At 50.9% G+C, this 53444-nt stretch carries 44 protein-coding genes (1 of these 44 only partly in view); 24 read left to right on the top strand and 20 right to left on the bottom strand.

The annotated features are described in order from the left end of the window. Nucleotides 1-225 precede the first annotated feature (225 nt). A complete protein-coding gene (locus tag ACO0LL_RS04465; RefSeq protein ID WP_422949677.1) occupies nucleotides 226-840 on the top strand; it encodes a DUF4337 domain-containing protein in 615 nt (204 codons plus the stop codon). Between the two features lie 212 nt (nucleotides 841-1052). Then, nucleotides 1053-1670 (top strand): hypothetical protein, encoded by a 618-nt coding sequence (locus ACO0LL_RS04460; RefSeq protein ID WP_422949676.1) that lies wholly within the window; start codon nucleotides 1053-1055, stop codon nucleotides 1668-1670. A 90-nt stretch (nucleotides 1671-1760) separates the two neighbouring features. Here the strand turns inward: ACO0LL_RS04460 and ACO0LL_RS04455 are convergent, their stop codons facing one another. The 4 genes from ACO0LL_RS04455 to ACO0LL_RS04440 all read right to left on the bottom strand — a co-directional run bounded on the left by ACO0LL_RS04455 (nucleotide 1761) and on the right by ACO0LL_RS04440 (nucleotide 7976). Next, on the bottom strand, nucleotides 1761-2582 hold the full coding sequence (locus ACO0LL_RS04455) for a substrate-binding periplasmic protein (protein ID WP_422949675.1): 822 nt from the start codon (nucleotides 2580-2582) through the stop codon (nucleotides 1761-1763). Nucleotides 2583-2670: 88 nt separating this feature from the next. Further along, the gene (locus tag ACO0LL_RS04450) at nucleotides 2671-4167 is read right to left on the bottom strand and encodes an MBL fold metallo-hydrolase (protein WP_422949674.1); all 1497 of its coding nucleotides are present in this window, start codon (nucleotides 4165-4167) and stop codon (nucleotides 2671-2673) included. Nucleotides 4168-4494: 327 nt separating this feature from the next. Further along, nucleotides 4495-6852, bottom strand: a complete 2358-nt coding sequence (locus ACO0LL_RS04445) for a DUF6600 domain-containing protein (RefSeq protein WP_422949673.1) — start codon at nucleotides 6850-6852, stop codon at nucleotides 4495-4497. Between the two features lie 143 nt (nucleotides 6853-6995). Beyond that, a complete protein-coding gene (locus tag ACO0LL_RS04440; protein ID WP_422949672.1) occupies nucleotides 6996-7976 on the bottom strand; it encodes an alpha/beta fold hydrolase in 981 nt (326 codons plus the stop codon). Between the two features lie 99 nt (nucleotides 7977-8075). On the opposite strand from ACO0LL_RS04440, the gene ACO0LL_RS04435 reads away from it, so the two are divergent. Further along, a complete protein-coding gene (locus ACO0LL_RS04435) occupies nucleotides 8076-8741 on the top strand; it encodes a TetR/AcrR family transcriptional regulator (protein ID WP_422949671.1) in 666 nt (221 codons plus the stop codon). A gap of 132 nt (nucleotides 8742-8873) precedes the next feature. Here the strand turns inward: ACO0LL_RS04435 and ACO0LL_RS04430 are convergent, their stop codons facing one another. Further along, complete coding sequence (locus ACO0LL_RS04430; RefSeq protein WP_422949670.1) at nucleotides 8874-10862, bottom strand: OPT family oligopeptide transporter; 1989 nt, start codon at nucleotides 10860-10862, stop codon at nucleotides 8874-8876. 317 nt (nucleotides 10863-11179) lie between these two features. Here ACO0LL_RS04430 and ACO0LL_RS04425 point away from each other — a divergent pair, with 317 nt between their 5' ends. Further along, nucleotides 11180-12397, top strand: a complete 1218-nt coding sequence (locus ACO0LL_RS04425; protein WP_422949669.1) for a hypothetical protein — start codon at nucleotides 11180-11182, stop codon at nucleotides 12395-12397. A 150-nt stretch (nucleotides 12398-12547) separates the two neighbouring features. On the opposite strand, the gene ACO0LL_RS04420 is transcribed toward ACO0LL_RS04425, so the two are convergent. Next, nucleotides 12548-13231, bottom strand: coding sequence for a flavin reductase family protein (locus ACO0LL_RS04420; RefSeq protein WP_422949668.1), 684 nt, complete (start codon nucleotides 13229-13231; stop codon nucleotides 12548-12550). 595 nt (nucleotides 13232-13826) lie between these two features. Next, nucleotides 13827-14276 (bottom strand): Lrp/AsnC family transcriptional regulator, encoded by a 450-nt coding sequence (locus ACO0LL_RS04415; RefSeq protein WP_422949667.1) that lies wholly within the window; start codon nucleotides 14274-14276, stop codon nucleotides 13827-13829. Between the two features lie 131 nt (nucleotides 14277-14407). Between ACO0LL_RS04415 and ACO0LL_RS04410 the strand changes: the two genes are divergently transcribed. Beyond that, on the top strand, nucleotides 14408-15031 hold the full coding sequence (locus ACO0LL_RS04410; RefSeq protein WP_422949666.1) for a LysE family translocator: 624 nt from the start codon (nucleotides 14408-14410) through the stop codon (nucleotides 15029-15031). 96 nt (nucleotides 15032-15127) lie between these two features. Here ACO0LL_RS04410 and ACO0LL_RS04405 read toward each other — a convergent pair whose 3' ends face one another. The 3 genes from ACO0LL_RS04405 to ACO0LL_RS04395 all read right to left on the bottom strand — a co-directional run bounded on the left by ACO0LL_RS04405 (nucleotide 15128) and on the right by ACO0LL_RS04395 (nucleotide 19282). Further along, nucleotides 15128-16630, bottom strand: a complete 1503-nt coding sequence (locus tag ACO0LL_RS04405) for a hypothetical protein (RefSeq protein WP_422949665.1) — start codon at nucleotides 16628-16630, stop codon at nucleotides 15128-15130. 47 nt (nucleotides 16631-16677) lie between these two features. Next, complete coding sequence (locus ACO0LL_RS04400) at nucleotides 16678-18252, bottom strand: DUF4139 domain-containing protein (RefSeq protein WP_422949664.1); 1575 nt, start codon at nucleotides 18250-18252, stop codon at nucleotides 16678-16680. A gap of 274 nt (nucleotides 18253-18526) precedes the next feature. Beyond that, complete coding sequence (locus ACO0LL_RS04395) at nucleotides 18527-19282, bottom strand: substrate-binding periplasmic protein (RefSeq protein ID WP_422949663.1); 756 nt, start codon at nucleotides 19280-19282, stop codon at nucleotides 18527-18529. Between the two features lie 360 nt (nucleotides 19283-19642). On the opposite strand from ACO0LL_RS04395, the gene ACO0LL_RS04390 reads away from it, so the two are divergent. After that, nucleotides 19643-20233, top strand: coding sequence for a DUF938 domain-containing protein (locus ACO0LL_RS04390; protein WP_422949662.1), 591 nt, complete (start codon nucleotides 19643-19645; stop codon nucleotides 20231-20233). Nucleotides 20234-20341: 108 nt separating this feature from the next. On the opposite strand, the gene ACO0LL_RS04385 is transcribed toward ACO0LL_RS04390, so the two are convergent. The 5 genes from ACO0LL_RS04385 to ACO0LL_RS04365 form a co-directional block, all read right to left on the bottom strand. After that, nucleotides 20342-20650, bottom strand: coding sequence for a single-stranded DNA-binding protein (locus ACO0LL_RS04385; protein ID WP_422949661.1), 309 nt, complete (start codon nucleotides 20648-20650; stop codon nucleotides 20342-20344). Nucleotides 20651-20794: 144 nt separating this feature from the next. Continuing rightward, nucleotides 20795-22300, bottom strand: coding sequence for a PPC domain-containing protein (locus ACO0LL_RS04380; protein WP_422949660.1), 1506 nt, complete (start codon nucleotides 22298-22300; stop codon nucleotides 20795-20797). Nucleotides 22301-22500: 200 nt separating this feature from the next. Continuing rightward, nucleotides 22501-26310 carry an SbcC/MukB-like Walker B domain-containing protein gene (locus ACO0LL_RS04375; RefSeq protein ID WP_422949659.1) on the bottom strand — a complete coding sequence of 1270 codons (3810 nt, stop codon included), beginning with the start codon at nucleotides 26308-26310 and terminating at the stop codon, nucleotides 22501-22503. Next, the gene (locus ACO0LL_RS04370) at nucleotides 26307-27554 is read right to left on the bottom strand and encodes an exonuclease SbcCD subunit D C-terminal domain-containing protein (protein WP_422949658.1); all 1248 of its coding nucleotides are present in this window, start codon (nucleotides 27552-27554) and stop codon (nucleotides 26307-26309) included. The genes ACO0LL_RS04375 and ACO0LL_RS04370 overlap by 4 nt, the downstream gene beginning before the upstream one ends. 93 nt (nucleotides 27555-27647) lie before the next feature. After that, a complete protein-coding gene (locus ACO0LL_RS04365; protein ID WP_422949657.1) occupies nucleotides 27648-28763 on the bottom strand; it encodes a GNAT family N-acetyltransferase in 1116 nt (371 codons plus the stop codon). A gap of 311 nt (nucleotides 28764-29074) precedes the next feature. On the opposite strand from ACO0LL_RS04365, the gene ACO0LL_RS04360 reads away from it, so the two are divergent. Next, nucleotides 29075-30091: a M20/M25/M40 family metallo-hydrolase gene (locus tag ACO0LL_RS04360; RefSeq protein WP_422949656.1), complete on the top strand. Its 1017-nt coding sequence runs from the start codon at nucleotides 29075-29077 to the stop codon at nucleotides 30089-30091. Between the two features lie 114 nt (nucleotides 30092-30205). On the opposite strand, the gene ACO0LL_RS04355 is transcribed toward ACO0LL_RS04360, so the two are convergent. After that, nucleotides 30206-30886 (bottom strand): Bax inhibitor-1/YccA family protein, encoded by a 681-nt coding sequence (locus ACO0LL_RS04355; RefSeq protein WP_422949655.1) that lies wholly within the window; start codon nucleotides 30884-30886, stop codon nucleotides 30206-30208. Nucleotides 30887-31342: 456 nt separating this feature from the next. Here ACO0LL_RS04355 and ACO0LL_RS04350 point away from each other — a divergent pair, with 456 nt between their 5' ends. The 13 genes from ACO0LL_RS04350 to ACO0LL_RS04290 all read left to right on the top strand — a co-directional run bounded on the left by ACO0LL_RS04350 (nucleotide 31343) and on the right by ACO0LL_RS04290 (nucleotide 45842). Further along, nucleotides 31343-32767, top strand: coding sequence for a sodium:solute symporter family protein (locus ACO0LL_RS04350; protein ID WP_422949654.1), 1425 nt, complete (start codon nucleotides 31343-31345; stop codon nucleotides 32765-32767). Between the two features lie 92 nt (nucleotides 32768-32859). Next, on the top strand, nucleotides 32860-33183 hold the full coding sequence (locus ACO0LL_RS04345) for an FmdB family zinc ribbon protein (RefSeq protein WP_422949653.1): 324 nt from the start codon (nucleotides 32860-32862) through the stop codon (nucleotides 33181-33183). A gap of 53 nt (nucleotides 33184-33236) precedes the next feature. Further along, complete coding sequence (locus ACO0LL_RS04340; protein WP_422949652.1) at nucleotides 33237-33839, top strand: DUF502 domain-containing protein; 603 nt, start codon at nucleotides 33237-33239, stop codon at nucleotides 33837-33839. A 61-nt stretch (nucleotides 33840-33900) separates the two neighbouring features. After that, nucleotides 33901-35703 carry an aspartate--tRNA ligase gene (gene aspS / locus ACO0LL_RS04335; RefSeq protein WP_422949651.1) on the top strand — a complete coding sequence of 601 codons (1803 nt, stop codon included), beginning with the start codon at nucleotides 33901-33903 and terminating at the stop codon, nucleotides 35701-35703. A gap of 54 nt (nucleotides 35704-35757) precedes the next feature. Beyond that, entirely contained in the window at nucleotides 35758-36552 is a 795-nt protein-coding gene (locus ACO0LL_RS04330; protein ID WP_422949689.1) for a CsgG/HfaB family protein, read from the top strand. A gap of 287 nt (nucleotides 36553-36839) precedes the next feature. Beyond that, the gene (locus ACO0LL_RS04325) at nucleotides 36840-37319 is read left to right on the top strand and encodes a cache domain-containing protein (RefSeq protein WP_422949650.1); all 480 of its coding nucleotides are present in this window, start codon (nucleotides 36840-36842) and stop codon (nucleotides 37317-37319) included. A 176-nt stretch (nucleotides 37320-37495) separates the two neighbouring features. Further along, on the top strand, nucleotides 37496-37945 hold the full coding sequence (nudB, locus tag ACO0LL_RS04320) for a dihydroneopterin triphosphate diphosphatase (protein ID WP_422949649.1): 450 nt from the start codon (nucleotides 37496-37498) through the stop codon (nucleotides 37943-37945). 19 nt (nucleotides 37946-37964) lie between these two features. Then, nucleotides 37965-38780: an endonuclease/exonuclease/phosphatase family protein gene (locus ACO0LL_RS04315; protein ID WP_422949648.1), complete on the top strand. Its 816-nt coding sequence runs from the start codon at nucleotides 37965-37967 to the stop codon at nucleotides 38778-38780. After that, a complete protein-coding gene (locus tag ACO0LL_RS04310) occupies nucleotides 38777-39940 on the top strand; it encodes a phospholipase D-like domain-containing protein (RefSeq protein WP_422949647.1) in 1164 nt (387 codons plus the stop codon). The genes ACO0LL_RS04315 and ACO0LL_RS04310 overlap by 4 nt, the downstream gene beginning before the upstream one ends. Then, nucleotides 39937-40737, top strand: a complete 801-nt coding sequence (locus ACO0LL_RS04305) for a DUF429 domain-containing protein (RefSeq protein ID WP_422949646.1) — start codon at nucleotides 39937-39939, stop codon at nucleotides 40735-40737. The genes ACO0LL_RS04310 and ACO0LL_RS04305 overlap by 4 nt, the downstream gene beginning before the upstream one ends. A gap of 296 nt (nucleotides 40738-41033) precedes the next feature. After that, nucleotides 41034-42719 (top strand): hypothetical protein, encoded by a 1686-nt coding sequence (locus ACO0LL_RS04300; protein WP_422949645.1) that lies wholly within the window; start codon nucleotides 41034-41036, stop codon nucleotides 42717-42719. Between the two features lie 46 nt (nucleotides 42720-42765). Next, nucleotides 42766-44475 (top strand): Hsp70 family protein, encoded by a 1710-nt coding sequence (locus tag ACO0LL_RS04295; protein ID WP_422949644.1) that lies wholly within the window; start codon nucleotides 42766-42768, stop codon nucleotides 44473-44475. Further along, entirely contained in the window at nucleotides 44472-45842 is a 1371-nt protein-coding gene (locus tag ACO0LL_RS04290) for a hypothetical protein (RefSeq protein WP_422949643.1), read from the top strand. Before ACO0LL_RS04295 ends, ACO0LL_RS04290 begins: the two co-directional genes overlap by 4 nt. Nucleotides 45843-45896: 54 nt before the next feature. On the opposite strand, the gene ACO0LL_RS04285 is transcribed toward ACO0LL_RS04290, so the two are convergent. From ACO0LL_RS04285 to ACO0LL_RS04270, 4 genes are all read right to left on the bottom strand, one after another. After that, nucleotides 45897-46613 (bottom strand): hypothetical protein, encoded by a 717-nt coding sequence (locus ACO0LL_RS04285; RefSeq protein ID WP_422949642.1) that lies wholly within the window; start codon nucleotides 46611-46613, stop codon nucleotides 45897-45899. Between the two features lie 151 nt (nucleotides 46614-46764). Further along, entirely contained in the window at nucleotides 46765-47532 is a 768-nt protein-coding gene (locus ACO0LL_RS04280; protein WP_422949641.1) for a tRNA(His) guanylyltransferase Thg1 family protein, read from the bottom strand. Beyond that, nucleotides 47529-47969 (bottom strand): AAA family ATPase, encoded by a 441-nt coding sequence (locus tag ACO0LL_RS04275; RefSeq protein ID WP_422949640.1) that lies wholly within the window; start codon nucleotides 47967-47969, stop codon nucleotides 47529-47531. Before ACO0LL_RS04275 ends, ACO0LL_RS04280 begins: the two co-directional genes overlap by 4 nt. 50 nt (nucleotides 47970-48019) lie before the next feature. Then, nucleotides 48020-48658, bottom strand: coding sequence for a TetR/AcrR family transcriptional regulator (locus tag ACO0LL_RS04270; RefSeq protein WP_422949639.1), 639 nt, complete (start codon nucleotides 48656-48658; stop codon nucleotides 48020-48022). Nucleotides 48659-48932: 274 nt separating this feature from the next. Here ACO0LL_RS04270 and ACO0LL_RS04265 point away from each other — a divergent pair, with 274 nt between their 5' ends. The 4 genes from ACO0LL_RS04265 to ACO0LL_RS04250 all read left to right on the top strand — a co-directional run. After that, the gene (locus tag ACO0LL_RS04265; RefSeq protein ID WP_422949638.1) at nucleotides 48933-49316 is read left to right on the top strand and encodes an RNA-binding S4 domain-containing protein; all 384 of its coding nucleotides are present in this window, start codon (nucleotides 48933-48935) and stop codon (nucleotides 49314-49316) included. A gap of 248 nt (nucleotides 49317-49564) precedes the next feature. After that, a complete protein-coding gene (locus ACO0LL_RS04260) occupies nucleotides 49565-50167 on the top strand; it encodes a TetR/AcrR family transcriptional regulator (protein ID WP_422949688.1) in 603 nt (200 codons plus the stop codon). A 66-nt stretch (nucleotides 50168-50233) separates the two neighbouring features. Beyond that, the gene (locus ACO0LL_RS04255; RefSeq protein WP_422940801.1) at nucleotides 50234-52024 is read left to right on the top strand and encodes an acyl-CoA dehydrogenase C-terminal domain-containing protein; all 1791 of its coding nucleotides are present in this window, start codon (nucleotides 50234-50236) and stop codon (nucleotides 52022-52024) included. A gap of 57 nt (nucleotides 52025-52081) precedes the next feature. Further along, on the top strand, nucleotides 52082-53444 hold the 5' portion of the coding sequence (locus ACO0LL_RS04250; RefSeq protein WP_422949637.1) for a 3-hydroxyacyl-CoA dehydrogenase/enoyl-CoA hydratase family protein. The gene runs 1025 nt beyond the window's last position; 1363 of the gene's 2388 nt are visible here — the first part of the coding sequence; the start codon lies at nucleotides 52082-52084; its stop codon lies beyond the right edge, outside the window.

Raw genomic sequence — 53444 nt, 5'->3', positions numbered from 1 at the left:
GCAGGAAGATGAGCGTTACGACCAAATGAAATTGGGACTGTAGCCGCCTTTAGGCGGATCAAGGGTTACCAGCGCCTTTGAGGCGCCCCAGCAATAAACCTCCGGCTTTGCCGGAGGTAATTTAATTTAAGTTTCGTAAATAAGTTTGGTAAAGAAGTTGAGTAAATAAGCGTAGTAAATTTTCCGCTTCTGGATATTTTTTGACAGCAAATTAGAAAGCAATATATGGATATTGATCCCCTGGAAACCGTAGAGCAATTGACAGAGCAACAGGAAGAAGCCAAACAAAACAAGGCCAGCAACCAATTGAATATCTGGGTTGCCATCACTGTCGCCTTGCTGGCGACTTTCATGGGCATATGCAAGGTCAAGGATGACAATATCGTCCAGGCCATGCAGCAATCGCAGGCCAATAAGATAGATCACTGGGCGTTTTACCAGGCGCGCAATATGCGGGAAGAACTGGCCAAATCAACAGAGCTGCAACTGCGCCTGGCTTCCAAAAATGTGCCTGCTGACCAAAAGGCAGAATATCAGGCCGCCATCGATAGCTACACAAAACTGGCGAAAGAACAGCACGACAAAAAAGAAGAATTGAAAAAACAGGCCGAGCAAGACCAGGTCGATTATGACAACGCCAATTACAAGGACGACCAGTTCGACTTGTCAGATGCCTTGCTGGCGATTGCCATTTCCCTGCTGGCAGTCACTGCGCTAACCAAACAGCGCTGGCTGTATTTCGTTACGCTGGTGCCTACTGGTTTTGGTGTACTGATGGGTCTGGCAGGCTTGATGGGCTGGCATATACATCCAACGGCGCTGGTGGCCTTGTTGTCTTGATGGCATAGGTAACTACAAAAATACGGTAGCAATGAAGACATAAATCCGTGTATGGATAATTTAATTTATGCTATCGTATTTGACGGTTGCCGGGTTGGGCGAAAATTCTTTTGAGCGAAAGATTTGATAAACTCGCTGTCAAACTCGCTATCAAATTTTCTCTTAAATTTTTCTTTACCCCACCGACCTCTAACCCAGCACAAAGGTTTTATATGGATATCAAACTGAACTTCATCAACCGGTCGAATGACACGAATAATTCCAGTGTCGTGATTTTTCAAAAAAACCTTGTGACCAACTTTGATGAAACTACCGTAGCATGGAAGGTCATAGAAAATTGCGGCGTTGGTGCTAATCACCCTTTCACGTATCCATTGAGTTCTCATGTAAGTATCAATGATTCATGGGGGAATTACACTCCCCAGATCGCTGCGCAAAATGGGAATCTGTTCCATGTGACTTTGAGCAATTCTGGCACACAATTGTCGTTGGCTGGCGATGCGAGCAATCCGGCGCAAGTACATGTCGCGAACGAATTGACCAAAGGAGCTATCAATGCCTCGATTTACAAGGGCGGTTCTTTGCTGGCGACTCGCACATCCATCGCACCAGCGCAAAGTGCCGCTTTCGAGTTCAAACCTGTCATCTGGATAGGTGTTGCCTCACAGGTGGTACAGGGGCAGGTCATGAATTCTGCGATTATCTCCAACTTCAATACCGAACTGTCTTTGCTTGGCATTGCCGAGGCCGATATCATCATGACAGGCGGCGGCCCTGGTGCCAATTCCACACCTTTTGCTTTTCATTTTGAAAATATACGCTATGCCTGAAACCATGCTGGACAAACCTGACAGCATCCTGATGCACTCAGCTTTAGTTCAGGTTTAGTTCAGCTTTATCAGGTTTAGTTCAGGTTTTGCTTAAGGTTTGCCGGGCGGATCAAGCCGTATCACCGCCATCGGTGGTGGTTCATTCGGCAGCCACTTCTGATGGATGCGGGCGAAGTGGCCTTCTTTCTTCAGCCAGCGCAAGGCATCTTCCCAGACCTTGATCGTGGCTGGCGAAGTGGAGGTGGAGAATGCCAGGTAGAGTTCCAGGCTGTCGAGGACTTTGACTTTTTCCACATCATCTGCAGTGTGGCCAATTTCCTTGAGCACCGAAGAAACTACCAGGCTACCTTCCACCCATAAATCAAAGCGTTTGGCCAGCAGCATATTCGCAATGATTTGTGGTGTTGGTGCCTGTTCTATATTTTGAAAACCTTTCTTGCGTGCGGTATCTGCAAAGATGCTGGAACGATAGGCACCGACCTTGAGTTTTTGTATTTCATCGCCCATGCTGTGCAGGCGTGCTGCATTGCCTTTGCGGGTATACAAAGATGTGGTTGAGACCGCAATCGGACCTAGCAAGACCATGAGTTTTTCGCGTTCTTCTGATCGGCCTACGGTAAACAACAGGGTGTTCGGTTCTTCCAGCAAGGCTTTGTAGCCGCGTGCCCAGGGTACGACTTGGATGGGCTGGCTGCTGCCTATGTGTGCCTGCATGGCTTGCACGACTTCGACGGCCATGCCCTCTGCCTTATTGCCACTGCCAAAGCTGATCGGGGGCCAGTCTTCGGTGAAAATCTGCAGGTCTTGCGCCATTGCCGGCATCATAAGACCGGGCAATACCAATATGCCAAGCAGCAGGATGTTAAGCAGACGGGAATAAGTCTTGAAGGTGGAGAGATTTTCCGGGCGCATCTTGAACCATTATCTTGTTGTGCAAAATGTAATTAGCATTTGCGGACTGCGATGATAGTGTCTTGCGTGTGTATTGCATTACCGGAATTTACAACAATTGCTGCCCTGAAGATAGCTGTACGCAAAAACTGTGTCGCTTATGACGCATGCAGACACAGTTTTCTACAAATGGAATTTGAATTTCTGGTAGCTCGTCAGTTTTTTCTGCAGATGGTTTTTCTGTCATCCTCAATTCCAGTGCCTTTTTAAATTCTGTGAAACTACCGCTACGGCCATGTACACCAACCAGTTGCTGGACTTGCAGTTGATGTTGTGTGATCAGGCTGTCCAGCTCCAGACCTACATCAAACACGGGCGGGATGCGGCCGATTTCGGGCAGGTAAAACAGGTCACCCTGAAACAGCGTCTGGGTGCTTTTGTCATAAACTACCAGCATGTCAGATGCATGGCTGCTGGCGATGGGATAAATGCGTATGCTGCGGCCACCGAGGTCGATATCAAGCACGCTGGTGACTTCCTGTACCTTGCTGGCGACCGTCTGGCCCAGTTGCCGTTCTATGGCCAAGCGGCCATCCTTGCCCGCGAGGATGTGCAGGCCATCCTGTATATAAGACGGTGCACCGGCTATGTGGTCGCGATGGCTGTGTGACAGCACCAGGTAGGCCAGTTTGCGGCCAGGAGCTGTCTGTTCTATCAATGCCCTGACTTTGGCTGCTTCTGCTGCGCTGACAGGCGCATCATAGATTGCCACGCTATGCGTACCGACCGAGAAAGCCGTGTGATAGCCAGACTCACTACCATCAACCCGGTAAGTGCCGGGGGCTATCATGGTGGCACGCAGTGCTCCCTTGTCCTGTTTTTCTATATACGTTGCGGGCAGCGCAAAGCTGTGGGCATCAACATGCTCTGCCACTGCCGCACTGATCTTCCATTGCAGTACCAGCCGCCCACCGTCTTTTACTGTGATCTGCCGGGGCTGCCTGAAATTTTTCGTGCTGCCATAATCGGCGTATTCATAAGTGGAGGCCGCGGTTTTTGCACTCAATACCTGGCCGCTGCTGCGCTCTATGATCATGCTGGCAGGTCGGCCAGCGGCATCATTGAAATTCACTTGCTGGTAATTTTTATTTTCAACACCGGGTAAATCAATGGGCATGCGCATGCTGCCAAGTTCCAGCAAGAGTGCCGGGCTCAGGAATAGCAGGTCGGCATATTCATTGCGTGCCTCAGCGGCATTCTCGCGCTCTATCTCTATGCCTTGCCGCCATTGCAGCAAATCCACCGCTGCCGCACCGTCTGTGTTGCCAGTCGTCAGGAACTGAAAGCGTATATTGCCCGGCCATACAGATTCACTGATGGTGCGAAACTGTCCGTCTTTTTGTAATATCACTTGTTGCTGGAGTTTGATTTCTTGTTGTGCATTTTGTGGTGTCGCAGCTTGGTGTGATGCAAAACGCACGCCCTGCATCTCCAGCGTGATTGCAAAAGCAGAGGGCATGTCTTGCGCCATGATGCTGCTGGCAGAAAACAAAATACAGATACCGGTAGCAGCCAGTATCAGCCGCAAGCTATGTGATGCATGCATGGTCGTCTCTCCTTATTGGGTGAAGGTAGTGAAGCTGTCAGCCTTGATATGGCACACAGCTTTGGGCAAGAGATGGCAAGCCTGGTTCAAAAAATCCAAACCTCGGCAGCATGCTTTCGTCACATCACATTAATGCGTGAGACGGTAAGAAAGGAAATGCAGGAATGAGGATGAGAATGAAAAGAAGGCGGGGAAGGGGCGCGATTGCCACATCCGACGCGAGACATACGTGTCAGCTCAAGCAGCTTCAGAAAAGACGATGGAAGAAAAAAACCAGCCTGTGATCCCTGTGACAGGGCAGGCTGGTTTTTTGCGGGGCATTAGGTTCTAGCGTTCACTCAAACCACGCATCTTCGCATTGCGGGCATCATCCTTTTCTTTTGCCGGTTCAGCCCTTGGTGCTGGAGCAGGCGCTGGTGCCGGGGCAGCCCGTGGAGCCGGAGCTGCTACTGGAGCGGGAGCAGGCGTATGCACTATCGCTGGTGCTGGTGCCTGTCTCTGTTCCATTCTTGGTTCCATCCTCTGTTCCATGCGTGGGGCCTGCTGTGGTGCTGGCTGTGGTGCTGGCTGTATCATGGGTTGCGGAGCCTGTCTTTCTACCGGCCTTTCCACAGGCCGCTCTACCGGCGCGACTGGTACTGGTCTTTCCCTCATGCGTTCAACCGGTCTTTCATTGCCACGGTCTATACGCTCCGGCTGGCGTTCCACACGTATTTCCTGTGCTGGATTATTGTTGATGCCATTGCCATATCTGGATGACCTGTCATTGTTTTCAACTGGCCTGTTTTGGTTCACGGGATTGGGGTTGCCCATGATGGCATTATTGACCGGCGCGTTCGCGGCAGGCGAGCGCACAGGTGGATTGCTGATAACATTGACCGGCGGTGCCACATTCGGTGCAGCATTATTGTTTGGCTGCACATTCACTGTTGCCGCCGGTGGATTAGCTGATGGATTATTCAGCTGCGGACGCTGATAAACATTGTTGCCCTGATTGATATTGTTAGGCGCACCATTGCCATAGATGCGTGGCGCATTTCCCTGTATCTCCGGGCTGCGGTTCATATTGCCCATGCCCTGATTAGACGGGTTATTTGCAGGGGCAAGGCTATTGCCGTTGGAAGGTGGCGTATTGACGGCATTTGAAATAATGCCCGACACAGTATTTGGCTGTGCATTCGGTGTTGCGACTGCATTATTTTGCCCACGTGGGTTGCCATTGATTTCTGCCGGGCGGTTCACTGGCCTGGCTTCATTCGGGTTCAGGTTGGTGATGGTGCCAGCATTGCGTGCCGGTGGCATGTCCAGATTTCTTTGCCTGAATTGTTCACCGTTACGCAAATTACCCTGACGTGCTTCACCAAAACGGTTATTGCTGACGGGTGTGATATTTGGTGCCTCAGTGACTACTGCCGGTGCCTGGCGATTTTGTACTGCTGCGACAGGATTCCTGGAGACTGGCAATACATGCTCACCGCGTACAAAGGTGTTGGTGGGTACGATGGTGACGGCATTACGCACGCCCTGGTTCACAAAGCGCGCATTCGTGATCGTGCTGTTCACCACCATGTTTTGATTCAGGCGTTGTATATACTGGTTGCTATGGGCGTAACCTGGTTTATAGACTTCACCAGGCCCCAGCGGGAACCAGGCAACCGAGGGATGCGAACCCGGTTTGGAACCATAATAATTATTGATGTAAGTGTTGCCGCCGACAAAAGCCACCAGCGCCGGTGCATATACCGGACGGATATGTTGCTGGCGCGGTCCTGGCACCCAGGCCCAGCGTGTGCCTACATAGGCCCAGCGGCCATAATGGTAAGGCGCAAATCCCCATGGGGCACGATCTACCCAGGTCCAGCCCCAGGGCGCAACCCAAACCCAGCTACCATCGCGATAAGGTGCCCAGGTCGCGCTAACCTGGCGTGGGTACCAGACTGCGCCATAGTCGCTGGTGGTTTCCCATGAACCATATTGATCAAGCTGTTCATAGCCTATGACTTCACGCGAGACATAGCGCACGGTTTCTACACTTTCTTCTGCACGGTCGCGGTCGGCTGCCCACATGTCAAAAGTATCCAGTGGTGGTACATAGCCTATCATCGTATGCTGCAGATTCGCTCCGGAGAAGCGCGACTGCTCGCCCTGTCTTATTGTGACAGTATCACGCTCGCCACGGGCAATCGCGGTACCACGCCGCACCAGTACGGTGGTGGTATTGTCGTCGTTGACATTGATCCTGTATTCGCCAGGTTCCTGCAATGAGAACACCAGATTGGGTGTGCGTACGTCAAAATTTTCTCTATTGTTGAGCTCACGCACGCGTATCACCATGCTGCCCTGGTTGAGGTCGATTTGCGTGTTGTCATCATCAAGCAGGCTGAAACTCATGCGTGTGTTTTCTGCCAGCCGCAAGGCATTCGGGCCTACATGCATTTCCGCCCTGCCAGCATAGGGTACTTGCAGGCTGTCGCCGGTAGAGATGGGGCGATTTTGCACCAGCGAACTCCAGCTATTGCTACCCGCATCTGCAAAACTGACATTGCCGTAGGAATAACTGACCCTGGCAACACGTCCCGGCGGCTCATCCTGGGCCTGGGCCGCGCCTAAGTAAAACAGGCTGGCTACGGCCAGGGCGGCTATTTTCAATAAGGGTTTGCTACGCGATTGAGTATGTGCTGACATGAATTTCTTCCTGCGCGAGTAATGTGGGTGAGCAAATTCGCTCCATAATTACCTTAACGCACGAGCAGGAGTTTTGGATGTCAGGTATTTCACATTATTTGAAATATCTGCTGTGCATTGCACAAGTGCTTGATTTTGTTCGATTAAATCCCCATATTATTGATCTTGCCCAACCACTGCTGACCCAGCGCAATCAATTCCGCATTAAATTCTGGCTGCAAAGAAAAATGCCCCCAGTCAATTTCTGTATACGTTTTTTGACCTGACAGGCGTTGGTAACAATCACGTGTCAATTGCGGGTTGACCATCTTGTCCCGCTTTTGGTTGATGACCAGTACCGGTACTTGTGTATTTGCTTCCAGCGGGATGGCAAATGCGGTATCGAGCATGCTGGCGAAGTAGCGTGCCGTCACTGTACGCAGGGTCAATGGGTCAGCCTGCCATTTGGCGTAAAAGCCAGTTGCAAGATCGCGTTCATCCATCATGTTTTCAAAACGCGCCAGCGGGCGATAGGGCAGGCGCATGCATGGTGCCAGTTTTGCCAGCAGACCGCTCATGGCTCTGCATGCTTTGGCCAGGCCGGGGATGTTTGCCAGGCCTGCAAAGCGGGTAAATGCGAGGCCAGTGACAGGATCACCAAAGTCATACAGGTTAAGGCAAACAGCCGCGACCGGTGGCTGATCCTGTTTTGCCAGCACGGCAGCGGCGGCGTACGTCAGGCCGCCACCTATGCTGCCACCGCAGAGGTGGAGCGGGCCAGCAAACTCTGCCCTGGCCCAGGCCGCCACATCAACGATGTTTTGCACGGCCTCTGCCACGGTAAAGTCGCCCATCGCGCCGCCAGAGCGGCCCTGACCTTTCTGGTCAGGCACGATGACGGTATACCCCTGCTCATAAAAAGCCAAGGCCAGGCCAACAAACAAGCCGCCATAGCCACCGCCACCGTGATTCAATATCAGCACAGGGGCAGTGTTATTTGCCTGCTGGTACAGGTCTATATGCAACTCCACTCCTGTGGATTGCAGGTGCCTGGTTTGTACCACGACCAGCACACGTGCCAGCAAAGCAGGGTCGTGATAGCAGTGCCAGTAAGTCTGGCTGGAGCGTGCCTGAGTGATACTCATATCCATATTCATGCTGCGATAGTCCGGTCAATGTTTGTCGGACTATAATATGAATAATCATTCATATTGTCTATTCGCATTCAGGAGCTGCTTATTGCCATGAGTAAATCACGTGGTCAGCCTCTCACCCGGCCTATAACCCATCCATTAAAACAGCCTTCCCAGCAGCGTTCCAAGGTCACCGTGCAGGCCATACTGGAAGCAGCTATTCATATTTTCGATGAATTTGGCTATGCCGCAGGCACGACTTCACGTATCGCCAGCCGGGCCGGGGTCTCGATAGGTTCACTCTACCAATACTTTCCTAACAAGGATTCGATATTGACGGCATTGGCCGAGCAACACATGGCCGAGGGACTGGCTCTCAGCATGCGCCTGCTGGAAACCCTGCGCACGACCACACAAGCGCTGGAGCCGGTATTGCATGACATCGTCGGCCATATGATTGCCCTGCATGAGCACAATCCGGGTTTGCACAGATTGCTATATGAAGAAGGCTTGCTGCCCGCACAAATGCGGCAGACTGCGAAGCAGGCTGAACAATTCTTGATAGAAGAAGTGGCACGCTGCCTGAGTTTGCGTGCGGACGTCGTCGTTGTTGCTGACCGCCAGATGCAGGCTTATTTTGTCGTGCATGCGATTGAGCATTTCACCCACAGGCTGGTAATAGACCAGGCACCGGTGGAGTTTCAGTTGCGGGGGAAGAGTGAATTGGTGGGTATGTTGCAAAGGTATTTGGAGGTTACGATAGTAGCAGATGCGTAGGTTGAGCTATGTTTTGTAGGTTGGGCTACGGGGTATCAGCCCAACACTCGGCGCTTAAATAACGTGTACGTTTGCAAAGGCCCAGTGTTGGGCTGGTAAACCGTAGCCCAACCTACAAAGTCATCCGTGCACCTACATCATCACATTAATGATCGCATTGCCTATCCCCAGGATAGCAGCACCTGAGATCAAACCTGCACTGATAGCCTCACAACCTTCAACCCAGAAAGTATGGCCTTTCGTGCCTTTTTCTGCATTCCGCTTGCCCATGTACCAGAATATCAAGGCGCCCAGCCACATGGCAAAGCAGGATTCTGGCGGCAAGACTACGCCCAGGCCTATGGATACTGAAGACAGCGGCAAGCGGCCACGGGTGATGACGTTGGTCACCTCGATGAACACTGCACACAGGCCAGCGACCGCCATGGCGATGATGGCAGACACAGGCAGGCCACTGACGCCTTTGGCAATGATCTCGGCCACGCCCTTCCATTGCAAGGCAGACGGGAAGGCAAATTGCTCACTGACGATAGTCGCCGTACTGCGCAAGCCATTCGCATCTGGTGGCAAGAACAGCAAAAAGAACAGCGGCACGCAAGCCAGTGCACCAGAGACAATACCGATGATATGACCAATGACCTGGTGACGAGGCTTGCCACCCAGCATATAGCCAGGCTTGATATCCGACAGCAGTGACGACGCATTGAAGGCGATGTCAGCAGTCATACCGGCTGGCAACAGGTTATTGGCCGGATTGCTGCGGTCTATAGCACCCATGCTGAATTGCGTGATCTTGGCGAGCGCACCGATAGGTGCCCAGGAAGTCAGCGCCATTGCATTGATACAGATAATGGTCAATACAAAAATCAGCGGGAAGGCAATCAGCGCCATGATGTAAGGCACGCCAAACAGGGTATTCACCAGCCACGCAGCCAGTGCACACAGGATAGGCACACCCACATAAGAAATCCATAGCGGTACTTCGATATCCTTCAAAGGATCGGGGCCGGACTCTTTTTCTTTCTTGCCGCCACCCGTCATGGATTTGAAAGCCGCTTTGAACAGCTCAGGTTTGGCCAGCAAACCAACCATGGAGCCCACCACCATCATCGTCACGGCCCACCACAAACCCCATTGGTTGACGATCTCGGTACGGGAAATAGCCACTACCGTGCCATTTGGCAAAGTGCGCGCAGCGATATCACCGTTTTGTATCATCCACGGTGCCAGGATCACAAAGTTGATGAAAGCTCCCAGCATAACGCTGCTGGCAACCCGTATTCCCATCAGGCCACCAACACCAAACATCGCAACATCCAGGTTCAGGCGCAGGCCCAGTTGGCGTATGTCCGTGCCCATGATCTTGGGTATCCACCACTGGAACTTCATGGCTGCCGTGTAGTAATAAGTATCCAGGCGCTCAGGCAGGCTCCAGGCTTCTGTCATGCCCGCCCATTTGTCCATGCGCAAAATCTTGAACTGTATCAGTCGCATCCAGCCATCGCTGACGATGATTTGGTACAGACCGGCAAACAAACTGGTATAACCGAGCAGCTTAGCCTTGTAGATGCCACCACCTGCACCGTCGGTGTATAGCGAGTCAAGTACCACGCCACAGGCGCGGCCTTCCGGGAAGGGCAATTGGTCTTCATTGACAAAACGGCGCTTGAGCGGGAAGGCGACCAGCACACCGATCAGCGCGACCACCACGACCCAGACCAGCATCTGCCACCAGGGAATGATCTTGCCGGTGATCAGCATATACGCTGCCAGGCTGGAAATCATGGGGTTGACCATGTAGCCAGCAGCAGTGGCGACCGATTGCGTGAGGTTGTTTTCCAGAATGCTGTAGTCGGCAGTGATGCCCATGCTATGCAAGATCTTGAAAATCGCAAACGATAAAATCACCGAAGTCAGGCCAACACCAATACCTATACCTGTCTTGGCACCGATATACAGTGCCGTGGCGGCCAGTATGCCACCCAGCAAGAAACCTGTCAGGGCAGAGCGCAGGGTGAGCTGTGCCATGTCCTTGCGGTAGATATTATCAAACCACCACTGATCTTTCTGTCGTCGTGTCCAGGTGCGTATCTGTTCATCATCCAGCTGTTGCAGAGCCATGTATCCTCCATTTTTATTAAGGACTTACGCAAAACCACCCCGACTGCACAGCAAAGACTGGCAATAACAATTTTGCGTAAGCCCTGATTATGATCTGCTGCCTCGTGGGCCGCATACCTATCCTCAGTGTCACGCCATGGCTCAATTTTTGTAAGGATGAGCTCAGGCGGTAGCGCAATATAGTGTTAGCTGAAGATCATGTCAATTTTTGTGCACTGCGCTGATGAAATCAGCCTGAACTTGAGCAAGTCAGAGGTGTCCAACAGCAGTAAAATGCTGGCAACAATATTTCTATAAATACATGCGGAGATTGCTTTATGACTTTGACACTGAACCAGGTGGCAGAAGCCTATGTAAAACTCGTCCTGGCCGCAGGCCAGCATGATCCCGGCTATGTCGATGCCTATTACGGCCCGGCAGAATGGCAGGCAGCCTCGCAAAAACTACCGCTGGCAGACTTGCTGCAGCAGGCAGATGAACTGACAGCACAGGCACAATCCCTGCCGCCTGCAGAGGCAGGGCAAGAACTGCGTCAGGACTTTTTACACCTGCATGTCGCCGCCGTGCGCACCTACATCGCTCATCTGGCAGGCCATAAACTGTCTTTCGATGATGAATCCCTGGCCTTGTACGATGCCCGCTCGCCTGATCTGAGCCCGGCAGATTTCGACCCCATCCTGGCTGAACTGAGCCAGTTATTGCCGGGCGAAGCTGATTTGAATACGCGCCTCTCTGCGTACGCCAAGCAATTTGAAATCCCGCAAGACAAGCTTGATGTCGTATTCAAGGCCGCCATCAATGAATCCCGTGCACGCACCAGGAAATACATCAGCCTGCCGGAAGAAGAAAATTTTGAGATTGAATATGTCAAGGACCAGGTCTGGAGTGCCTACAACTGGTACAAGGGAAATAGCTATAGCCTGATACAGGTGAATACCGACTTCCCCATGTTCATCAGCCGCGCGATAGACCTGGCCAGCCATGAGGGCTACCCCGGCCACCATGTCTTTAATCTGCTCATAGAAAAACACCTGGTCAATGACAATGCCTGGGTGGAATACAGCGTCTATCCCCTGTATTCACCGATGTCCTTTCTGGCCGAGGGCAGTGCCAACTACGGCATAGAAGTCGCTTTCCCACATGTGGAGCGCATGGCCTTTGAAAAAGAAGTCCTGTTCCCGCTGGCAGGCATAGACCCGGCCAAAGTTGAACATTACTACCAGGTGCAGGCAGTCCTGCAAAAGCTGACTTACGCTGGCAACATGGTCGCCAAGCTGTATCTTGATGGTGATATAGACACCGAAGCCGCCGTCGCCATGCTGATGAAATATGCCTTGTCTGACGAAGCAAGATCGCGGCAACGCCTGCGCTTCATGGAAAAGCACAGGTCTTACGTTATCAACTACAACCTTGGCCAGGATATGACCAAGGCCTATGTAGAAAAACTCGCCAAACCGGGCGATGAACACAGCCGCTGGCAAGTCTTTGCCGAGCTCCTGTCCAAGCCCCGCACCGCGTCGATGATGAAGGTCTAGAACCTGTTGCGATCTTACTGCGCGAGCGCAACCAGAGTTAATGCGGGGCCTCATGCGCTGCTCAAAATGCTCATGTACTAGAGTACATTCCGCTTTTTGCGCTGCTCTTCAACCCGCTGACGCTCGCTCGCTACAGATCGCAAGCAGGTTCTAAGCTTCTAGCTTAGCTATCTGACGGGCCTTATCGACATCCGGACTGCGGTAAGCTTTTTCCGGTATCGTGGCCAGGGTCGATGCATGTAGCTGCTGATTATCGAGTCCATAAAATTTCTGGAAGCTCATGATCAGCGGCTGCCACTTGTCCGGGTCTATGCGGTCAGGGTTACCATCCAGCAGTAGCGATGCATCGACATGCAGGCGTTGTACGCGTAACTCGAATGTCAGTATGCCACCCTTGAGCATGGCTTCGTCTTCCGCTATGCCATGCATGGCGGCGACTGTACATTCCTGCTGCACCAGGCATTCCTGTACCCGCGCCGCTGTCACTGTTTCTGATGTTTGCGGCGTCAGGCCCGCCAGCTCAAATTTATTTCTCTCCAGCCGGTAACCGCGCGCTGCCTTCCAGGGCGACATCGCATCCGAGCCTGTCGTCAGTGCGAGTTTGTTGACAGCGGCTACTTCATTGACGGAGGCGAGATTGAGTACGCAATGGCCGTTTCTTTTCAGGTTGCGGGCAGTTTGTGAGCTTGACCCTACACCGATGACGGCACGCCAGCCCAGCCAAAAAATGGATGAGATAGGGGCCAGATTAAAACTGCCATCTTCATTGACGGTGCTGACTAGGATGACATGGGTGCCGAAATAGAGTATGGCGGATTCGCTGCTGATGTGCATGGTGTCCTCGCATGTTGGTTGTTGTTTGATGTCCGGGTTGATGGAGGAAGTATGCGGGGTGTTTTTTGTTTGGGCTGGCTGGAAACGGACGGGGGATTTTGGCAGGCATGATTTGAAGGTTTGCTGATTTGAAGACATTAGCCAAGCTGACTATTCTTTAATAAACTGCAATTCTAAATACGTCATTCCAGCGTGCTTTTGGCTGGAATCCAGTGGCGTTCGTGACATGCCGTGTCGTTTTTTGAGTATCGTACTCTGACTAAAGCGATTACTCTCCGTGGACACAAGCCGGGTCTCGGCCCGGCAGCCGAAATACTTTCTTTGCGTCGCCAAAGAAAGTATTCAAAGAAAGGCGACCCAGGCGTCGCCGCCCCTGCGGGGTTCCCATTTGTGCAGTACAAAAAATGGGAAAGTCCGAAAACTCGCTTCGCTCAAACATCGGCCTTTCTCTTTCCATTTTCTGTACTGCACAAATGGCGTCGACACATGGGAACTGCTAACGTCAAAAACAACTGCAACACCAAATTCAACAGCAACCCCAAATTCAAAAACAACGTCAATACGACCAGTAACCGTCTTGCTATCAGTTCATCATTCACTTACCATCCACCGGCATCAAAGCTCGCAAAGGTATAGGCACCGACATGATGATAGAAGTACGCGTCTCACCATAATGATTGATATTTCCAACGAAGCTTTCCAGATGCCGCAAGTCCCTGGTCGCAACGCGCAACAAAAAAGAATCCTGGCCCGTCACATGCAGGCATTCCAGCACTTCGGGCAAAGACTTGAGATGCGCAATGAGGCTGGCTTTTTGTGGCTGGGGGACGGTGATACCAATCACGGCCTGCACTTGCAGACCTATGGCTTCGGCGTGCACTTCAGCGCGATAGCCCTTGATGACGCCGGCTTCTTCCAGACGTTTGACTCTCTCTGACGTGGCGGGCAGAGATAAACCGGTTTCATCGGCGAGTGCCTTCAATGAGATGCGGGCGTCGCGTTGCAGGGCGGCCAGGATTTTCCAGGCTTTGGCGTCGATATCCATGATTTTAAGTCCAGATGAGGATGCGCAAGAATTATGAAGGCAATGTAGCAGTTTTACCTGAATTATTCCATGTTAATCCCTCATTCAAATCTTCATACTGGAGCTATCTTCTTTTTGATTCGGGTGTAAGCATGGAGTGGGATTTATTTTTCAAAGCGGTGTTGATAGGCCTGTCGATTGCCGCACCGGTCGGCCCCATAGGCTTGCTGTGCATACAACGTACGCTGGCATATGGCATGCGTACCGGCTTTGTCAGTGGCCTGGGTGCAGCATGTGCTGATGCAGTGTATGGTGCGATAGGGGCATTTGGCATGGTAGCCATCACCGATTATTTTGTGTCGCTAAGTACATCATTGGCAATAGCGGGAGCCGTGTTCCTTGCATGGATGGGTGGTAAACTGCTATTGAGCAAAGCGCAGCTTGTGGATCAGGATGTCGCAGACAAGCAGACTGTGATCAACACATTTTTATCCATCTTCATGCTGACCATCACCAACCCCATGACCATCGTGTCTTTCATTGCGGTGTTCGCCAGCATCGCGGGCCCGGTTGCCGTGCATCCTTCTGCCGCCGCTTTCATGGTCGCAGGCGTATTTTTGGGATCAGCCTTGTGGTGGCTGATCTTGAGCGGTGGAGTCGCATTGATACGCAAGAAAATCAGCACCACAATAATGACGCTGATTAACCGTGCTGGTGGGTGCTTATTGCTGGGATTCGCAGCATGGCAAATTTGGGGTTTGCGTGGCGGAGTATGACATGTTTCGGGCGACCCAATTTCAGCTCAAACTGCCTGCTTAAATGAAAATCGCCACTTAACTCTGGTATGAGAATTTTTCTACAGATGTCAGATTTTAAATATCCTTGGCGAGTTTTGTCTGCCTATTTACTTCGGCATCAAAAATGAAGCGTAATTCGCTGCCTGAACGACCCATGGCATCAAGTTTTTCGTTGCTGAGCCAGGACGAAATTGTTTTAAATTGCAAGGGCGTGGGATTTCCATAAATTACACGTCTGGACCAATGTGCCAGGAAAGAACGCAGGCTTTGCTGAATAGCTGTCTGCACCCTCTGGTCTGCCAGTTCAGTCAATGACACAATATGTAAACCATGCCACGGTATCGTATGTGTAGCATATTCAATTATCTGCCTGAAAAAAATCAGTTCAGTTTTTCTGTTTTTTGCAACTTGTTCCAAGGCAGGAAATTGCAGTAAATCTCCCGTAGTTATGCAAATTTTCATGCATTCCTTGACCACGATTATTGATGGATCATAAATGCAATCGTGTACATACTCAGGCAGTTTTTCTGGATTTATTTTGCATAAGGTAAGCAAGGCAGATTTGCGTATCCCCGCATTTTCATCACGTAAAAGACCTAAACAAACATCCAGCATTGCAGCGGATTTTTGCAGGCGTATACCTTCCAGAGCGAACAGTTTCTTGCGTATGGAGCTGGTATTGGCCAGCATGTGCTGATATTCAGCAGTCAGTTTTTTTGCTTGTGCACCAGCCCAGCCGCGTGCCAGATTACGTATGGTATAGCTGTTATCCCATAGCGCCAGAACAAACAATTCATCTTCGGGGCGTAGTTGACGCCGTTTTACTACTAATAAGATGGAACGTCTTAATTGCATGACTTTAATGTTTGTCCAGCGCGCATACAATTCTAAAACCTCGGAATCCGTCAGGTTTATGACATCGGCACTTACAAATTGTCCCAGCAGGGTATCCATGCTGTCGATTGCCCGTACAATCTTTTCCATCGGCCCCCAGTGAAATACATTCAATGCCAGTTGCCAGCACAGAGCGCGAATTTTGTGATCCCGTGAACTGATTCCCTCCAGAATGAGCGCATGACATTGTGGCGCTGCCAATCTTGCCAATACCTGCTCCATCACTTGTTGAGCATTGCTTCTGCTTTGCTTTTGTAGTGCATAGATATCCGGCAAGGCTGCAATTATGTCTTCTGCAGGCAAAATGTTTATCCAGTCGTGTACGGTAGCTTCTGCCAGGTCACGTACCTCCGTAGCATAGTCATTTAGCCTGGCAATAATGATCCTGAAGGCAGGAAATCGCTCATGTGCGATCAGCACACGCAAGCAGAATTCACGCACATAACCATTTCTGTGATGCAGATGACGTTCTGCAGTCAGGACAGAAAGGCTTGATATCTGTTCGTCGCTAACAGATACGCCGGTGCGCCAGTCGAGGAAAATTTCATAAAATTCCGGATTTTCCAAAGAGTAATAATCGGTGCCAGCAGCGATACTTGACCGGAGTGCGGGCGTCAATACTAAAGGACTCTTTGGCATGAAAAACTGGCTGAGGCGATTTGATATAGTCATGCGAATACGCAAATTACTTGAAAGATAGTTGGTTTAACTTAATGTCGACTCCCTCGGCTTTAACGCAAGCCATTCACCATCGCATCCTTGGGATAGCTGATCGTATAGTCAGCCCTGAGCTTCAATTTCTTGCCTGCTTCCAGCGGCAATTGCCAGGCGATGATACCGGGCTGTTTGTTCCAGATGCTTTGTGTTGCCTCAGGCGTAAACTTCGTCTCGACCTTGATGTCTTCATGGCGCGCCACTGGTGAGGCTTCCAGTACCTGCAGTGTGACCGCAGTCTTGTGATTGTTTTCTATGACATAAGCGTTGGTATATTTCTTTTCTATGCGGCTGTTGATGAAACCCTTGTTCGCATCATCACGCAGCTCTGGTTCCACTTCTACCCTGACCATATTGTCGCGGCCAAATAAGAGTTCCAGTTTTTCCTGGCTGCCAAAAGCCAGTTGGCTTTGGCCGATAAAATCATTGTCGCGGTATAACTGCAGATTACCGCTTGGCCATGAGCCAGCAGGGCGGGCAGCATTCGCCAGCAGGTAAGCCTGGGCTTCCTGTTTGGGTTGCACGCGCACCAGCACTTGCGCATCAATGATCTGGCTGCCCAACACAAAACCGGTTTTCTGGCCATCGCTGTTCAGGCTGATTTTGCCTGGCACCTGGAATTCTGCTGCATATTCACTCTGGAATACGCTGACATCAAAACTGGGCATCTCGGCTCCTCTATAATCACCCGGAGCGGCAACAGCCATAACAGCAGGAGCAGGCGGTGCCATCATCATAGGCTGCACGCGGTGCGTTTCTTTAGGCAAAGGCGGGATGATGCTCAGCGTCCATGGTGAAGGTGGGTACAGCTGGCTGGCCTGATCAGGCTGTGAGGTCGATAGCTTGAGGTTGATACCGTTCCAGTCTTCACCACTATTCTGGGCAACCTGGGCATGGCGCTCCAGCCTCACCTGTGATTTGACGGTGTCCAGATAGGCGCGATATACCGGCGTCCAGCCCGCCTGGCTTAAACGATAAGAGAGTTTCACTTCACCTTCGTTTTGTGCAGCCAGGCGAATTTGCACGCTGCGTACTTGTGGGTTGGCCTGGAATTGCCTGCGTTGTTCTGCCAGCAGGGGTGTCAATTGCAAGTCGAGATCATTCAAGCGTTTTTGTGCACTCAGGCGGCGTTGCAAGGCATCTTGCCCGGTGCGGCGTAATTGTTCTGCGGTAGTGACCAGCGCCGTATTGCTGCCCGACTTTTCATTGCCAAAGCTTTTCAGATAGCCTATCACCAGTTCTTGCGCTTCACCCTCTGCACTGATGCTGGCTTTTTGTTCCTGCAGCTCACGTATGCGCAAATCCAGGCCAGTGTTGGCACATTCCGGCGCACGCGCCCTGTCTACAGTTTGCACGCTGACGTCACCTACCTGTATGCCAGCATCTGCCTGCACCTTGAGGGAATCGACATCAAAGCGGGCGGACAGACAATTGAGCTTCAACTCCCTGGCGCCAGCCGCCACCCTGGCCACTCTTTCGACGTGGGCACCGCCAGGATAGACCAGGACGTTGCTGATCTTTGAATTTGCAGGGTTTTGTGCCAGTGCAAGTTGTGGCAACAAGGCGGCGAGGATGAGCATTTTCTTTTGCATGGATATTCCTGATGAGATGCGATCGATCTTCATTGATGATGGTTTTTGCAAGTATCGCATTAATTATGCAATTGGCAAAATCGACTGATTGCGGCTTAGTCTGCTTCAAGCCGCTTGCCTCATGTTTTGCTATATCACTATCGGTCAGTTTCAAATGATGATCAGAGTTGCATCAGCTCATAGGAACCCTGGCCCGTGCAGGCTTGCGTGGATATTCTGGGGAACGGCGAGATATGATGAAAGCGGATCAAGCCCGTTTGTGCGGGAGAGCGTTTCAAGGCAACATATTCTGCGCCTCATGCGCGCCCACATATTTGCGATAGATTTTGAGTAAAGTGCCATCCTGCTGTATCGCCTTGATCAGCATTCCCCATTCATGTGCTTCGGCATGGCTAAAGCGCGCTTTGCTGATACCCAAATTACCCACAGCTTGCAGATTGCTCTTGTCCCAGTCTGCCATGCGCACAGAATTGGGATTGACCCTGGCATTGATGTAAAACTGGAAGACACCGGGATAAGTAGTGACTGCCGCAACTTCACCCTGCATCAAGGCATTGATCAGATGCGCCTCATCGGCATATACCCTGACCCTGTTTTCCTGTGTCCAGGCAGCGATCAGGGGATCATAAAAGGGACTGTGTACGAAGCCCCTGATAACACCAAATTTAAGTGAACGGGCTGCCTGGAACTGCTCCAGGGTATGCAAGGTAGTTGGTGCTGATGGCCCCAGCAAAATGATATGGTGGCTGCGCACGTAAGGGAATAACCATAGCTGCTCTTCACGTTCAGGAGCACTCAGTGTAGCTGTCATCATTTCGATGCGGCCAGCTTTTAATTCTATCCAGGTGCGTGCACGCGGCTGCACTTTGGCATCGAAAACACAACCGCTGCGCCTGCTGAGTTCATCTACCAGATCGCGGTCTATACCATTGCCCGCAGCGATGCCGCGCTCGGATTTGAAATAAATGCCCAGTTCTATAAAATCCAGTTTAACTGGCTGTGACGGGCATTTGGGAGCAGCTGTCACCATATCGCAAACAAGGCAAAATGGCAGCAGGCAAGCAGGGAGGTAGCGATTCAACATTTGTCACCATCGAAAATACCTGTCAACACTGGCAAACACAGTGGACTGCAAGGCTGTTCCAGTGGGTTTTCAGCATACCACTTGCCTGAAAAAATGATGCTTTTGAAATGTCAAGCTTTGAAAAAATGGAATGAAAAAATACACTTTGAGGAATTTGCAAGCGATGGCAACATGCTTGATGTTGTCTAAAAAATATCTTGATACATTTTTCAAGCACACGCCCTATACTGTTGGGCTTGCAATAAGTGTCGCAGTAAGCGTCACAACAAACATCACAATAAGCCATCGCCACATGAAAGTAGCCTTATGAGTAAATTGTTTTCCGCTGCCTGCGAAAGAAACAGCGCACCTATCCTGCAAACCATAGAACCGCTTCTGCGTGGCAGCTACACCTTGCTGGAGATAGGTAGCGGCACTGGCCAGCATGCGGTGAGTTTCGCCGGGCAACTGACCCATCTGCAATGGCAAACCAGCGACAGGCAGGAATACCATCCCAGCATCATCGCCTGGATGGCAGAGGCCGCTTTACCCAACCTCTTGCCGCCACTCGAATTGAATATCGGTATCAGCCCCTGGCCAGAAAACCAGTTTGATGCCGTTTATACCGCCAATACCTGCCACATCATGGCATGGGAAGAAGTTGAACTCATGTTTGCAGGTGTATCAGCTTTGCTGAATAGCGGAGGCCTGTTTCTTATCTACGGCCCCTTTAATTATGCAGGTGAATTTACCAGCGAAAGCAACCGGCAGTTTGATGCCTCACTGAAGCAACAGGCTGCGCACATGGGCATACGCGACATTGAAAAGATCATTGCACTCGCGAATCAGCATGGCATGCAACTGCAGCAAGACATTGCCATGCCGGCCAACAATCGTTTGCTGGTGTTGCTGAAGTAGCTGAGTTCTTATAGAAATATCGGCAGCAGGGTGCGCCGTGTGCACCATTTCTGGAAATTAAACTTTGCTGTATCGGTGCGCACGGCGCACCCTACTGGCTGGCGAAGATTATTCGGATGTATTCAAATGCGCCGTGATCACGGTATGCGCAATCAAATCCAGTGCCGGTCTCGCCTTGCCTTGTTTGTCCGTCCAGACCTTGGGCGTCAGTGCTCCCGACAGTGACAGGCTGTCGCCATCACCCAGGCCCAGCAAGGTATTGCGTGTCGCATCATTAAAGGCAATCACATTGCAGATGATGAACTCGCCATCATCCGTCGCAGCACGTACCTTGCAGGTGACATAGACAGAACCATTTTGTCCTGAACGTTCTTCAACCTGGCCGTAAATGCGTCCGGCGATGAGTGCGTCTATCATGAATGTTTCTTTCGTGTATGTTGGCGAGTTTATGCTTTTCCCGCGAACATACACGCGTTTGACCGGCTATACAAGTCACTGGATTGCACTTGGTCTGGCAATCCAGTGATAATGAAATTTAATACCTGCCTTACCTTGCGCTTGTTACCAGTAACTGACGGTCAGATTGTTCGACGTATATGCAGCATATCCATAAATAGCAATATAAAAATCTCCAGCTGGCGGCGTGCCAACGGTGAAAGATTCATTATTGCCATTCAGATTTGGGCGAATGTCCCATTTGTTTAGTGTCGGATAGCCACCCCAGCGAAAATACACATCGCCATCGCCAGTTTGCGTGCTATTCATATTTACACTGAGATTACTTTTGCCAGCTGGAACAGTGATTTTGAAATATTTCCAGCTACCCGTTGCACCAGAAATGCCTTGCACGGTTTGGCCATTGATCAATACTTGCGTAGGTGGCAGGGTATCCATTTTAAAGGCGCGTATTTTCGCATCATAGCCAGTACTTGCATTGGCGCTATGCCAGCCAACCAAAAAATTACCTGCCATGTCCATTGCTACTTTACTTGCTGCTGAACCATCGCCATTTGGTGTGCTGACAAAAAATTCATCGGCAACTGATGTGCCGTCACTCCTGAATTGCTTGGCTTTGATGGCGGCCTTGGAAGCCGGGACTGCGAGTTCATCGTCGGTATTCCAGGCTGCAACGAAGCTGCCATCATCCATCATTGCCGCAGAGAACGACGGTTCTCTTGGCAAGGCGGTCGTGTTGACCCGAATTGCGTCATTCACTGGATTGCCGTATTCATTATATCTTTGTATATAAGAATTCCAGATGCTGGTATTTGGCTGATTATCGTTCCAGCTAACGATATAACTTCCCGAACTATTCATCGCAATTTGCCCACCTGTTTGCGTACCCAATGTATTCAAGTGCACAGTCGCGGGTGCTGTAATGGGCGAGCCGGAAGCGTTAAACCGGCGTATCCATACATCGGGCACAGAAGAAAGTATATTCATCCAGGTGACGGTGATGTTACCGCTTTCGTCAATGGCTAAATCACTTCCGCCTAAATATGCTCCATTGGTGGATTGGGCAACAGTAATGGCATTACCAATCTGCGCGCCGGTTGCCGTGTAGCGTTTTAAAAATAATGTGGAATTAGAGCCCGCGTATTCAGAGTACAGTACGGCGAAACTGCCATTGGATGCCATGCCAACAGCACCACCCGCATTTGCAAAGGAGCTGAAGCGTATAGGCGAGGTAACCAGGCTGCCGTTGCGGTCATACAGGTTAACAAAATAGCCGGGTTGGGGAACACTTTGCGATTGGGACATGACTGCAAAATTCCCGGAGCGGGTTGTCTTGATGCCATAAGCCCGTTCTAGCTGCAGCAGTATCTTGTTTGGCGAGAGTATGCCTGCCGTATCAACGCGTTGTACATAGTAGGTGCTTTGTGTTTCATCCCGCCATAACACCAGCTTTTCACCGGTAGGATTTGCCGTAACACTTACCATCAATTGATTGCCGGGCAAATAGGTATTGACAATAATGGCATCTCCAACCGCTTCAGCTTGAGCTGTTTGTGATAGCAGTGCAGCGCCAGCAACGCAAAGGAGCGAGGCCAAATTTTTGAATTTCATGCGGGTCTTTCGTGGTTTTGAAGTGGAATGAGTCAGATACATGCAAGCTTATGGTTTGATGATTTGTTGTGCAGAGTAAATTGATGATAATAAAATATTATTACATTAGCATTAAAAATGTTTTTTATGCAATCGATACTTTATATTTGCTTTGTTTAGTTTGCTATTCATCAGTAATTCGCTTGACCAACTTACTCCACTCAACCCACTCCCACTAAACTACTCCCCCCAGACACCCGCTGAACGACCACTCTGGTCGCAATCCGCTCGGTCATTTCCTGCACATGCGAAATCACACCGACCTTGCGACCTTGTGCCTGCAGGCTGTCGAGGGCATCCATGGCGATGCGCAGGGTATCTGCATCGAGGCTGCCGAAGCCTTCGTCGATGAACAGGGATTCGACCTTGATGCGGTTGCTCGACAGCGATGCCAGGCCCAGTGCGAGGGCCAGCGATACCAGGAAAGATTCGCCGCCAGACAGTGAATGTACAGAGCGCTGTTCATCGCCCATGTCCTGGTCGATGACCATCAAGGCCAGCGTGTCTGCCACGCGTTGCAGGCGGTAGCGGCGTGAGAGCTGGTACAGGTGCTGGTTGGCGTAGGCGAGCAAAACGTCGAGCGTGATTTGCTGGGCATAGTTGCGGAATTTCTTGCCGTCTGCTGCGCCTATCAATTCATTCATTTGTGCCCATAGACGGGTCTGGCTTTCTTGCTCCTGCATGGTGGCGATCAGACTCTTGGCTTGCTGGTGGCGTGCCTCATCCTGTGCCATCGCGAGTTGATGGCGACTGTATTCTTGCTGTGCCTGTTGGCGTTTCTCACTGGTCTTGCTGAACACGGATTGCAGATGCTCGCTCTCGCCTATTTCAGTTGGCGCGATCTCACGTTCTTGCTCAGTCTCATTCTGCATGGATTCTGTTTCAGCAAAGCTAAATGGAGCGGGGCGTTGTAGCAAGTGCTGTTGCCTTTGCTGGCTGCGTTCTCGCAGCACGGTTGCTGCTTGCTGAACCGCATTATTGATGGCGTGCATGGCCTGGCGTTCTGCATTGATCCACGCATGTGGATGTGTCAGCAATTCGCGCAAGTGTGCTACGTCCAGGTTTTCTACAGTGGCTTGCTGCTGAGTTATCCAGTCCTGCAGTTTTTCACTTGCGACGTGCAGTTCATGGCTTTGCTGGGCGATGCGCTTATTGATTTGTTCTTGTGCTTCATGCAGGCGTGCCAGTTGATGGCGTATCTCATCATGCGCTTGCAGTTGGGTTTGCAGTACTGCTTTTGCCTGATTGATGGCCAGTGTGAACTGCGCTTCTGCCTCACTGACGGCACGCCCCTGGAATAATTCCTGTCGTTTGGCTTGCTGCTGTTTTAATGCAGCATCTGCATCCAGATAACGTTTATTGTCGCCGGAAAATTGCTCTTCCAGTTGCTGGGATTGTGCTTGCAGTTTGTCGATTTCCAGTTGCAGCTTTGCCAGTTGTTCAGTACTCTGGCTGGATGCAAGTTGATGGCTCTGCCATTGTTGTACATGGATTGCGCATTGATTCTGAAATTCCAATGGGGATGTATGCCAGTTGTCTTGCCAACTGCTACCTTCATCTGATTGCGCTGCAAATGCCGCTGCTAACTGGGCCAGGGCGTCATCCAGTTTTTGACTGGCATCCTGCTCCTTTTCTATTGCCTGTGTCAGGGCAGTGCTAAATTTTTCAACTGCGTGAATAAGCGCAGTATGGCTGTCCCTATGTTCTTGCAGGGTGCGACGTACTTTTTCTGTATTGGCAAATGCGTCGTCTCTGATCTTTGTCGCTTGCTGATAGGCTTGCTCAGTCTTAAGCAATTGCTGAACTTGTTCTTGCAAGTCAGTTTGCCGCTGGCTTAACCAGGTGCTGGTTTGCTCATGATCGATTTTCGCATTCTGCAATTCAGTGGCGATGCTATGCGCTTGCCAGCTGCTTGCTACGATTTGCTCCTGTTGCTGCAATACCGCCAGTTCTTGCTGTAATTGTTTTTGCTGCTGTTGATATTGTCTGTGCTCAGCCGTTGCGGTTGCCAGTAACTGGCGCTGGTCTTGCTCAATTTGCTGGCAATGCTTGAGTTCATTTTCCAGCTGCGCCAGCAAGGCATGCAATTGCTGGTTGCCGGTTTTATAGGGATGTTCAGTCGCGCCGCAGACTGGGCAGGCCTGTTCATCTTGTAGCGCATCACGCAGGCTTTCTACATTGGCGTTGCAGGCGGCCTGGGTCAGTTGCAGGCTTTTATTTGCCTGTTCTTTTGCAGCAATCAGGCTGGGTAATTGAGTCTGGATCTGGGTAATGATTTTGTCTGTAGCCAGCATGTTCAAATGACTGGCTTGCTGCTGGGTTTCCAAAACCTGTTTGCGTTGTGCGTGTTCATGCATTTGTTTGTGCAGCTCAATAGCATTACTTAACAGTTCGCGCCTTTGATCAAGTGCCAGTCTTTGTGCCTGCATGTCGGGCAAGTCGAACTTTGCCAGTTTTGCTGCCACTTGTTCGCGTAATTTTTCAGTAGTTATCCAGCTTTGTTCGCTTGCCTTAAGTTGCAGTGCACGTTCTGCCAGCAGTTGTTCCTGCTTGTCTTTTTGTTTTTGTAGATCAAGTATGTTCTGTTGCTGGTAGTTCGCATCTTTTTTGGCAGTTGCTGCCTGCTTCAATAATAATTCCCATGCTGTCCAGTTATTGGCCAGGCTTTGCAAGCCAGCATGTTGGGTCAGCCATATTTGTAGGTCTTGCTGTTTTTTGTGTAGTTGTGCCAGGTCTGCCTGTTTGCTCTTAAGTTGTTCCCTTGCAGTTGTCAGTGTCTGTTCTGCCTGCACTTTTGTTTGTTGTGCGGCCAGCCAGTTACTACGCAAGATGTTCAGGCTACTGTCGAGGGCCTTGGCGGCATCCAGCAAAGGCGCTGCTTCTTGCAGTGTATGTTCGGCTTGCTGCAATGCTTGCTGTGCTTGTGTCAAGGCCAGATGTTTCTCTTGTGCGCTGAGTGTGCCCGTCTGTATGTTGCTGTGGGCCGTAGCGATTTCTGCCTGTCCCTTGCTGATTGCCTGTTGCAGGCGTTCGAGTTCTGTCAGCAGTGGGCGCGCAGTTTGTATGTTTTCTACTTTTTGCAGATAGGCAGCTCTTGCTGCGGCAACTGTCTTTTCCTGTTCATGAATTTGCAATTGCTGCTGTGCTTGCTGTTCACCTTGTAGCAACTTGCCGTCATCGGCATGCCAGCGCAGATGTGTTTGCAGCTCTGCGAGTTGTGCGTCCAGTTGTTCCAACCGGGTTTTGCTGATGCCCAGGTCTGCCTCAAGTTGCGTGCGTTCTTCTGCGCTCAGAGGCTTGTTGTCTGCCAGGCGTACGTGAAAGCGTTCCAGCGCTTCGCGTTCGAGCTTGGCGCGGGCGAAGGCACGTTGTGAAATCTGGCCATAAATATCGCTGCCGGTCAGGGTTTTCAGCAATTCGCCACGGTCATTGTCATCGGCTTTTAAAAAGCTGGAAAACTCGTTTTGTGCCAGCAAAACGGCGCGGGTGAATTGTTCAAATTTAAGACCAAGGCGTTTGATGATTTCTTCCTTGACCTCTGTTTTCTTGCCGCCTATGGGCTGCAGTTGCGGTAACTGATGCAACGACATGGTGGTCGGCTGCAAGATGCCAGTGGCTTTATTGCGAGAGCGGCGCACGCTCCAGCGTGAGCGATAGGCATTGCCATCGGTGCCGACGAAATCCACTTCGGCATAGCCTTCTCCAGTACCGCGCCTGAGCAGGTTGCCGGTATCTTGCTGGGTCACTGCATCTGCGCCATCTGGTAATTTTGTCGTGCCTGCCTTGATCAGTCTTGGCGTGTTTTCATACAGGGCCATGCACAGGGCATCCAGCAAGGTACTTTTGCCCGCACCGGTGGGGCCGCTGATCGCAAACAGGCCAGCAGACTGCAAGGGTTCTTGCGTAAAATCGACAGCAAATTCACCAGCGAGTGAAGCCAGGTTTTTACCGCGTATGGCGAGTATCTTCATTGCGTGTCCTCACCGTGCAAGAGTTCGCCAAAAGCCTGCAGCATGTCGCCCGGTGCATCTTGCTGGTATTTGCCTTGATACAGGCGGCGGAAGATATCTTCTGGCTGCAGGCGGTCCAGCGTATCCTGCGTTGCCTGTTCATCGCTAGTCTCGTCCTGTGCTTTGCCTGGGTAATGCGTATCCATCTTCAGCAAGCGCAAGGGCTTGCCTGCGATATAGCTTTCTATGCGGGCACGCAGGCCGGGCTCTGGTACATCGAGCTTGACCCGGACTTCCAGATAGGGATCATAGTGCCGTCCTTTGCTCGCATCAGTGATGCTGGCGAGATCAAGACCATCGAGCGCATCCAGCACATTGGGAAGAGCTGCGGCCTGTTTGGGAATGCGCAAGAGTTGAACCGTCCTTGGTACTTGCAGCGGTGTCACCTGCGTGAGTTTGTCGCCCTCAATATTCACACACAAAACCTGGTGCTGGTAATCGACTTCAGAAAATGACAGGGGCAGGGGGCTGCCGCAATAACGCAGGTGTTCTTGCTTGCCGATTCTTTGCGCCAGGTGCAAATGACCCAGTGCCGCATAAGTGATTTCACTGCCAAACATGCTGGCCGACAAAGCCTCGGTACCTCCGATGACGATGCGGCGTTCAGAGTCTTCTGATATTTCGCCACCTACCATATGACAATGCCCCATGGCGATGATGGCCTGACCAGGTTGGCGCAGGCTGAGTGCATGCGCCGTCACATCCCTGTATAACTGGACGATGCCTGCCATGTAAGGGTCACTGGCATTTTCTACCCGGGGTACGTCGCCAGGCCGCAGGAAGGGCACTGCCAGGCACCAGGCGGCAATTTCATCATTCTGCCGCAATGGCAAGACCATGGCTGCTACATCTATGCTGCCGTCAGCCAGACGTGGCACCATGCCTATGACGCTGATGTCCATGCCATCCAATAGCGGGCCGGGTGCTTCGAGCCTGCCGGGTGAGTCATGGTTGCCAGCGATGATGACGATATCCAGTTTGGGCAGGCATGCCTTGGCCCGCTGCAGGAAGCGGTAAAACTGTTTTTGTGAAGTCGCTGAAGGATTGGCATTGTCGAACACATCACCAGCGATGAGCAATGCATCTGCCTGCTGCTGTTCCAGCGTAGTGATGAGCCAGTCCAGAAAATGCTGGTGTTCCAGGCCGCGTTCGGCGCTGTGCAGGGTTTGGCCCAGGTGCCAGTCTGAGGTGTGGATGAAGCGCAAGAGTTTTCCTTTGCCTATGCAAATACAGGTGGGCGTGGTATGCCAACGCAGGCAAGTGTAACTGTTTTTTTTAAGCTGATGTAGCGTGCAGGCTCAGGCTTTTGTCCGACGTGATTTGCGCATCTTCAGAATGGTGCTACCCAGTGTCTTGCGCCAGGTCTGGTTTTTTACGCACTGGTATTCAACATATTCCGTGACGGCTGGGCCCCAGCGGGTTTTCGATACATCTTCACCGACCGATAAATTGACGCGCTTGAAGTCCTGTGTAAATGACCATTGTATGATTTCTGCCAGCAAAGTCGTCATGACGCTGTAGCGGGCAAACTTCAGGTCATAGCCTGAATAGTAGAGATACAGTTCTTCCCCCATGGCAAATGCCAGGCGCATGGCAACCACGCGGCCATCGAGTTCGAGGCTGAACAGGCGCATGCGCTGGCCAAAATCATTGGACAGCAAACTTGTCATGAAGGCGCGATGTTTGGGATCAGCAAAATAGTCGGGGTGTTCTACCGTATTGGCTGCGCCTGCGCGGGCCGCGTGCAGGGCATAAAATTCTTGCAGTTTGGGCTTGATTTCTTCGCTGCCTTGCCAGACCTGCAGCTTCAGGCTCAGGTTATCACGCGCCAGTGAGTTATAGCAGTGGCGCAGGGATTCCTTGATATTGCGTTTGAGCCCGGATTTAAAACTTGCCCAGTTCTCGTTCAGATGCAGGATGTAGTTGGGGATATCCCGCGCTTCCAGCGGATGCACTGCTGCATTGCTGGCCAAAAAACGCGCCGCATGTTGTCTGGTGTGGATAACCTGGAATTCGGTCAGGCCAAAGGTTTCATGGCGTGACAGGTCTTCCCACTGCTGCAAGATGGTTTCAGTGTAAACGGGTAAGGCCAGCGGTATACGTATTTCTGTCAGGTTGGGATCTGAGCCAAAGGGGCGCACATAACGATAAATGAACAGACTGTGCAGGCCGACATGGGTATTTGTCAGCGGCATTACCGCAACCAGTTGCCCTTGTTCATGCAGGGTGCAGATCGCCAGTTCATCCCTGTGATACCAGGATGAATCCGAAAAAACCTGCCACCAGGCGTGGTTCCAGTCATAGGTCTGGAAAGGCAACAACTGCGGAACTTGTGTTTCCAGCAGCCGCCATGAAGCCGCCAGGGCTTCAAATTCTGCATCTGTGTTGACAACAAGTTTTGTGAGGTTCGACATCTATGGATAAATCTTGTGCTTCGTATGCTGGCTGTAAAATGATATCAGGGAATTGTTAAAAACTTTGTCGCGATAAGCTCAGGTGGGGGTTTATGCCATGTAATGCCAGTAATTGCAAGCTTGCGGCCATGTTTAGCGCTGTTTTGAAGCATCAATGTCAGGAGTTTATGGTGTTTTGTGTGAGCAGAACTTATATTGATGAGCGCCTGTCTTAATAAAAGATTTAGCTGCAACAGATTTAGCTGCAACGTTAGCTGCAACGATTAAGCATCCGCAAATATCACTCTCATCACACCTCAGGTTAATGATCCATGTCAAGAATTCGTCAAGCGCTTAGAAGTTTGTTGTCCAGTCTGCTGCCAGTATTTGCCATCGGCCTCGCACATTTGCCCGTGCAGGCAACTGAATCCGCAGCTCTGACTGCGCAGGCCATGATCGACGTCAATAAACTCGCCAGCGAAGAAATGGCAGGCCGTGCGACAGACAGCAAGGGTAGCGCATTGGCACGTGACTACATTATCAGCCGCCTGCAGCAATTGGGCCTGACACCGTGCAAGGATGATTTTGTGCATGAGTTTGAATTCCAGACTCGCCAGGGTGCCAGCCGCAAAGGTAAAAATATCATTGCCTGCAGCCCGGGTAGTATGAACGGACATGCAAGCGCACCTGTGCTGGCGATTACGGCGCATTATGATCATCTTGGTGAAAAAGCTGGCAAAATTTATTACGGTGCTGACGACAATGCCTCTGGCGTGGCAGCCGTATTGGCGATTGCTGCTGCCATGAAAGAAAATCCGTCTCAGCATGACCTCATGGTCATCTTGTTTGATGCTGAAGAGATGGGGCTCAGTGGTTCACGTGCTTTTGCGGCCAAGCCTGTCATGGATATGGCACGCATAGGCATGAACATGAATTTTGACATGATAGCCCGGGGTGACAAGGGAGAGCTGTATGCCAGCGGGGCCTACCATACACCTGCACTTAAGAATTTACTTATCAGCCTCGACGGTACGCAGGGAGTGAAGCTCAAATTTGGCCATGACAGGCCAGAACAGGGGCAGGATGACTGGACCAAACAGTCAGATCACCTGCCTTTCTTCCTGGCAGGAGTACCGCATATCTATTTTGGCGTCGAAGACCATGCCGACTACCATCAGCCTACCGATACGGCAGACAAGATCAATCCACAGTTCTATCTTGGTGCGGTGGATTTGCTGACCAAAGCCAGTTACCTGTTGGACCAGGCCATGTTGACTACCGATTTCAGGAACAAGAGCAAAGACTTGCAGGCTGCGGGTGTGGCGGGAGCAAATAAAGGCGGGAAGTAAGCAGGCGAGGGAAGGGGGGAGGACTGCATTCCAGCCTGCAGGGATGCAGGCTGGAGTGGGTGCAACTACTGAATACTAATACTGCTTAGTGCTGAATAAATACCTGATCCCTGCTTAGTCGCGCAGACTCATGACGATGCGCAATACATACCAGAACATCAGGGCAACGGAAGCAAACAGCTCCAGCGCCGCACCGACATAGCGGTCTTCAGGATAGTGGTTGATGACATTGGATGCATCATACAGAATGGCTGCACCGGCAAAGGCGACCATCGCTACGCTGAAGAACAGGCCAAGCTGGAAGCCAAAGATCATGCCGCAGGCGATCAGGATCAGGGCAACCAGACCACCCCATTTCAAGACGCTGCCAAGGAAAGAAAAGTCCTTGCGCGACACATAGGCAATACCGACCAGGCCTACAGTTGCCAGTATGGTCACCAGGCCAGCATTGGCAATGGCACCAGGTGCAAACTTGTTGGCAACATACAGCATAGGGATGAAGATAATTGCTTCAGCCACGATATAGATACCCAGCGCTGCATATTGCAATGGCAGGCTTTCTACCGTGTGTGCTGCACGTGATGCCAGCCAGCCTATCAGCATGAAGGCGCCAAGGATCAGGAACCATGGCAGGTGGCGCATGGTTTGTGCCATGACTTCGGCAATGCCGGTTTTGAATAAAATGACTTCAAGCGCAGTGAACGCCAGAATCGCGCCGCCGAGATGATTGAAAGTCTTGCTGATAAAACGCTCACGCGCTGGTCCGTAACCTTGCTGGATGCTTGCCAGTTCCATGGATGTTCCTATCGTAAATGTGATGAGTATTGCCTGAGTAAAATTTTACTGAGCAAGCTGGATTAACAACTTGTTCAAAAAAACTGCAAAGTTTGCAAGTTTCAGCTGATTTTATCTGAATACACAGAAATGAAGAAATTCATGTTTCAAAGTGTTTCAATTTGTTGCTTATGTAATAAGTATTTGGTTTCCGGTATCGTTTCCGATATGGTTACTTAAAGAGAATCAAATTTTCCGCTTGTTCATGGCGGATATGTCATTTATCGGTACATTCTGATATCGGTACATTCTGATACATAAGCTAAATTCGCGTGTTTTTTAAGCAAATAAGCGCAAAACTTCACAGAAGTAGCTTGTCCCTCATCAAACTTCGTGTAATTTGCGTCTATTATTACGTCTATAATGCCCGCAGCAAAAAAAGCGGGTTTTTTATTGACATCATTGCACGTTCCCCCCATGAATACACTCATCTGGTTTGTCATCCTGTACTGGGTCATCTCTGTTGGCATCGGTTTGTATGCCGCCCGTTATGTCAATAACTCCAAGGACTATGCAGTAGCTGGCCGCTCCCTGCCCATGTATGTGGTGACCGCCACCGTATTTGCCACCTGGTTTGGCTCGGAAACGGTGCTCGGTATTTCATCCACCTTCGTCAAGGAAGGTTTGAAAGGTGTAGTGGCTGATCCATTTGGCTCTTCGCTGTGCTTGATCTTTGTTGGTTTGTTCTTCGCGCGCCCGCTTTACCGCATGAATTTGCTGACCATAGGTGATTACTACCGCAATAAATTTGGCCGCACCGCCGAAGTGCTGGTAACCCTGTGTATCGTCGTTTCTTACCTCGGCTGGGTGGCTGCCCAGATCAAGGCTCTGGGCCTGGTGTTCAGCGTGGTATCTGGCGGTTATATTACTAGTGAGTGGGGCATGATCATCGGTGCAGGCAGCGTACTGATCTATACATTGATGGGCGGCATGTGGTCGGTGGCGATCACTGATTTTTTGCAAATGATCATCATCGTGATTGGCATGTTGTATATAGGCTGGGAAGTCTCAGGCATGGTTGGCGGTGCCAAAGTCGTTATCGAACATGCAGCAAATGCAGGCAAGCTGGAATTCTGGCCCCAGCCTACGGCCAAGGAGTCGCTGTGGTTCTTTGCCGCCTGGATCACCATGATGCTGGGCTCGATACCGCAACAAGACGTGTTCCAGCGCGTGGCTTCATCCAAGAATGAAAAAATTGCCGGTAATGCATCTGTATTGGGCGGCGTATTGTATTTCTGCTTCGCCTTTATCCCCATGTTCCTGGCTTATTCAGCGACGCTGATTGACCCAAAGATGGTCGAGGGCCTGATTGATAAAGACCCGCAATTGATTTTGCCTACCCTGATCATGACCAAGGTGCCCATGCTGGCGCAGGTGATGTTCTTTGGTGCCTTGCTGTCAGCGATCAAGAGCTGCGCCAGTGCTACCTTGCTGGCACCTTCAGTGACCTTCTCTGAAAATATCCTGAAACCTTTCTTCCCCAAGCAAAGCGACAAGCAATTCCTGTTCATGATGCGTGTAGTGGTGCTGGTATTTACAGCAATTATTACTATTTTTGCCATGAATACCCAATCCAGCATTTATAAAATGGTGGAGAATGCCTATAAAGTGACCCTGGTTGCTGCTTTTGTACCGCTGTCCTTTGGCCTGTACTGGAAGCGTGCTACTACTCAGGGCGGTTTGGCATCCATCATCCTTGGCATCGTCAGCTGGGTCAGTATGGAAATTTTTGCCCCGGAAGGCTTGTGGCCACCGCAACTGGTGGGTGTGCTCATGAGTGTGACAGGCATGATAGCCGGGTCTTTGCTGCCGCAATTTGTCCACAAGAAGCTGGCAGTTTGATACTGACCTGGGCTCAGGCATGATGCAATGCGCAAATTCTGATCAAAAACCTTTATAATTCAGGGTTTTATCAGTTTTTTTAGGGCTACGCCATGCCGATTTATGCTTACCGCTGTGAAGAATGCGGCTTTGCCAAGGATGTTTTGCAAAAGATGTCTGAAGAGCCGCTCAGTATTTGTCCGACTTGCGGCAAGTCTTCCTTTCGCAAGCAAGTGACTGCTGCCGGCTTCCAGCTCAAGGGCTCGGGCTGGTATGTGACTGACTTCCGCAATGGCTCTGGCGCTGGCGCTGCGGCACCAACAGCACCAGCTGCTGAAGGTGGTGCTGCAACTTCGACAAGTCCGGCTCCGGCAGCAACGCCAGCGGCTGAGTCAAGTTCGCCTGCCCCTGCCAGCGATGCTGGCAAGGCTGCCTGAATTGTCTTTTATCCCTTATTATTGCCGTTCCATTCACAAAGCAGACGATTACCATGCGTAAATACTTTATTACTGGCTTGCTGATTTTAGTACCCCTGGCCATCACGCTGTGGGTTCTGCATGCCATTATCAGTACCATGGACCAGTCTCTGTTGCTGTTGCCAGTTGAATGGCGTCCAGAAAAACTGGTTGGTTTCAAAGTGCTGGGCATAGGTACGATACTGACTTTGCTGATCGTCTTTGTGACTGGTTTGCTGGCACAGAACTTTATCGGCAATTACGTCATCAAAGCCTGGGAAAGCCTGTTGCAACGCATTCCTATCGTCAGCTCCATCTATTCCAGCGTGAAACAGGTATCCGATACCTTGTTTTCATCTTCCGGCAATGCCTTCCGCAAAGCCGTGCTGATTGAATATCCGCGCCGCGATTGCTGGACCATAGGTTTTCTGACCGGTGTACCAGGTGGCGACGTCGTTAATCACCTTAAAGGCGATTTTGTCAGCGTATATGTGCCTACAACACCGAATCCGACTTCCGGCTTTTTCCTGATGTTGCCCAAGGATCAAGCCATAGAACTGGACATGAGTGTCGATGCCGCACTCAAGTATATTGTTTCCATGGGCGTGGTGGCTCCCGAGCATCTCCCCACCAAATAAATGATGTGGTTATCCACTGCATCAAATCATTTTTAATTTTGAATACAGACAGGTAAGAAATATGTCCATGCGTACCCAATACTGCGGCCTCACTACTGAGGAATTACTCGGCCAAACCGTCAGCCTGTGTGGCTGGGTGCATCGTCGTCGCGATCACGGCGGCGTGATCTTTATTGATTTGCGTGACCGCGAAGGTCTGGTGCAGGTGGTTTGCGATCCTGATCGCGTTGATGTATTTAAAGCTGCTGAATCCGTTCGTAATGAATTCTGCCTGCGCATTACTGGCCTGGTACGCAGCCGTCCAGATGGTACTGGCAACAGCAATCTGAAATCCGGCAAGATCGAAGTGCTGGCGCATGAAGTGGAAGTGCTGAATCCTTCCGTCACGCCGCCGTTCCAGCTCGATGATGACAACCTGTCTGAAACCACACGTCTGACCCACCGCGTACTGGATTTGCGTCGTCCGCAAATGCAAAACAACCTGCGCCTGCGTTACAAGGTAACGATGGAAGTGCGCAAATTCCTCGATGCGAACGGTTTTATCGATATCGAAACACCGATGCTGACCAAGTCCACGCCTGAAGGCGCACGTGACTATCTGGTGCCATCCCGTGTTAATGCTGGTAACTTCTTTGCGCTGCCACAATCCCCGCAATTGTTCAAACAATTGCTGATGGTGGCTAACTTTGACCGTTACTACCAGATCACCAAATGCTTCCGCGATGAAGATTTGCGTGCTGATCGCCAGCCAGAATTTACCCAGATCGATTGCGAAACTTCTTTCATGAATGAGCAAGAGATTCGTGACATGTTTGAAGGCATGATACGTCTGGTCTTCAAAAACACGCTGGACATCGACCTGCCAAATCCTTTCCCTGTCATGGAATACGCAGAAGCTATGGGCCTGTATGGTTCCGACAAGCCAGACATGCGCGTCAAACTGCAATTCACAGATTTGACAGACGTGATGAAAGACGTTGACTTCAAAGTATTCTCCGGTGCAGCCAATATGGCCAATGGCCGTGTCGTCGGTTTGCGTGTACCTGGCGGCTCCAACATGCCACGTTCTGAAATTGATGCATACACCCAATTCGTTGCCATTTATGGCGCCAAGGGTCTGGCTTACATCAAGGTCAATGACAAGGCACAAGGCCGTGATGGCTTGCAGTCTCCTATCGTCAAGAACATCCATGACGCAGCATTGACGCAAATCCTGGAACGTACAGGCGCACAAGACGGTGACCTGATTTTCTTCGGTGCAGATAAAGCCAAAGTCGTCAACGATGCGATCGGTGCATTGCGCGTGAAAATCGGCCACAGTGAATTCGGCAAAGCCAATGGCTTGTTTGAAGACGTATGGAAACCATTGTGGGTAGTTGACTTCCCTATGTTTGAACATGATGAAGAAAACGACCGCTGGACAGCAACTCACCATCCATTCACGGCGCCAAAAGATGGCCATGAAGATTTGATGGAAACAGACCCAGGCAAGTGTATCGCCAAGGCCTACGACATGGTCTTGAATGGTTGGGAACTGGGCGGCGGTTCTGTGCGTATCCACCGTGCTGAAGTACAAAGCAAAGTGTTCCGTGCCTTGAAGATCGATGATGCAGAAGCCCAATTGAAGTTCGGCTTCTTGCTGGATGCATTGCAATACGGCGCGCCTCCACACGGTGGTCTGGCTTTCGGTCTGGATCGTATCGTCACCATGATGACCGGTGCAGAATCCATCCGTGACGTGATTGCTTTCCCGAAAACCCAGCGTGCCCAATGTCTGTTGACACAGGCACCGTCTGAAGTCGACGAAAAGCAATTGCGTGAACTGCATATCCGTTTGCGTGCAGCAGAACCAAAACTCGCATAATTCTTCATCCGCAAGGACGTATTAATGAATGAAACTGACAACAATGAAAAGAGTATGCAAGTGAATAACAAGACAGCCTTATTTTTATTGTTGAGCAGTAGTTTGTTTCTCGCCGCTTGTGGAGAAAAGAAAACCGAGCTTGGTGAAGGTACTTCTGAAGTGACAGGCGCTGCCGGTCCTGCTGGTGCCAAAGGTGCCAGCAAGACCCTGGTCAAGTGTGATGCGCCTGTGGCGACCCTGTCTCTGGTCGAGAATCCGAATGGCTACACCATGAGCAGCCAGTACAATCTGCCGTCTTCACCTGTACCTTTGATACGCTTGCTGGCACAGCAGAGCGGCTGCTTCCGCGTGGTAGATCGTGCGTCTGGCCTGAAGGCCGTGATACAAGAACAGGAACTCAAGGACCAGGGCATTATCCGTAAAAATTCTACGGTGTCCAAGGGCAAAGGCTACGAAGCGCAATACACGATTACCCCCAGCCTGACTTTTTCTGAAAGCAAGGCTGGTGGTGGTATTGGTGCCATCATGGGCATGATCCCTATCCTCAGGAATTTTACTGGCTATGCCGAGAAGGTCAGCTTCAAGGAAGCGCAGGTAGTTCTATTATTGACCGATAATGAAACCACAGAGCAACTGGCAGCGGCAACCGGCTCTGCCAAGACGACAGATCTGGGCATGGGCGGCCTCAGCTTTGGTGCTGCCGGCGGTGGCTTTGGCGCAGGCTGGAGCAATACCAATGAAGCCAAGGTCATCGTTGCTGCCTTCCTCGATGCCCACAATAAACTGGTGCCGCAAGTCAGACAGTTGCAGGAAAAAGAACTGCCTCCTGCAGTGCCGGTGAAGAAGTAAGTCTTCATTTGCGTTGTTATTTGTTAGACCTAAAAGGCCTGCTCTGCAGGCCTTTTTTATATTTGCTGCGTTGCATAAAAGGTTCAGACTGCACAGCTTTGCTTGCTGACAGTCGCCCATCTCAGATTAGTTTGCTCTATATCTATGGCAGCGCAGCAAGTATCCCTTAATGTCAACTCTTGTTGCAAGAATGAAGCTGCGCCAAAAAAACTGCTATAAAGAAATAAATTGCTAGTGCTGGCCTACTTGCCATATAGGTAAGTGTTCACTTTTGAGGGGAAATGACGATGCATCAGTTTAAAAAAATATTGCCGTTGGGTTTAATAATTGCTGCATGCGCGGCACCGGTTCTTGCCGCAGGTGAACATGGTTCAGAGGCTGAAGCGCAGGACATGGTCAAAAAAGCCGTTGCCCTCGTCAAGTCAGCTGGCGCAGAAAAAGCCTACAAAGTCTTCACTGATCATCCTGATGGTGCATTCAAGGAAAAAGACTTATATGTCTTCGTGTATGACTTTGAAGGCAATTGCCTGGCGCAGGGGGCGAATGCAAAAATGGTAGGCAAAAACCTGATGTCCATGAAGGATGTAGATGGTAACGCCTTTATCAAGGGCATGATAGACCTGGTGAAAACCTCGTCCAAAGGCTGGTATGGCCCTTATAAGTTCAATAATCCTGCGACGCAGAGTTATGACCTGAAACGTTCATATTGCGAGCGCGGCGCTGGTGACAGCATGGTTTGCGTGGGTACTTACTTCGAGAAAAAATAAATATCACTGACCAGGCAGGCGAAAATATTTCTAGGCAGCGTTGCTCTGGTTTAAGCGGCACTCTATTGAGCATATTGCTCAGGGAGTGCCGTTTTGCATTGCGGTATCAAATATGGATGAGCCAAAGGCGTTAGAATGGTGGTTTTGAAAACACCGGATCATCATTTCGGCCTGGCATGTCAACGCATAAAATCCCTGAATCTGTCTTGGTAGTTATTTACACCGCTGCACTTGATGTTCTCTTGCTGGAACGCGCTGACAAGGCGGGATTCTGGCAATCTGTCACTGGGTCGAAAGATACCGTGGACGAGGCCTGGCAGACCACCGCTATCCGCGAAGTGGCGGAAGAAACCGGCATAGATGCCTTGCAATATGACTTGCAAGATTGGGGTCTGACCAATATATATGAAATCTACCCGGTGTGGCGTCATCGCTATGCGCCGGGTGTAACGCAAAATACCGAGCATGTGTTCGGCCTGTGTGTCAGCCCTGACGTCACCATCAGACTGGCTCCGCGTGAACATCTGCAATATTTGTGGTTGCCATGGCGGGATGCTGCGGATAAATGTTTTTCCGCATCGAATGCCGAAGCCATACTGCAACTGCCAAAGCTGATCAAGGTTTAACAAGCTAAAGGGAATCACCATGAAGCTTCGCATTGCCACCTACAATATCCACAAGGGCGTCAGTGCATTTGGCCGCAAGGCCCGCATCCACGGCATTAAGGAAGCGATAGATTTGCTCGACGCCGACCTGGTATTTTTACAGGAAGTGCAGGGTCAACATGATCTGCATGCAGAAAACCACACACTCTGGCCACAAGAGAGCCAGCATGATTTCCTGGCCGGACAATCCCATCAGGCAGTGTATGGCATGAATGCAGTGTATGAACACGGTCACCACGGCAATGCCTTGCTGAGCCGCTATCCGATTGCTTCTTTCACCAATCATGACGTATCAGATCATGCTTATGAACAGCGTGGCATCCTGCATGCCATCGTGCAGATCGACAAAATTCAGGTGCATTGTTTTGTCATTCATCTTGGTTTGTTTGCTGGCAGCCGCCGTCGCCAGATACAGGCACTGATAAAAACCATCAAACAAGATTTACCTGCCGATGCACCGCTGGTGATTGCCGGCGATTTCAATGATTGGAGCCAGCGCCTGAGCCAGACCCTGTATCAAGAACTGGCTGTCATCGAAGCCTTTGATGTTGAGGCACAGGGGCCAGCATCACGGTTTTCGCTGAAGGGCATGCGTAAAATATTGAACAAGGATACTAGTGGCCATGCACGCACATTTCCTGCCGGCTTGCCCTGGTTATGCCTGGACCGTGTGTATTTGCGAGGCTTCAAGGTGGATGATGCGCGTGTCATGAAAGGCGCACCCTGGACTACTTTGTCCGATCATGTACCGATCACCGTCAGCCTTGAATTACTGGACACAACAAAAAGCCCATGAGCAAACTGCATTTCATTGAAGGCAATGATGTAGAGCTTTTGCGCAGCGGCGCCCAGTTTTTTCCCGCCTTGATTGCATCCATCGACCAGGCACAGCATGAAGTGTATCTGGAGTCCTATATCTTTGCGGCTGACCAGACTGCGCAGTCTGTGCAGGCGGCACTGGTGCAGGCAGCATCGCGTGGCGTGCAGGTCAGAGTGGTCATAGACTGGATAGGCAGTGACAGAAGTCATGCGATTGATTTGACAAGGCATTTTAATGAGCAGGGCGTAGCTTGTCGCTGCTTTAACCCGTGGTTCAAGCGCGGCCTGGCACGTACCCATAGAAAAATCTGCGTGGTTGACAGACAAGTCGCCATCGTCGGTGGTTTGAATATCATTGACGACTGTATTGCTGACGATGGTTCTGGCCTGGCTTTACCTTTTCCACGCTGGGACTTTGCTGTTACCGTCACTGGCCCCCTCGTCGCTAACATCCATCTGGAAGTCGAATCACAATGGCGCAAACTGGGCAAACTGGGTTTGCGTACCCGCTTCGCGCTGATGAAACATTTGCATGCCGATGCCAAGACCGCCGGCAAGCAGGTCACTTCGGCGGCGCTGGTGGTACGCGACAACTTACGTAACCGCGCCACCATACAACGCGCTTACCTGCAGGCACTGGGCATGGCAAGGTCACGTGCTATCCTGGTGACACCTTACTTTGCCCCTGGCAGAAAATTCCGCCGTGCCCTGGTTTCTGCTGCTACCCGTGGCGTCGATGTGGTGCTCCTGCTAGGCGTCGGTCAGTTCGCCTTGCAGGACGCGGTATCGCAATCTTTCTACCCCAAATTATTAGCAGCCGGCGTGCGCATCGTCGAATATGGCAAGACGCAACTGCATGCCAAAGTCGGTGTCATTGATGAAGACTGGGCGACGGTAGGCTCCAGCAATTTTGACGGCCTAAGCCTGTTCGTCAACCATGAAGCGAATATAGTCATCCGCGACAAAACCTTTGCCGCCAGCCTCGCGCATGAGCTGGAGCTGGGTATTGCCGATGGCACAGAAATCTTTGCAGAAGATGTGCACAAAAAAGCCTGGTACAAGCGCGCCTGGTATGGCACGGCATATCTGATTTACCGCGGCCTCATGCGCGTCGTCACCTTCGGGCATTACGGATGAAATTGCACGGCGTGGATTTCACTTCGGCACCATCGCGCCGCAAAGGCATCACGATTGCCAGCGGCCAGATGCAAGGCGATGTGCTGCGCCTGGAGTCCCTGCAAACACTGAGCGACTTCACTGCTTTTGATAACTGGCTAATGCAGCCTGGCCCCTGGCTGGCGGGTTTCGATTTGCCTTTTTCTTTGCCGCGCGAACTAGTGGAGCACCTGCACTGGCCAGCTAATTGGCCAGATTTGATGCGCCATCTGCAAACACAAACGCGCGCAGAACTACGCCTGCAATTCAAGGCATTTTGTGATGCCCGTGCCGTCGGTAATAAATTCGCCCACAGAGCAACCGACATCCCCGCTGGTTCTTCGCCTTCGATGAAATGGGTGAATCCCCCGGTAGCCTACATGCTGCACGCAGGTGCCCCGCGCTTGCTGGATGCCCGTGTCAGCATCCCCGGCATGTATGAAGGCGACCCACAACGCATCGCCCTCGAAGCTTATCCCGGCATGGTGGCACGCAGTATCACCAAAGCTTCGTATAAAAGCGATGACAAGAGCAAGCAAACACCAGAGCGCAGGCAGGCCCGCGAGCAAATCCTGCAGGCGCTGAAAGCTGGCTCTACACCATGGAAAATCAAACTTCATGCAGGTAATTTTGGCGATGCATTATTGAGCGACGGTAGCGCCGATTTGCTGGATGCCGTGCTATGCATGGTATTGGCCGCCTGGGCTTATGACAGACGCGGCCAGAATTTTGGCTTGCCGGAATTTGATCCGCTTGAAGGCTGGATAGTGGGTTCTTGAAATTTTCGGTCTTATCTTGCCCCCAGCTTTGGATAGCAGATTTTCATTACCAATTTTTGGCTCGTAGTGCTGTCCCGCTTTTAGCTCTGAATTTAATTGTCTGGCGCGCAGAATTCACTCCTGATCATATACAGGATGTTAAACTATGGGGTTTTCTATTTTGCACTAAGAACTTTTTTCTTAGGCATTTTCGCCAGGGATAATCAGGCCAGATCAGATGAGTTCAAGTGGGGAAGTTGCAAATAGGTAACATCAGGCAATCATCATTATTCATACCAGTTTTAGGATACCGTCTCATGCTGCTCACATCGCCCCTGCGTACTGCCATTGCCATGGCAGCAGATGTCGCCGCAGCAGCATTTCAGGTGTTGCCTAAAAGTGATTGGCCACCGACACTTTATGAATTGCATGAAAGTGGCAGGCGCTGGGAAGAAAAACTGGATAGCAGTGCAGATGATTTCGAGCAAAGAAAACAGGTGTGGTTGCAAACCAATATGGCGGGCACTGTCGTCAAGCTGATGGCTGAGAGCCGCGCAACGTTCATGCCCGATTCTGCCTGCGCCCTCACCCTGTTGATCGAATTTTCCGTTGTACCTGAGGTTTTGCATGGTCTGGTACTGGCCCTGCCATATTCACGCTCAGAACAAGGCCCGGGTCTGCTTGCCGGCATGGTGCAAGTGTATCGCTATCCCGAGGCAATCTTCCCCATGCTTGATGAAATACTGCCTGAGTTTACCGCTTTGTTGTCCAGTCGTTGTGCTACCCATTGGCGCAAACCTATGGAGTATGATCGCAAGCTCAAGCCTTCGCAAGCCAGCTATGAGTCAGAGTCGCCAGTCATTGCGGCACGCTGCCCTTCATTTTTATCCTTGCCTGAGCCGGGCTGGAATAGCAATGAAATAGGCTCACGCTACCTCGATGCACTGATTGCACGCTACCCGTTTGATGATGGCATTTGCTTTCAAAGAGCCTTGTATCAGCTAAAGCTGGATTTTTCCTTGCCCAGCCTGTTAAGGGTAGATTATCTGCTGGGCGAATTGCAAAACAGCCTGAGCATGACTGAAGATGAGTTCACAGCCCGCACTGCGAATATGAATTTTTTGTATTGTGTTGCATTTTATTGTAGCAAGGTCATCGCCAAAGCAGCCGGCTGCCATGTTGACTGGTACAGCATTGCGCAATTCGGGCAGCGTTTTCCTGAGAAAAAAAGCATCACTGCCAGCCCGGCCAGGTCTTTGGTTGCGGTCTTCAATGCAGCAGGTGGCGAGATGGGGATGCCTTTCTTCCCTTTACAGGCTATATTGCGACGGCTGTTTGCTAAAGAAACCTCGCAACAACTGCGTTCTGCTTTCAAGCAATGGGGAAAGGCTGCCTTTACGCAGCGGGCTGCCAGCATCAATGATGAAATGCCCGCCGTACAGCAATTGATAGACAACTGGCCCATGCATCAGCGTGATTACCTGACGACCAAGAGAATTGACTGGTTCAAGGACAAATATTTCAATCTGTGGTTTCAGACTTACTTCTCCCTTTATCGCGGAGGAAGGGTAGTCTGGGCTTGCATAGTACAGGCACATAATCAAGCCTATACAGATGAGAATGTAGATCGCTTCGCGCAAATCGTTTTTGATCCCCAGGGTTTGCTGACACCGCCTCAGCTTGAAGTTATCGCCAAAAAACTGAACTCCTACAAAGGATGCAGGCCGTTTGATGCGCGCCTGGGTTTCATGGCGGACTTCATGACAGACGAAATACCGATGACGCTAGGCGCAGAGCTGCCCTATAGAATATCGAGTGACGATGTGTGTACTTCCGCAATTTTGTTGATACGCAAGCATTTGCCGGTTAATCGGCTGATCTCCAATTATTTGCCGGTGTTGATACATGATGCATTTCCAGGTGTGGCCTTGTTCTTACCCAGCAAATTCTGGACACCTGCAATTGCCCGTCAATGTGCGGCCTATGGCTGGCCAGTCCACTAGTGGTACAAAACAATTTTAGTCGGAATTTATAATAAAGGCTTTTGAAATGATAGTCGGCATAGATCTGGGTACAACCAATAGCTTGATCGCTGTCTGGAAAGATGGTCAGGCGCAATTGATTGCCAACGCGCTGGGTCATGTGCTGACACCCTCCTGTGTCAGTATCAACGACAATGGCGAAGTGCTGGTAGGCTTGCCTGCACGTGACCGCTTGCTGACCAATCCTGACCGTTCTGCAGCTCTTTTCAAACGCTACATGGGTACGGAAAAGAGCATGCGGCTTGCGGGTAAAAACTACCGGCCAGAAGAGTTATCTGCGCTGGTGCTGAAGTCACTGGTTGCCGATGCCGAGGCTTTTCTTGGTGAAAAAGTGACTGAAGCCGTCATTACCGTACCAGCCTATTTTAACGACACCCAGCGCAAGGCCACCCGCATTGCCGGTGAATTGGCAGGCCTGAAGGTAGAACGTTTGTTGAACGAACCAACGGCTGCCGCACTGGCCTATGGTCTGCACTTAGCGCCTAAAGAATCACAATTCCTGGTGTTTGATCTTGGTGGCGGCACCTTTGATGTGTCCATTCTGGAATTGTTTGCAGGCATCATGGAAGTCCGTGCAACTGCAGGTGACAATTTCCTTGGTGGCGAAGATTTTACCGGGGTGCTGGTCAAGGGCTTCATTGAAAATACCGGCAAGACTGCCGGTATTATTGAGACCGATTTGAGCGCCGCCCAGCGTACCCATTTGCGCACAGAAGCAGAACGGGTCAAGCGCGCCCTGTCAGGTGGCGATCATGCCACCTTTTCTTACCGTCACAATGAATCTGAGCTGCTCTGGGAGGTCAGTCTCACTGCCTATGAGAAACTGTGCGCAGACTTGCTGCAACGCCTGAGCCAGCCTATAGAGCGCGCACTGCGTGATTCCAATATCAGGCCGAATGAGCTTGACCGCGTTGTAATGGTAGGCGGCTCTACCCGCATGACTATCGTCCATCGTCTGTTGACCCGTTTGTTTGGCCGCTTCCCCAGCCGTGATATCAATCCCGATGAGGCCATCGTCATCGGCGCTGCCGTCCAGGCTGGCCTGAAAGCCAGGGACGAGGCACTCAATGAAGTTGTCATGACGGATGTCTGCCCTTATTCGCTCGGTATCGCAGTATCAGAAGAGTACGGTGACGGCGAGTATCGCACGGGTTTGTTCAGTCCTTTGATTGAACGTAACACGGTGGTACCAGTCAGCCGCTCCAAGGAATTTCAACCCATCAGTGACAAGCAGGAACAGATCGATATCAGGGTCTACCAGGGTGAAAGTCGCGAAACCAAAGACAATATCGCGCTGGGAGCCTTCACTCTTCCCATGCCTTTTACGCCGAATACGGACCGCAGTGTAGACATTCGTTTCACCTATGACATCAATGGCTTGCTGGAAGTGGAAGCTACCATTAAAGCCACAGGGGCAAAGCAAAACCTGGTCATAGAACAAAATCCCGGCGCGATGTCGGCAGAGCAGCTTGAACGCAGCCTGGTGGCGATGCGTGCATTAAAAATACATCCGCGTGATCAACTTGAAAATCAGGCCATGCTGGAACGCCTGAAACGGCTGTATGAACAAAATCTTGGTAACCGCCGTGAATGGGTTGCTGCACGCCTCAGCCAGTATGAGCAAATACTGGCACGACAAAACCCAAGGGAAATCGCCAAGGCCAATGAGGCGTTCACGGAAGTGCTGACCCGATTCGAGGGCGCGCCCTTGTTATGAATCCCTTCGTCCACCTTGGTATTGCCGCCACAGATGACAAGCGGCAAATCAAACTTGCCTATGCCGCGCGTCTGAAGCAGGTCAACCCTGAAGATGATCCTGAAGGTTTCAAGGCCTTGCGGCAGGCCTATGAATTGGCGCTTTCCACAGTAAGTGATACTGACAAGGCGCCAGGCCCCAATTTCACTGAAGAGCAGCCAGATCTGCCTGAGCTGGACATGGCAGCGATACTCCAGCCAGACACCAGGCCGGAGGAAGACCCATCCCTGCCCAGTACGACGGACCTGGATGCACAAGTTTTATCCTGGGGTGGTCAAACTCAGCCCCAAACCCAAACGGTACCGCCAGGGCCGCGCCCTGTGCCTCAATCTGTTGAACAAACCCAGCAAAAGACAGAGATACCTGGCGGTTTTCCTGGACATGTGCTGGATCAGCCTTTGGACTGGTCCGTCAATCTGGATTTACATCTGGAATCTGACAATACCCTGGAACAGCAACTGAGACAAAAATGGAAACCGGGCCCACGTCCTCAAATTGCTTATTTCTCGAACAAGGCAAATCTTAAAAATATTGCGCAGTCAGATTCTGAAATGCCCGGGCAAGGCAGCAGCAATGCTGCCACTGGTAATCGCCCACCTGACGCAGCAACTGCGGCCCTGCAAGTTTGTAACATATTGCTGAGGACTGATGCCCGTCAGCAAGAAGCAAAGCTCAGGCAATTACTGGAGCAGCCAGCCTGGGGAAATCTGGATTTCAAGGTCAGGCTGGAACAGGCTTTTGTGCAGGTGATCAATGAATCCTTCGACGAGAGCTACCCACTGGTCAAATTTTTGACTGCGTATTACGACTGGAAAAACTTATTACCCAAGCGCCGCCAGCATTCGACAGCAGTCATCAACCTGGTCAGGCGTGCTAACGCGCGTGAGTGGCGTCGTGACATGGAGAGCCTGCCCTATGGCACACCGACAGCTGCCGCTTTTCAATTATTGATGGCTATTCCAAACGAAGAAAAGTTCAAGGCCTTTGCAGAAATTCATGAACAGCTCCTGGCTATGCACAAATTGTTACGAGAGTTAGGTTCAGACAAGAAAGATGCCTTGCAATATGAAGTTAATCGTGAATCTGTCAGTTGGTGGCAGAACTATGTAGATATGCGTCTTACCTTGCAGCCGGACCAGAATTCAAAAAAGCCACCGCAAAAGAAAGTCGCAAAAAAAACGCCCCAAAAAGCAGAGGAAAAATGGACCCCGGCGCGGCTGCAGAAATATGTACTCAGGTCCGTAGTTGGCATGTATTTACTGACCTGCATCATGACCGGGCTCTTTTCCGACACCTTGGACAAGCTGCTTGATTTTCTTGGTCTTTGAGACTGGTCTCATGTTATGAGTTGGAAAGGGAGATGGCTGTGCTTGAATAAATTTCTATTCCCTCTTTGTTAATGCCAAACTATAAGAAGCCAGACTGTAAGCAAGGCCTGCGATAAAGCCCAGCTTGGGGTCAAAAACAGCCAAAGCAAGCACACCACAGATACAGCCGATTGCATGATACAAGGAATCCTCCCCCCGTATTTTAGCCTGTAGTGCAGATGCCATTGCGGCTACCGCCAGTATGATAGCGCTGTAAAAACACCAGTCCAGAAAATGTCCCGGATGGATATCAAACACAGATGCTGCAAATGCTTCTTCGGCAAAATTTCCCTGTTTATATAAAAAATTAAACAAACTCGAGAAATTAAAACTCAGGGGCGGCAGTGAATTCAAATAACTTGCCGGACAAATGATGAGCAGGGCTAAAATACCTTTGAATAGTGAAAATAAACCCCAAGCGCTGGGCTGCTTGCTTATCCATGCGAGACCAACGGGGTAGTTGTTACTATTTGCGGGCGAGAACAGGTTTTTCAGGCTTACAAACATGCCCAGGCTGGTGAGCAGCATGAATACCAGATATACGAGGTTTTGGGTTGAATGCCGAGCATACTGAAACCAGGGCTGCGCATACAGCATGCCTAGTATCAGAGCAGCAATTGCGGCAACTATAGATCCTGCGTATTTGCTTTTTTGTGGCTTGCGCATCAGCCCCGCCCAGATATGCAGCAAGGGTGTGCACAATGCATAGGAGCCCAACAGCAAGAACAGCATGAACAGGAACTGCATGGCAAATGCACCCACACTCAATCCACGGACATAAAGATTTGTCGCCACAGCCGCAAGCAACCAGGTAAGCGGTGCAAACATGGGGGCCAGCACATAGGCCTGATAAGGGACGTGCTGTGTCCTGCTGGTGTAATGATCAGTCGGCATCGCTTTTTAATAATTGCCACAAGAATTCACTATATGCGTCCCCTTGCGGCAATTCATAGTCTGTTTTCAAGACTTTTCTTGTGCTGATGACTTCTTTGTTTTCTTTGGGATTAAAGCCAATTTTTTCTTCTTCGACCATGTACAGGCCAGTGCCGCGTTTTTGCCATAGCGGCAGAGTGCTGAAATTGATATCCCTGCTTTGCAGTAAAGCTTCTTTGTCGGCCAGTGACTTGCCTTCTATGAAGCTGGTGGTTTCGTTTTGTGACTTTCCCTCTTTTCTGAGCTGCCAGTAGCAATGTGCATTCAGGGCATTTCTGTTGGCATCTTCATTGCGCCAGCGAAAATAATCGACGACGAGGTTTTGAGTGGGTAACTGGCAGATGCGGCAATCGAAGGCAGCAACCTGGCCTAGCATGAGACTGAATTTGGCAGAGGCTTCACCTGCCAGCAGGGAATTGTATTTTCTTAATTTGCGGCCAAAGGCATTGATATGCAGGTCAAACAATAAAGAAATCTCATCGCTCTGGTTATAGGTGTAAACGACCTTGAAGCCGCAATTCATCAGATGCTTGCAGGTCTCCACCATCAGGTCGCGAAACCTGATGTCAAACGGCGCTTCAAATGCACAGGTTTCTTTGGTCAGGCGGGTAAAGCCGCGGCCATCAATGCGGACAATCATATACGTTCCGCTGGGGACGTAATCATCATGCGCTGTTTCATAGCTGCGCATGAGTTTTTCCAGTTCATCAAACTTCATTTTTTCCAATCAGTGGCAGTCAATTTGCCATCTATAAAATCGACGTAATACACGCGATCAAAGCCCTCATCATAATCAGGGATTTCCAGTCTTCTGTGCGTATCCAGTATGCCGACCTTGGGAACGAGGTCTTTGCCTTGTCGCTGGCTATTCCATGCCAGCGCTCTATCGAGATCAGTCTTGAAGTAATACGCAGTCACTGGCCATTGCCTGGCCTTGATCTGTTCCAGATAGCCAGCCCGGATTTCTCTTGTTGGATTGGTGTTATCGACGACAAAGGGCATGCTGGTGTCAAAACAAAAATCCAGCAGACGTTGCTGGCGGTTTTTAGTTTTCAGCAAATCATTGCTGATACGCAGGTGGCTGTTGAAGAAATGTTCTTTGTAAAAGGAGGATTTACCACTGGCCTGTAATCCTATGAAGATGATGGCTTCCATTTGTCTGCGTGCGAGTCCGTTTGGCTTGCATTGTGACACAGGCAAGTGCTTCAGCCCACTCGCGTGGCTGCCTTGATGCCATCAGTGATAAAGCGCAGCAGATAAGGTGCCGCCAGGTCAGCCTGGCGGGCAGGGCACAAGCCATCTGACAAGCGCTCTATTCGGGTATCCACCACGTGATGTAGCAGGGCACCCAGGGCGAACTGATAGCTCCAGTAAACACTCTCAGCGTTGGCATGGGGCAGGGCATCGTGCAGGGCAGCGATGAATTCGCGTGCCATGGGGTCGTAGAATTCGCGGGTGATGCGTTCGCTGGCTTCGTGCTGGTCAATCACACCACGCATGACCATGCGGGAAAAGTTTGCGCCTTCGGCTTTTTCATTGAGTTTTAATACTGGCAGCACAAAGGCGGCAATGATGGCTTCCAGCGTGGTGCCGGGCGCACTATGGGTGCGTGCGTGGCGCAGGCCGTTCAGGCGTTCGGCGATGTAGCCGCTGTGGTGTTCGTAGATGGCATGATACAACTCATTCTTTGCGCCAAAATAATAACCAATCAGGGCGATGGGTACGCCAGCCTCGTGGGCAATGTCGCGTATCGATACACCTTCATAACTTTGGGCAGCAAAGCATTTCTCTGCGGCAATGAGAATTGCGCGCTTTTTTCCACTTAGTTCTTCAACAGAGCTCATGAGCTGATCCGACCAAATTGGCAAGCATGCGAATGTAAATAAATTAATACAAACTTTGCCGAATTGTACGGTCGTTCAGTTTATTGTCTATGCGCACTGCAACATAGCTCAACTAAATGATGCGCTGTGTTGTATGCACAAACATTGGGCAAAAATGCCTTGTATTTGCCTGACAGCTGCCATACATTGCATCAAAATAGAATGAACGTATTTTTTAGGGCCATACTGCTTGGTAATTAGCCCGGACATCCCATAAAGAAAAGCGACATCCTTCATGAGTGAAACCACCCGTATCGACAAATGGCTATGGGCAGCCAGATTCTTTAAAACCCGCAGCCTGGCAACCAATGCCATAGAGCTGGGCCGCGCTCTGCAAAACGAGCAGCGCGTCAAGCCTGCGCATAATGTCAAAATCGGTGACCTGATCGAGGTGCAACAGGCCGAGCAGGTATGGCAAGTCAGAGTCTTGCGCATACTGGAAACCCGTGGCTCGGCAACCATTGCCCAGACCATGTACGAAGAAACCGCAGAGAGCGCTGCAAAACGCGCCAAAGTGGCAGAAGACAGGAAGTATTTCCGTGAACCTACAGCAAAGCTGACAACCAGACCAACCAAGCGTGACAGACGACAACTTGACCAGACCCATAATCAAGACTAGGTCGGGATTGGTTGGACGGGCTTGGATTAGGCAGAAAACAAAAAGTGTGATGGCAGGAGGCAAAACATAATAGATACTCTCCTCTAAAGACGGAATCTGGTTTGACTTTTCATGCGCTGTGCATAATAGTACGAGCGTTCGATAAATTCATTTGTTTGCATCACTTTTTGCTTCATTTAATGGTCACAACGGGCAGACATGAATCTTTTCAACACAATCAATGTAATATGAATATGACATCAAAATTCATGCGCAAGGGGGAACTGACCCGCGCCGCCATTCTGGATGTAGCTCTGGACGCTGCCAGCCGTGATGGTATCGAGGGGCTGACCATAGGTTTGCTGGCCGACAAGATGAACATGAGCAAGTCTGGCGTGTTTGCCCATTTCGGTTCGCGTGAAGATTTACAGATCGAAGTGCTGAAACTGTACCACCATCATTTCGAGCAAGAGGTGTTTTACCCAAGCATGAAAGAAGAACGTGGCTTGCCGCGTTTGCAGTCCATGTTTGCCTTATGGGTCAGACGCGTCACGGTAGAGATTGCATCTGGCTGTATCTATATCAGCGGTGCGGCCGAATACGATGACAGGGCAGGGCCTATCAGGGATGAACTGGTTGGTATGGTCCACGCGTGGCAGGGTGCCTTGCACCGTGCTGCAGCACAGGCGATACAACTGGGCCATTTGCGTGATGACGTCGAACCTGAACAGATTGTGTATGAAATGTATGGCCTCATATTAGCCCTGCACCATGATGCGCGTTTCTTGCGCAAGCCGGGCAGTGTAGGCCGTGCCGAGATCGGATTTGAACGAATGATCGAGTATTACGCGCCGGTGCAGGTCACAGCCTGATCAGTTACCGCCGCAAAAATTTAGTATCCACATTTACCGTTTTAACTTTGCCGTCAGGAGAAAATCATGGGTCAATATATCGCTCCATTGCGTGATATGCAGTTCGTGTTGCATGAGCTGTTGAATGTAGAAGAAGAATTGAAACAGCTGCCCAAGCACGCTGATGTTGATGGCGACATCATCAACCAGATTTTGGAAGAAGGCGGCAAATTCACTGCCAATGTATTGTTCCCGTTGAACCACTCCGGTGACCGCGAAGGCTGCCACCACGACAAGACCAACCACACTGTCACCACACCAAAAGGCTTTAAAGAAGCCTACAAGCAATATGTGGAAGCTGGCTGGCCTGCATTGTCTTGCGACCCGGAATTCGGTGGTCAGGGCTTGCCACTGGTGGTCAACAATTCTTTCTATGAAATGTTGAATTCATCGAACCAGGCCTGGTCCATGTACCCAGGTTTGTCCCATGGTGCCTATGAATGTATCCATGAACATGGCACACCAGAACAAAAATCCCTGTACCTGCCCAAACTGATCTCTGGCGACTGGACTGGCACCATGTGCCTGACTGAGCCACATTGCGGTACTGACCTGGGTATGCTGCGTTCCAAAGCAGAACCACAGGCTGACGGCAGCTACAAAATCACAGGCGCAAAGATTTTTATCTCTGCCGGTGAACATGATATGGCTGAAAATATTATCCATCTGGTGCTGGCACGTCTGCCAGGTGCACCAGAAGGCTCGAAAGGTATTTCCCTCTTCATCGTTCCTAAATTCCTGTCGAATGCAGATGGCAGCATCGGTGAACGCAATCCTATTTTCTGCGGCGCGATCGAAGAAAAAATGGGCATCCACGGCAATTCCACTTGCCAGATGAACCTGGACGGTGCAACTGGCTGGCTCATCGGCGGCCCGAACAAAGGTTTGAATGCGATGTTCGTGTTCATGAATGCCGCACGTCTGGGCGTGGGCATGCAAGGCCTGGGCCTGACAGAAGTGGCTTACCAAAATGCCCTGGTCTATGCTAAAGACCGCATCCAGATGCGCAGCCTGTCTGGCCCTAAAGCACCGGACAAGCCAGCTGACCCTATCATCGTTCATGCCGACGTACGCCGCATGCTGTTCACAGCAAAAGCCTATGCAGAAGGCGCACGTGCATTCTGTTCCTACGTTGCCCTGCAACTGGATAAAGAATTCAATCATCCTGATGAACAGGTACGCAAAGATTGCGCTGACGAAGTCGCCTTGCTGACGCCAGTCATCAAAGCCTTCATCACTGACAATGCATGGACTGCAACTTCTGAATGTCTGCAAGTCTACGGCGGCCACGGCTTTATCGCTGAATGGGGCATGGAGCAATATGTACGCGATGCCCGTATCAACATGATTTATGAAGGCACGAACACGATCCAGTCCCTCGATTTGCTGGGTCGTAAAATCCTCATGGACAACGGTGCAAAACTGCGCAAGTTTGGTGCCAAGGTACAGGCTTTTGTTGAAGCCAATGGCACTAACGAAGCACTGGCAGAATTCATCACACCGCTGGCTGAGCTGGGCGATAAAGTCACCAAGCTGACCATGGAAATCGGCATGAAAGCCTTCCAGAATCCGGATGAAGTCGGCGCTGCTGCCGTACCTTACCTGCGTGTAGTCGGTCATCTGGTGTACAGCTATTTCTTTGCACAAATGGCAAAAATCGCTCTTGAAAAACAAGATTCTGGCGACAAGTTCTATGTCTCCAAACTGGCAACAGCACGTTTCTACTTTGCCCGCCTGTATCCGGAAACAGCGATGCTGATCCGCCAGGCACGTTCTGGCTCTGCCAACCTGTTGTCACTCGAAGCTGACTTGTTCTAATCAAACATTCGCGCCATCCCATGTGGATGGGATGGCGCGAAACTCTTGAGGTTAAAAATGACCAATTTCATCGTTAAAAAAGTCGCCGTTCTGGGCGCTGGCGTGATGGGTGCGCAAATCGCTGCCCACTGCATCAATGCAAAAGTGCCTGTCGTCCTGTTCGATCTTCCAGCCAAGGAAGGCCCGAAAAACGGCATCGTCCTGCGCGCCATCGAGAACCTGAAAAAGTTGAATCCTGCGCCACTGGGCAACAAGGATGACGCAGCTTTGATCGAAGTTGCCAACTACGAAGACAACCTTGACGTGCTGGCCGGTTGCGACCTGATCATTGAAGCCATTGCAGAACGCATGGACTGGAAACATGACCTGTACAAAAAAGTATCCCCGCACATTGCACCAAATGCGATTTTCGCATCCAACACTTCCGGTCTGTCCATCACTGCCCTGTCTGACGGTTTTGATGCAGAACTGAAAGCCCGTTTCTGCGGCGTGCATTTCTTCAACCCACCGCGCTATATGCACCTGGTGGAACTGATCCCTACTGTTGCTACCCGTCCAGAAATCATCGACCAGCTCGAAGGCTTCCTGACAACGACACTGGGTAAAGGCGTTGTCCGCGCCAAAGATACACCTAACTTCATCGCCAACCGTGTCGGTATCTTCGGCATGCTGGCAACGATTTATGAAGCAGAAAAATTTGGTCTGACTGTCGATGTCGTCGATGACCTGACAGGCAAAAAACTGGGTCGTGCTTCTTCCGGTACTTTCCGTACTGCTGACGTGGTTGGTCTCGATACCATGGGCCATGTCATCAAGACCATGCAAGACAATCTGTCTGATGATCCTTTCTTCGCTGTCTACAAAACACCTGAAGTGCTGGCCAAACTGGTCGCTGCAGGTGCTTTAGGACAAAAATCCGGTGCCGGTTTCTACAAAAAAGTTGGCAAGGATATCCAGCGTCTGGACTTCGCTACGGCACAATATGTGACTGGCGGCGCCAAGGCTGACGACGTTGTCGCCCGCATGCTGAAAGAAAAAGACCCGGTCAAGAAAATGAAGACCCTGCGTGAATCGACCAATGTACAGGCACAGTTCCTGTGGGCGATTTTCCGTGATGCCTTCCATTACATCGCTGTACATGGCGCGACGATAGCCGACAATGCACGTGACATCGACTTTGCGATGCGCTGGGGCTTTGGCTGGAACGTAGGCCCGTTCGAAACATGGCAGGCATCTGGTTGGCAAGAAGTGGCTGGCTGGGTCAAGGAAGATATCGATGCAGGCAAGGCGCTGTGCAATGCACCGCTGCCAGCCTGGGTATTTGACGGACGCACGGGCGTGCACACCGCTGAAGGCTCATGGTCGCCAGCAAGCAGCACTTACGTGCCACGTTCCACACTGGCTGTGTACGACCGTCAAG

Origin of the sequence: Undibacterium sp. TC4M20W, assembly GCF_049340245.1 — a bacterium.
Classification (GTDB): domain Bacteria; phylum Pseudomonadota; class Gammaproteobacteria; order Burkholderiales; family Burkholderiaceae_D; genus Undibacterium.
This window is presented reverse-complemented; position numbering and strand designations above follow the sequence as displayed.

Bases quoted from the DNA above. Each gene is read 5' to 3' on its own strand.
- ACO0LL_RS04465 (WP_422949677.1), top strand. From the start codon at position 226: ATGGATATTGATCCCCTGGAAACCGTAGAGCAATTGACAGAGCAACAG.
- ACO0LL_RS04460 (WP_422949676.1), top strand. From the start codon at position 1,053: ATGGATATCAAACTGAACTTCATCAACCGGTCGAATGACACGAATAAT.
- ACO0LL_RS04455 (WP_422949675.1), bottom strand. From the start codon at position 2,582: ATGCGCCCGGAAAATCTCTCCACCTTCAAGACTTATTCCCGTCTGCTT.
- ACO0LL_RS04450 (WP_422949674.1), bottom strand. From the start codon at position 4,167: ATGCATGCATCACATAGCTTGCGGCTGATACTGGCTGCTACCGGTATC.
- ACO0LL_RS04445 (WP_422949673.1), bottom strand. From the start codon at position 6,852: ATGTCAGCACATACTCAATCGCGTAGCAAACCCTTATTGAAAATAGCC.
- ACO0LL_RS04440 (WP_422949672.1), bottom strand. From the start codon at position 7,976: ATGAGTATCACTCAGGCACGCTCCAGCCAGACTTACTGGCACTGCTAT.
- ACO0LL_RS04435 (WP_422949671.1), top strand. From the start codon at position 8,076: ATGAGTAAATCACGTGGTCAGCCTCTCACCCGGCCTATAACCCATCCA.
- ACO0LL_RS04430 (WP_422949670.1), bottom strand. From the start codon at position 10,862: ATGGCTCTGCAACAGCTGGATGATGAACAGATACGCACCTGGACACGA.
- ACO0LL_RS04425 (WP_422949669.1), top strand. From the start codon at position 11,180: ATGACTTTGACACTGAACCAGGTGGCAGAAGCCTATGTAAAACTCGTC.
- ACO0LL_RS04420 (WP_422949668.1), bottom strand. From the start codon at position 13,231: ATGCACATCAGCAGCGAATCCGCCATACTCTATTTCGGCACCCATGTC.
- ACO0LL_RS04415 (WP_422949667.1), bottom strand. From the start codon at position 14,276: ATGGATATCGACGCCAAAGCCTGGAAAATCCTGGCCGCCCTGCAACGC.
- ACO0LL_RS04410 (WP_422949666.1), top strand. From the start codon at position 14,408: ATGGAGTGGGATTTATTTTTCAAAGCGGTGTTGATAGGCCTGTCGATT.
- ACO0LL_RS04400 (WP_422949664.1), bottom strand. From the start codon at position 18,252: ATGCAAAAGAAAATGCTCATCCTCGCCGCCTTGTTGCCACAACTTGCA.
- ACO0LL_RS04395 (WP_422949663.1), bottom strand. From the start codon at position 19,282: ATGGTGACAGCTGCTCCCAAATGCCCGTCACAGCCAGTTAAACTGGAT.
- ACO0LL_RS04390 (WP_422949662.1), top strand. From the start codon at position 19,643: ATGAGTAAATTGTTTTCCGCTGCCTGCGAAAGAAACAGCGCACCTATC.
- ACO0LL_RS04385 (WP_422949661.1), bottom strand. From the start codon at position 20,650: ATGATAGACGCACTCATCGCCGGACGCATTTACGGCCAGGTTGAAGAA.
- ACO0LL_RS04380 (WP_422949660.1), bottom strand. From the start codon at position 22,300: ATGAAATTCAAAAATTTGGCCTCGCTCCTTTGCGTTGCTGGCGCTGCA.
- ACO0LL_RS04375 (WP_422949659.1), bottom strand. From the start codon at position 26,310: ATGAAGATACTCGCCATACGCGGTAAAAACCTGGCTTCACTCGCTGGT.
- ACO0LL_RS04365 (WP_422949657.1), bottom strand. From the start codon at position 28,763: ATGTCGAACCTCACAAAACTTGTTGTCAACACAGATGCAGAATTTGAA.
- ACO0LL_RS04360 (WP_422949656.1), top strand. From the start codon at position 29,075: ATGTCAAGAATTCGTCAAGCGCTTAGAAGTTTGTTGTCCAGTCTGCTG.
- ACO0LL_RS04355 (WP_422949655.1), bottom strand. From the start codon at position 30,886: ATGGAACTGGCAAGCATCCAGCAAGGTTACGGACCAGCGCGTGAGCGT.
- ACO0LL_RS04350 (WP_422949654.1), top strand. From the start codon at position 31,343: ATGAATACACTCATCTGGTTTGTCATCCTGTACTGGGTCATCTCTGTT.
- ACO0LL_RS04345 (WP_422949653.1), top strand. From the start codon at position 32,860: ATGCCGATTTATGCTTACCGCTGTGAAGAATGCGGCTTTGCCAAGGAT.
- ACO0LL_RS04340 (WP_422949652.1), top strand. From the start codon at position 33,237: ATGCGTAAATACTTTATTACTGGCTTGCTGATTTTAGTACCCCTGGCC.
- aspS (WP_422949651.1), top strand. From the start codon at position 33,901: ATGTCCATGCGTACCCAATACTGCGGCCTCACTACTGAGGAATTACTC.
- ACO0LL_RS04330 (WP_422949689.1), top strand. From the start codon at position 35,758: ATGCAAGTGAATAACAAGACAGCCTTATTTTTATTGTTGAGCAGTAGT.
- ACO0LL_RS04325 (WP_422949650.1), top strand. From the start codon at position 36,840: ATGCATCAGTTTAAAAAAATATTGCCGTTGGGTTTAATAATTGCTGCA.
- nudB (WP_422949649.1), top strand. From the start codon at position 37,496: ATGTCAACGCATAAAATCCCTGAATCTGTCTTGGTAGTTATTTACACC.
- ACO0LL_RS04315 (WP_422949648.1), top strand. From the start codon at position 37,965: ATGAAGCTTCGCATTGCCACCTACAATATCCACAAGGGCGTCAGTGCA.
- ACO0LL_RS04310 (WP_422949647.1), top strand. From the start codon at position 38,777: ATGAGCAAACTGCATTTCATTGAAGGCAATGATGTAGAGCTTTTGCGC.
- ACO0LL_RS04305 (WP_422949646.1), top strand. From the start codon at position 39,937: ATGAAATTGCACGGCGTGGATTTCACTTCGGCACCATCGCGCCGCAAA.
- ACO0LL_RS04300 (WP_422949645.1), top strand. From the start codon at position 41,034: ATGCTGCTCACATCGCCCCTGCGTACTGCCATTGCCATGGCAGCAGAT.
- ACO0LL_RS04295 (WP_422949644.1), top strand. From the start codon at position 42,766: ATGATAGTCGGCATAGATCTGGGTACAACCAATAGCTTGATCGCTGTC.
- ACO0LL_RS04290 (WP_422949643.1), top strand. From the start codon at position 44,472: ATGAATCCCTTCGTCCACCTTGGTATTGCCGCCACAGATGACAAGCGG.
- ACO0LL_RS04285 (WP_422949642.1), bottom strand. From the start codon at position 46,613: ATGCTGTTCTTGCTGTTGGGCTCCTATGCATTGTGCACACCCTTGCTG.
- ACO0LL_RS04280 (WP_422949641.1), bottom strand. From the start codon at position 47,532: ATGAAGTTTGATGAACTGGAAAAACTCATGCGCAGCTATGAAACAGCG.
- ACO0LL_RS04275 (WP_422949640.1), bottom strand. From the start codon at position 47,969: ATGGAAGCCATCATCTTCATAGGATTACAGGCCAGTGGTAAATCCTCC.
- ACO0LL_RS04270 (WP_422949639.1), bottom strand. From the start codon at position 48,658: ATGAGCTCTGTTGAAGAACTAAGTGGAAAAAAGCGCGCAATTCTCATT.
- ACO0LL_RS04265 (WP_422949638.1), top strand. From the start codon at position 48,933: ATGAGTGAAACCACCCGTATCGACAAATGGCTATGGGCAGCCAGATTC.
- ACO0LL_RS04260 (WP_422949688.1), top strand. From the start codon at position 49,565: ATGCGCAAGGGGGAACTGACCCGCGCCGCCATTCTGGATGTAGCTCTG.
- ACO0LL_RS04255 (WP_422940801.1), top strand. From the start codon at position 50,234: ATGGGTCAATATATCGCTCCATTGCGTGATATGCAGTTCGTGTTGCAT.